Origin of the sequence: Streptomyces katrae (genome assembly GCF_000966975.1) — a bacterium.
In the GTDB taxonomy this organism is placed as follows: Bacteria; Actinomycetota; Actinomycetes; order Streptomycetales; family Streptomycetaceae; genus Streptomyces; species Streptomyces katrae.
Genome location: NZ_JZWV01000014.1, coordinates 1 through 45270, shown reverse-complemented (window position 1 = coordinate 45270; position 45270 = coordinate 1). Strand labels below are relative to the sequence as shown.

Annotated in this window: 39 protein-coding genes and 1 pseudogene; 20 read left to right on the top strand and 20 right to left on the bottom strand. The window is 70.1% G+C overall.

Features of this window, described 5'->3' with window-relative positions; all coding sequences use genetic code 11:
* From cydD to VR44_RS01110, 3 genes are all read right to left on the bottom strand, one after another.
* A partial coding sequence (gene cydD, locus VR44_RS01120; RefSeq protein ID WP_045945418.1) for a thiol reductant ABC exporter subunit CydD occupies positions 1-2196 on the bottom strand: 2196 nt, incomplete at its 3' end.
* Positions 2197-2241: 45 nt separating this feature from the next.
* Entirely contained in the window at positions 2242-3243 is a 1002-nt protein-coding gene (gene cydB / locus VR44_RS01115) for a cytochrome d ubiquinol oxidase subunit II (protein ID WP_045945417.1), read from the bottom strand.
* Between the two features lie 18 nt (positions 3244-3261).
* Positions 3262-4767: a cytochrome ubiquinol oxidase subunit I gene (locus tag VR44_RS01110; protein WP_045945416.1), complete on the bottom strand. Its 1506-nt coding sequence runs from the start codon at positions 4765-4767 to the stop codon at positions 3262-3264.
* 215 nt (positions 4768-4982) lie between these two features.
* Here VR44_RS01110 and VR44_RS01105 point away from each other — a divergent pair, with 215 nt between their 5' ends.
* The gene (locus tag VR44_RS01105; RefSeq protein WP_045945424.1) at positions 4983-5351 is read left to right on the top strand and encodes a cyclophilin-like fold protein; all 369 of its coding nucleotides are present in this window, start codon (positions 4983-4985) and stop codon (positions 5349-5351) included.
* Between the two features lie 54 nt (positions 5352-5405).
* Here VR44_RS01105 and hisC read toward each other — a convergent pair whose 3' ends face one another.
* Positions 5406-6485, bottom strand: coding sequence for a histidinol-phosphate transaminase (gene hisC, locus VR44_RS01100; RefSeq protein WP_045945415.1), 1080 nt, complete (start codon positions 6483-6485; stop codon positions 5406-5408).
* 362 nt (positions 6486-6847) lie between these two features.
* Here hisC and VR44_RS01095 point away from each other — a divergent pair, with 362 nt between their 5' ends.
* From VR44_RS01095 to VR44_RS01080, 4 genes are all read left to right on the top strand, one after another.
* Positions 6848-7963 (top strand): LacI family DNA-binding transcriptional regulator, encoded by a 1116-nt coding sequence (locus VR44_RS01095; protein ID WP_045945414.1) that lies wholly within the window; start codon positions 6848-6850, stop codon positions 7961-7963.
* Between the two features lie 216 nt (positions 7964-8179).
* Entirely contained in the window at positions 8180-9361 is a 1182-nt protein-coding gene (locus tag VR44_RS01090) for a metallophosphoesterase (RefSeq protein ID WP_045945423.1), read from the top strand.
* 150 nt (positions 9362-9511) lie between these two features.
* Positions 9512-10342, top strand: a complete 831-nt coding sequence (locus VR44_RS01085; protein ID WP_045945413.1) for a membrane protein — start codon at positions 9512-9514, stop codon at positions 10340-10342.
* A 238-nt stretch (positions 10343-10580) separates the two neighbouring features.
* Positions 10581-11705: a glycosyltransferase gene (locus VR44_RS01080; RefSeq protein ID WP_052713405.1), complete on the top strand. Its 1125-nt coding sequence runs from the start codon at positions 10581-10583 to the stop codon at positions 11703-11705.
* Between the two features lie 17 nt (positions 11706-11722).
* Here VR44_RS01080 and thiC read toward each other — a convergent pair whose 3' ends face one another.
* Positions 11723-13522 carry a phosphomethylpyrimidine synthase ThiC gene (gene thiC, locus VR44_RS01075; RefSeq protein WP_045945412.1) on the bottom strand — a complete coding sequence of 600 codons (1800 nt, stop codon included), beginning with the start codon at positions 13520-13522 and terminating at the stop codon, positions 11723-11725.
* A 177-nt stretch (positions 13523-13699) separates the two neighbouring features.
* Here thiC and VR44_RS01070 point away from each other — a divergent pair, with 177 nt between their 5' ends.
* Complete coding sequence (locus tag VR44_RS01070) at positions 13700-15124, top strand: YibE/F family protein (protein ID WP_045945411.1); 1425 nt, start codon at positions 13700-13702, stop codon at positions 15122-15124.
* A 33-nt stretch (positions 15125-15157) separates the two neighbouring features.
* On the opposite strand, the gene VR44_RS01065 is transcribed toward VR44_RS01070, so the two are convergent.
* The 4 genes from VR44_RS01065 to VR44_RS01050 form a co-directional block, all read right to left on the bottom strand.
* On the bottom strand, positions 15158-15610 hold the full coding sequence (locus VR44_RS01065; RefSeq protein ID WP_045945410.1) for an SsgA family sporulation/cell division regulator: 453 nt from the start codon (positions 15608-15610) through the stop codon (positions 15158-15160).
* Between the two features lie 97 nt (positions 15611-15707).
* The gene (locus tag VR44_RS01060; RefSeq protein WP_045945409.1) at positions 15708-16433 is read right to left on the bottom strand and encodes an IclR family transcriptional regulator; all 726 of its coding nucleotides are present in this window, start codon (positions 16431-16433) and stop codon (positions 15708-15710) included.
* A 200-nt stretch (positions 16434-16633) separates the two neighbouring features.
* Positions 16634-16852, bottom strand: a complete 219-nt coding sequence (locus VR44_RS01055) for a DUF5326 family protein (protein WP_045945421.1) — start codon at positions 16850-16852, stop codon at positions 16634-16636.
* 168 nt (positions 16853-17020) lie between these two features.
* On the bottom strand, positions 17021-17338 hold the full coding sequence (locus tag VR44_RS01050) for a cupin domain-containing protein (RefSeq protein ID WP_045945408.1): 318 nt from the start codon (positions 17336-17338) through the stop codon (positions 17021-17023).
* A 93-nt stretch (positions 17339-17431) separates the two neighbouring features.
* Here VR44_RS01050 and VR44_RS01045 point away from each other — a divergent pair, with 93 nt between their 5' ends.
* The 4 genes from VR44_RS01045 (at position 17432) to VR44_RS01030 (ending at position 20605) form a co-directional block, all read left to right on the top strand.
* Positions 17432-17812 (top strand): phage holin family protein, encoded by a 381-nt coding sequence (locus tag VR44_RS01045; protein ID WP_045945407.1) that lies wholly within the window; start codon positions 17432-17434, stop codon positions 17810-17812.
* 2 nt (positions 17813-17814) lie between these two features.
* Complete coding sequence (locus VR44_RS01040; RefSeq protein WP_045945406.1) at positions 17815-18981, top strand: cystathionine gamma-lyase; 1167 nt, start codon at positions 17815-17817, stop codon at positions 18979-18981.
* A 174-nt stretch (positions 18982-19155) separates the two neighbouring features.
* A complete protein-coding gene (locus tag VR44_RS01035) occupies positions 19156-20064 on the top strand; it encodes a LysR family transcriptional regulator (protein WP_045945405.1) in 909 nt (302 codons plus the stop codon).
* Between the two features lie 61 nt (positions 20065-20125).
* Positions 20126-20605, top strand: coding sequence for an NUDIX hydrolase (locus VR44_RS01030; protein WP_045945404.1), 480 nt, complete (start codon positions 20126-20128; stop codon positions 20603-20605).
* A gap of 33 nt (positions 20606-20638) precedes the next feature.
* Here the strand turns inward: VR44_RS01030 and VR44_RS01025 are convergent, their stop codons facing one another.
* Positions 20639-21844: a globin domain-containing protein gene (locus VR44_RS01025; RefSeq protein WP_094191349.1), complete on the bottom strand. Its 1206-nt coding sequence runs from the start codon at positions 21842-21844 to the stop codon at positions 20639-20641.
* A gap of 120 nt (positions 21845-21964) precedes the next feature.
* Complete coding sequence (locus VR44_RS01020; protein WP_045945403.1) at positions 21965-22615, bottom strand: HAD family hydrolase; 651 nt, start codon at positions 22613-22615, stop codon at positions 21965-21967.
* A gap of 118 nt (positions 22616-22733) precedes the next feature.
* On the opposite strand from VR44_RS01020, the gene VR44_RS01015 reads away from it, so the two are divergent.
* Both VR44_RS01015 and VR44_RS01010 read left to right on the top strand, forming a co-directional pair.
* The gene (locus tag VR44_RS01015; RefSeq protein WP_094191348.1) at positions 22734-23621 is read left to right on the top strand and encodes a GNAT family N-acetyltransferase; all 888 of its coding nucleotides are present in this window, start codon (positions 22734-22736) and stop codon (positions 23619-23621) included.
* A 17-nt stretch (positions 23622-23638) separates the two neighbouring features.
* Positions 23639-24100, top strand: coding sequence for a GNAT family N-acetyltransferase (locus tag VR44_RS01010; RefSeq protein WP_045945401.1), 462 nt, complete (start codon positions 23639-23641; stop codon positions 24098-24100).
* Between the two features lie 2 nt (positions 24101-24102).
* On the opposite strand, the gene VR44_RS01005 is transcribed toward VR44_RS01010, so the two are convergent.
* Together VR44_RS01005 and dnaB are read right to left on the bottom strand one after the other, a co-directional pair.
* A complete protein-coding gene (locus tag VR44_RS01005; RefSeq protein WP_045945400.1) occupies positions 24103-25488 on the bottom strand; it encodes a serine hydrolase domain-containing protein in 1386 nt (461 codons plus the stop codon).
* Between the two features lie 9 nt (positions 25489-25497).
* On the bottom strand, positions 25498-26964 hold the full coding sequence (gene dnaB / locus VR44_RS01000; protein ID WP_045945419.1) for a replicative DNA helicase: 1467 nt from the start codon (positions 26962-26964) through the stop codon (positions 25498-25500).
* A gap of 452 nt (positions 26965-27416) precedes the next feature.
* Here dnaB and VR44_RS00995 point away from each other — a divergent pair, with 452 nt between their 5' ends.
* Positions 27417-28754, top strand: coding sequence for an MATE family efflux transporter (locus VR44_RS00995; RefSeq protein ID WP_045945399.1), 1338 nt, complete (start codon positions 27417-27419; stop codon positions 28752-28754).
* A gap of 89 nt (positions 28755-28843) precedes the next feature.
* Here VR44_RS00995 and rplI read toward each other — a convergent pair whose 3' ends face one another.
* From rplI to rpsF, 4 genes and pseudogenes are all read right to left on the bottom strand, one after another.
* Positions 28844-29290: a 50S ribosomal protein L9 gene (gene rplI, locus VR44_RS00990; protein ID WP_045945398.1), complete on the bottom strand. Its 447-nt coding sequence runs from the start codon at positions 29288-29290 to the stop codon at positions 28844-28846.
* An 18-nt stretch (positions 29291-29308) separates the two neighbouring features.
* Positions 29309-29545, bottom strand: a complete 237-nt coding sequence (gene rpsR, locus VR44_RS00985) for a 30S ribosomal protein S18 (protein WP_005315025.1) — start codon at positions 29543-29545, stop codon at positions 29309-29311.
* Positions 29546-29588: 43 nt separating this feature from the next.
* Positions 29589-30170 (bottom strand): single-stranded DNA-binding protein, encoded by a 582-nt coding sequence (locus VR44_RS00980; RefSeq protein ID WP_045945397.1) that lies wholly within the window; start codon positions 30168-30170, stop codon positions 29589-29591.
* A gap of 72 nt (positions 30171-30242) precedes the next feature.
* Positions 30243-30552, bottom strand: a pseudogene (gene rpsF, locus VR44_RS00975) (30S ribosomal protein S6).
* Positions 30553-30804: 252 nt separating this feature from the next.
* Here rpsF and VR44_RS00970 point away from each other — a divergent pair.
* The 3 genes from VR44_RS00970 (at position 30805) to VR44_RS00960 (ending at position 33471) form a co-directional block, all read left to right on the top strand.
* Positions 30805-31116 (top strand): hypothetical protein, encoded by a 312-nt coding sequence (locus tag VR44_RS00970; protein ID WP_045945396.1) that lies wholly within the window; start codon positions 30805-30807, stop codon positions 31114-31116.
* 131 nt (positions 31117-31247) lie between these two features.
* Positions 31248-32366, top strand: a complete 1119-nt coding sequence (locus VR44_RS00965) for a lipid II:glycine glycyltransferase FemX (protein ID WP_045945395.1) — start codon at positions 31248-31250, stop codon at positions 32364-32366.
* 73 nt (positions 32367-32439) lie between these two features.
* Positions 32440-33471, top strand: coding sequence for an alanine racemase (locus tag VR44_RS00960; RefSeq protein WP_045945394.1), 1032 nt, complete (start codon positions 32440-32442; stop codon positions 33469-33471).
* A 44-nt stretch (positions 33472-33515) separates the two neighbouring features.
* On the opposite strand, the gene VR44_RS00955 is transcribed toward VR44_RS00960, so the two are convergent.
* Positions 33516-35003 (bottom strand): glycosyltransferase family 87 protein, encoded by a 1488-nt coding sequence (locus VR44_RS00955; protein ID WP_045945393.1) that lies wholly within the window; start codon positions 35001-35003, stop codon positions 33516-33518.
* Between the two features lie 88 nt (positions 35004-35091).
* Positions 35092-37665 (bottom strand): transglycosylase domain-containing protein, encoded by a 2574-nt coding sequence (locus VR44_RS00950; RefSeq protein ID WP_094191347.1) that lies wholly within the window; start codon positions 37663-37665, stop codon positions 35092-35094.
* 272 nt (positions 37666-37937) lie between these two features.
* On the opposite strand from VR44_RS00950, the gene VR44_RS00945 reads away from it, so the two are divergent.
* The 3 genes from VR44_RS00945 to VR44_RS00935 all read left to right on the top strand — a co-directional run bounded on the left by VR44_RS00945 (position 37938) and on the right by VR44_RS00935 (position 41073).
* On the top strand, positions 37938-38540 hold the full coding sequence (locus tag VR44_RS00945) for a PadR family transcriptional regulator (protein WP_045945391.1): 603 nt from the start codon (positions 37938-37940) through the stop codon (positions 38538-38540).
* Positions 38541-38590: 50 nt separating this feature from the next.
* On the top strand, positions 38591-39673 hold the full coding sequence (locus VR44_RS00940; protein WP_045945390.1) for an inositol-3-phosphate synthase: 1083 nt from the start codon (positions 38591-38593) through the stop codon (positions 39671-39673).
* Between the two features lie 116 nt (positions 39674-39789).
* On the top strand, positions 39790-41073 hold the full coding sequence (locus VR44_RS00935) for an MFS transporter (protein WP_045945389.1): 1284 nt from the start codon (positions 39790-39792) through the stop codon (positions 41071-41073).
* A gap of 49 nt (positions 41074-41122) precedes the next feature.
* Here VR44_RS00935 and VR44_RS00930 read toward each other — a convergent pair whose 3' ends face one another.
* Positions 41123-42598, bottom strand: coding sequence for a CCA tRNA nucleotidyltransferase (locus VR44_RS00930; RefSeq protein WP_045945388.1), 1476 nt, complete (start codon positions 42596-42598; stop codon positions 41123-41125).
* 209 nt (positions 42599-42807) lie between these two features.
* Here VR44_RS00930 and VR44_RS00925 point away from each other — a divergent pair, with 209 nt between their 5' ends.
* Positions 42808-45066 (top strand): DUF6049 family protein, encoded by a 2259-nt coding sequence (locus VR44_RS00925; protein WP_211274990.1) that lies wholly within the window; start codon positions 42808-42810, stop codon positions 45064-45066.
* The last annotated feature ends 204 nt before the right edge of the window (positions 45067-45270 follow it).

Genomic DNA, 45270 nt, shown 5'->3' with positions numbered 1-45270 from the left:
AGATGTGTATAAGAGACAGCAGTAGTCCTGGAGGGCGTCGGCGTCGGCCACCAGCCGGGAGAGCAGGTCCCCGCGCCGCTGCTCGCGCAGTCCGGCGGGCGCGATCCGCTCCAGCCGCCGGTACACCGCGACCCGCAGGTCGGCGAGCATCCGCAGGACGGCATCGTGCGACACCAGGCGCTCGGCGTAGCGGAAGACGGCCCGTCCGAGCCCGAAGGCCCGGGTCGCCGTGACGGCCACCATCAGGTAGAGCACGGGCGGCTGCTCGGACGCCCGGGAGATCAGCCACCCGGACACGGCCATCAGCCCGACGCTGCACCCGACGGCCAGCGCCCCGAGCAGCAGACCCAGCCGGAACCGCCCCTGCCAGGCCGCCGCCACGGCCCGCACCCGGCGCAGCGGATCGCCGCCGCCCGACTCCGTGCTTCCGCCGCCGGACCGTTCCCGGGCGGTTCCGAGGATCCACTCCCCGGGCTCGGACATTCCCGCCGGCGTGCGTGGGGCGGCCCCGGGGGCGGCCGGGACCGGAAGCCCGCTCTGCGCGGCGTCGTCCGTGACGCCTTCGCCCACCGCCACCACCCGGTCGGCGACGGCGAGCAGCGCAGGACGGTGCACCACGAGGAGTACGGTCCGCCCGGCCGCCAGACGCCGCACGGCGTCCACGACGGCGGCTTCGGTCTCGCCGTCCAGAGCCGCCGTCGGCTCGTCCAGCAGGAGCACCGGCCGGTCCGCGAGGAAGGCCCGCGCCAGGGCCAGCCGCTGGCGCTGTCCGGCGGACAGGCCGGCGCCGCCCTCACCGAGCAGGGTCTGCGTCCCGCGCGGCAGGGCGGAGACGAACTCCCAGGCCCCGGCATCGCGCAGCGCCGCCTCCACCGCGTCGTCGGCGGCCGCGGGCCGGGCCAAGCGGACGTTCTCGGCGATGGTTCCGGCGAACAGGTGCGGCCGCTGCGGCACCCAGGCGATCCGCTCCCGCCACTGTTCGAGGGAGAGCTCGGCCAGGTCCGTGCCGCCGATCCGTACACGGCCGGAGGTCGGCCTGACGAATCCGAGCAGCACGTTCAGCAGGGTGGACTTGCCCGCCCCGCTCGGGCCGGTGAGGGCCACGCACTCGCCCGGCCCGACGACGAGGGACACCGGCCCCGGGGAGGCGGCGGCGCGCCCCTCGTGGCGGACCTCGACCGCGTCGAGCTCGATCACGGGTCCGGCGGCGGGCACTGTGGCCCCGGCGCCCGGCCCGGGGGCAGGGGTCTCGAGGACGGTGAAGATCTCCTCGGCGGCGGCCAGTCCCTCGGCGGCCGCGTGGTACTGGGCTCCGACCTGGCGCAGCGGCAGATAGGCCTCCGGCGCGAGGATCAGGATGACGAGGCCCGTGTACAGGTCCAGTTCACCGTGCACCAGCCGCATGCCGATCGTCACCGCGACGAGGGCCACCGACAGGGTGGCGAGCAGTTCGAGGGCGAAGGAGGACAGGAAGGCGATGCGCAGGGTGCGCATCGTGGCCTGGCGGTATTCGTCGGTGATCCTGCGGATCGATTCGGCCTGTGCCTTGGCCCGGCCGAAGACCTTCAGGGTCGGGAGCCCCGCCACCACGTCGAGGAAGTGTCCCGACAGCCGGGACAGGAGCCGCCACTGGCGGTCCATCCGGCTCTGGGTGGCCATGCCGATGAGGATCATGAACAGCGGGATCAGCGGAAGGGTGACGACGATGATGGCCGCCGACACCCAGTCCTCGGTGACGATCCGGGCGAGGACCGCCGCCGGCACCACCACGGCGAGCCCCAGTTGGGGCAGGTAGCGGGAGAAGTAGTCGTCGAGGGCGTCCACTCCGCGAGTGGCCAGGGACACCAGGGAGCCGGTCCGCTGCCCGCCGAGCCAGCCGGGCCCCAGGTCGGCGGCCCGGTCCAGGAGCCGGCCGCGCAGCTCCGACTTGACCGCCGCGCCGGCCCGGTGCGCGGCCAGCTCGGTGAGCCAGGCGACCAGAGCGCGCCCGAGCGCCACTGCCGCGAGCAGCAGCAGAGGCGTCCGGAGCGCTCCCGCGTCGAGACCCCGCTCGAAGGCACCGACCACGATCTCGGCGATCAGCATCGCCTGGCCGACGACCAGCCCCGCCCCGGCCAGCCCGAGGGCCACCACAGCCCCCAGGAAGAGGCGGGTGGAACGGGCGTACCGGAGCAGGCGCGGGTCGATCGGTTTCACGTGAAACATCCCCTCGGCAGGGTCGGGCGGGGTGACGCGCGCGGATCAGTGCGCGTCGGCGATGTGCTGCGTACCGATTCGCTTGCGGAACACCCAGTAGGTCCAGCCCTGGTAGAGCATCACCAGCGGAGCCGCCACACCGGCGCACCAGGTCATGATCTTCAGGGTGTACGGGGTGGACGAGGCGTTGGTGACGGTGAGGTTCCACGCCTCGTTCAGCGAGGACGGCATGACGTTCGGGAACAGCGTCAGGAAGAGCATCGCGACGGCCGCCGCGATGGTGATCCCGGACAGGGCGAACGACCAGCCCTCCCGGCCCGCCAGGTTGAAACCGATGGCCGCGACCAGAGCGGCCACGGCGACGACCATGGCGATCAGGCTGCCGCCGTCACCGCGCGAGACCTGGGTCCAGATGAGGAAGGCCAGGGCCAGTACGGCCGTCACCACACCCAACCGGGTGGCCAGAGCCCGCGAGCGGTCCCGGATGTCACCGACGGTCTTGAGCGAGGCGAACACCGCACCGTGGAAGGTGAACAGGGTGAGGGTGACCAGCCCGCCCAGGAGCGAGTACACGTTGAGCAGGTCGAAGAGGCTTCCGACGTACTCCAGGTGCTGGTCGATCTTCACTCCGCGCACGATGTTGGCGAAGGCCACGCCCCAGAGGAAGGCGGGGATCAGCGAGGTCCAGAAGATGGCGTGTTCCCAGTTGGTCTGCCACCGGTCCTCGGACCGCTTGTGCCGGTACTCGAAGGCCACGCCGCGGATGATCAGGCAGATCAGGATGAGCAGCAGCGGCAGGTAGAAGCCGGAGAAGAGGGTGGCGTACCACTCCGGGAAGGCGGCGAAGGTGGCGCCGCCCGCGGTGAGCAGCCAGACCTCGTTGCCGTCCCAGACGGGACCGATGGTGTTGATCAGGACCCGCTTCTCGGCGCGGTCGCGCGCGAGGAGCTTGGTGAGTACGCCGATGCCGAAGTCGAAGCCCTCCAGGAAGAAGTAGCCGATCCACAGGACGGCGATGAGTACGAACCAGACGTCGTGAAGCTGCATGGTGTGCTCCTCCCTGCCTCAGTACGAGAAGGCCATCGGCCGGTCGGCGTTCTTGTCGTCCCCGCCGACCTTGGTGGGCGGGTTGAGGTCGGCCTCCGTCAGCTCCGGCGGGCCGGCCTTGACGTACTTGACCATCAGCCTGACCTCGATCACGGCGAGCACCGCGTAGAGCAGGGTGAAGCCGATCATCGAGGTGAGCACCTCGCCCTGTGACACGTTCGGCGAGACCGCGTCCCGGGTGCGCAGCACGCCGTAGACCACCCACGGCTGGCGGCCCATCTCGGTGAAGATCCAGCCCCAGGAGTTGGCGAGCAGCGGGAAGCACATGGTCCAGAGCGCGACGAGCCAGTACAGCTGCGAGAACTTCGGGCTGAGCGCCTTCTTGAAGAGGACGAGATGGGGGACCTCGTCCTCTCCGGTGCGCAGGCCGGGCGGCAGCAGGAACCGCTTGCGGGTCAGCCACAGTCCCAGCACGCCGATGCCGAGGGAGGCCATGCCGAAGCCGATCATCCAGCGGAAGCCCCAGTAGGCGACGGGGATGTTGGGCCGGTAGTCGCCGGGGCCGAACTTCTCCTGCTCGGCCTTGTTGACGTCGTTGATGCCCGGGACGAAGGAGTCGAAGTCGTTGTTCGCGAGGAACGACAGCAAGCCCGGGATCTCTATGGCCACCTTGTTGTGGCCCTTGTCGACGTCGCCGTAGGCGAAGACGGAGAAGGGCGCGGGGGCCTCACCGTCCCAGAGGGCCTCGGCAGCGGCCATCTTCATGGGCTGCTGCTTGAACATCACCTTGCCGAGCATGTCCCCGCTCAGTGCGGTGCCCATACCGGCGATGATCATGACGACCAGGCCGACCCGCAGCGAGCTGCGCATCACGGGGATGTGCTTCTTGCGCGCGAGGTGGAAGGCGGAGATGCCCACCATGAAGGCGCCGCCGACCAGGAAGGCGGCCGTGATGGTGTGGAAGAACTGGGTGAGCGCGGTGTCCTGGGTGAGGACGCGCCAGAAGTCGGTGAGCTCGGCCCGGCCCCGCTCCTCGTTCATGCGGTAGCCGACCGGGTGCTGCATCCACGAGTTCGCCGCGAGGATGAAGTAGGCGGAGAGCACGGTGCCGAGTGAGACCATCCAGATGCAGGCCAGGTGGATCTTCTTGGGCAGCTTGTCCCAGCCGAAGATCCAAAGGCCGATGAAGGTCGACTCGAAGAAGAAGGCGATCAGCGCTTCGAAGGCCAGCGGCGCCCCGAAGATGTCGCCCACGAACCGCGAGTAGTCCGACCAGTTCATGCCGAACTGGAACTCCTGGACGATGCCGGTGACAACGCCCATCGCGATATTGATCAAGAAAAGCTTGCCCCAGAACTTCGTGGCTCTGAGGTATTTCTCCTTCTCGGTACGCACCCAGGCGGTCTGCAGGCCGGCGGTCAGCGCGGCGAGCGAGATCGTGAGTGGAACGAAGAGGAAGTGGTAGACGGTGGTGATGCCGAACTGCCAGCGCGCCAATGTCTCAGGCGCCAAAGCTAGGTCCACGTCGTCTTCTCCTTGTCGTCGCCGTGGTCACAGCGGGCAGTCTGCCTGGCGGGTTCCCCCCAAAGCGGGAGGAAGCAGGACACGCTTGTGAACGCGTTCACATTCACAAGCATTATGTCCTACTGGCCGTGGCCGGAAACGAGCGGGGTCCCCTTTGGCGACCTCGCCAGGCCGGACCCCTAGCCAAGGAATTCAACAGATTGTTGAATATGGCCATGCAGATTCGAATCTCATGGCCTGCGGGCCTGCTCACCGCAACCCTCGACGAGACCCCGACCAGCAAGGCTCTGGCCGCGGCCCTCCCGATCTCCGCTTCCGCGAACACCTGGGGCGAGGAGGTCTACTTCGACACGGGCGTCTCCGTGGATCTGGAGCACGACGCCCGGCAGGTCGTGGAGCCCGGCACCGTCGCCTTCTGGACCGAGGGCGACGCCCTCGCACTCCCCTACGGCCCCACGCCCATCTCACGCGGAGGCGAGAGCCGCCTGGCGAGCCCCTGCAACGTACTCGGCTCGTTCGACGGCGACCCCCGCCTCCTGGCCACCGTCCGTGACGGCGACCCCATCCGTGTGGAACTGGTCTGACGACCGCGGCTCCGTTACGGGTACCGCTTCACAGCCTCACAGCTCCCTGAAGCCCTACAGCTCCTTGAAGAAGGCCTCCGCCGTGTGCAGGAAGAGGTCGTTCGCCTCGGTCTCACCGATCGTGACCCGAAGGCCCTCGCCCGCGAAGGGCCGGACCACCACACCGGCCTTCTCGCAGGCCGCCGCGAACTCGGCGGTCCGCTCCCCCAGACGCATCCAGACGAAGTTGGCCTGCGTGTCCGGAACCGTCCAGCCCTGGGCCAGCAGCGTCTCGTGCACCCGGTTGCGCTCGCACACGAGCGCCCCGACCCGGCCCATCAGCTCGTCCTCGGCGCGCAGCGATGCGACCGCCGCGTCCTGCGCCAGCTGGCTGACGCCGAAGGGCACGGCCGTCTTGCGCAGCGCCGCCGCGACCGGCTCGTGCGCCACCGCGAAGCCGACGCGCAGGCCGGCCAGGCCGTAGGCCTTGGAGAACGTACGCAGCACGGCGACGTTGGGACGGTTGCGGTACAGCTCGATGCCGTCCGGCACGTCGGTGTCGCGGACGAACTCGCGGTAGGCCTCGTCCAGCACCACCAGGACGTCGGAGGGCACGCGATCGAGGAACCGCTCCAGCTCGGCACGGCGCACGGCGGTGCCCGTCGGGTTGTTGGGATTGCAAACGAAGATCAGCCGCGTCCGGTCGGTGATCGCCGCGGCCATCGCGTCCAGGTCGTGGACGTCCCCGTCGGTCAGGGGAACCTGCACGGACTTCGCGCCCGAGATCTGCGTGATGATCGGGTAGGCCTCGAAGGACCGCCAGGCGTAGATGACCTCGTCGCCCGGTCCGGCCGTGGACTGGATCAGCGACTGGGCCACGCCCACCGAACCGGTGCCCGTGGCGATGTGCTCGGCGGGGACGCCGAAGCGTTCCGCCAGCTCGTTCACGAGGCCGGTGCATGCCATGTCCGGGTAGCGGTTGAAGCGGCCGGCGGCCGCGACCGCCGTCTCCAGGACGCCCGGCAGCGGCGGGTAGGGGTTCTCGTTCGAGGACAGCTTGAAAGCAACGGCCCCGCCCTCGGCGGCGGGCTTGCCGGGCTTGTAGGTGGGGATGCCGTCCAGCTCGGCGCGCAGCTTCGGGCTCTTCTCGCTCACCGCAGGTCCTCCTCGACCGTCCCGTCGACGTCTCCGTCGACTCAATACTGCTCACCTTATGAGGATTCCGCCGATCCGAGAATGGCGGGCGCCAGGAACACAGGGGGAGCGCGCGCATATATGCGCGCGCCGGTGGCCTGCGCCGTGGCGCGCGTCCCTCGTGCAGGTGAGTTGCGACCGGCCCGGGGTCGCCACGTTTTGGCATGCTCGTACCCGCCGACAGGCCCCACCTTTGGCCTGAATCGCCAAATACCTTCAATTCCAAGGTCATTGGGGGTGGCGAACCAAGCAGAATCGTGCCTGTCAACCCGTGCATATGCACCTGAACCGCCCTCCCCTCCGAGCCCTACTATCGGCTCGCCATGACAGCAGCAGGGAAGCATCACGTGAGCCGGGCCGAGACCACCCGGCGGGTCGGCGGCCGACAGGGCCGCGCCGGCATCAGGGACGTGGCCGCCGCGGCGGGCGTGTCCATCACAACCGTCTCCGACGCGCTCAATGGCAAGGGGAGGCTGCCGGACGCCACCCGCCGCCACGTCCGCGAGGTGGCCGACCGGCTGGGCTACCGCCCCTCCGCCGCCGCCCGCACCCTCCGTACCGGCAAGTCGGGTCTCATCGGCCTGACCGTGACGACGTACGGGGATGAACCTTTCACCTTCACCGAATTCGCCTACTTCGCCGAGATGGCGAGGGCGGCCACCTCCGCCGCCCTCGCCCGCGGCTACGCCCTCGTCATCCTCCCGGCCACCTCACGGCACGACGTCTGGTCCAACGTGGCCCTCGACGGCACCGTCGTCATCGACCCTTCGGACCACGACCCGGTCGTCAGCGAGCTCGTCCGCCAGGGCCTTCCCGTGGTCTCCGACGGCCGGCCCGCCGGCACCCTCCCCGTCACCGCCTGGGTCGACAACGACCACGAAGCCGCCGTACTGGGGCTGCTCGACCACCTCGCCGCCGCAGGGGCCCGCCGTATCGGGCTGCTGACCGGCACCACCACCGACACCTACACCCGGCTCTCCACGACCGCCTACCTCAGCTGGTGCGAGCGCGTGGGCCAGGACCCGGTGTACGAGTCCTACCCCGCCCACGACCCCTGCGCGGGCGCCGTCGCCGCCGACCGCCTCCTGGCCCGGCCCGACCGCCCCGACGCCGTGTACGGACTCTTCGACCCGAACGGCACCGACCTGCTCGCCGCCGCCAGGCGCTACGGGCTGCGGGTCCCCGAGGACCTGCTCCTGGTCTGCTGCAGCGAGTCCACCGTCTACGCGAACACCGAGCCGCCCATCACCACGCTCTCCCTCAAGCCGCGCCGCATCGGCACCGCCGTCGTGCAGCTGCTGATCGACGCGATCGAGGGGGTCGACACGGGACGCCCCGTCGAACAGGTCGTCCCGACCGAGCTGATCATCCGTACGTCCTCGCAGCGCAGAACCCGCCGCACCACCGTCAGCCCACCGCGATCGCCCTCCCAGGACTGACCCCCGAGCGCCGTTATCGGCGGGACCGACGGCCCCGCCGATGATTTCAACAACCCCTATATCGGGCCAAAACGGCAGGAAGGTTTGGTTCCGCCCAGGATTCACCACCCCTGGTGCGTCACAGAGCGCGAGCCGCATTCCTATGATGGGCGCACGACATCACGGACCCTCCGCCCCAGAGGTGAGCAGGGTCCGCAGGTGTACGGCAGCGCGACGGTGGTGGAGGGGTCGATGACTCAGGGGGCCGGTCAGGGACCCGCGATGCGGACGGACACGCTGCGGGACTTCCGGGTGCCGGTCAACGAACCCGCGCCGTACGCCGTGTCCGCCGGTCTGCCCGGCGAGACGCCCGTGTACGGCGAGTACCCCGCGTACTACACGCCGGAGACCGTCCCGCAGCAGCGCGCGGCCGACACCGCGCACCCCGAGTTCCCCGCCGCCGGGCCCGAGGACGACCTCGACGGCTACACGCCCACCCAGCGCGACCTGCCCGTCATCGGGCGCGGCGCGACGGGCGGGCCCGGGGACACCGTCCAGGTGCACTACGTCCCCCAGGAGGCTCCGGGCACCGGCCCCGGCCCCCTCTACGTCGTCGGGGACGTGCACGGCTACCTCGACGAGCTCATCCACGAGCTCCAGGCGCAGAACCTCATCGACGCCGACTGCCACTGGTCCGCCGGCAACGCGCGGATCTGGTTCCTCGGCGACTTCACCGACCGCGGCCCCGACGGCATCGGCGTGATCGACCTCGTCATGCGGCTGTCCGCCGAGGCCGCCGCGGCCGGAGGCTACTGCAAGGCCCTGATGGGCAATCACGAGCTGCTGCTCATCGGCGCGAAGCGGTTCGGCGACACCCCCGTGAACTCCGGCGCCGGTACCGCCACCTTCCAGGCCGCCTGGCTGCTCAACGGCGGCCAGCGCGCCGACATGGAGCGCCTGGAGGACGTCCACCTGCAGTGGATGTCCCGGCTCGACGCGGCCACCCTGGCGGACGGCCACCTGCTGCTGCACTCCGACACGACGGCCTACCTGGACTACGGCGACTCCATCGAGGACGTCAACGACACCATCCACGAGCTGCTCAACCGCAACGACGCCGACACCACCTGGGACCTGTTCCGGAAGTTCACCAAGCGCTTCGCCTTCCGCGACGAGGAGACGGGCCCGCAGGCCGTGCGCCAGCTGCTGGCCACCTACGGCGGCAGCCGCGTCGTCCACGGCCACAGCCCCATCCCGTACCTGCTCGGCGAGGTGGGCACGGAGGACGGCGACGACGCACACGGACCGGAGGCCGTCGACGGACCGCACGTATATGCGGACGGGTTGGCCATCGCGATGGACGGCGGCGTGACGATGGCGGGCAAACTGCTGGTCCAACAACTGCCGCTGCGCGACTGAGCGTTCACTGAGCGGGGTATTTCCCGAAAGTCCCTGTCACCCCATGGCCGGGGCGCTCTACCATCGCCCTGTCCGTAGCAGGCTCTCCTCCGTTCTGGGTCGGCGCCCGGTTCTACGCGGGCAAACCGGCTCCGCACGGAGCATCGGGGGATGCACATGACCAGCGGTCCGCACCTGCTCACCGAAGACCGACCCGAGTTCGACCGTCTCCTCGACGAGGCGCTGCGCACGGCGGACGAACGGCCCGAACTCGCCGCCCTCGGCGAACGGCTGAACGCCGAACAGCTGCGCACCATGGCCCTGAGCGCCATCGCCCTGCTGACCGCCGCCGCGGCCGCCGAGTACGCCCACTACGTGAAGGTCCGGGAGGAACTGCGTGACGAGGCCCTGACGGGCCGCGGCAGCACCGACGAGGAGGCCGCCGAGGACGGCGACGGGCAGGGGGACGGCGGTGGCGCGGGCGTGAGCGCCGTGGTGGCCGTCCTCGCCCCGGTGCTGGCGGGCACCGCCATGCTCATCTTCCTGCTGGTGGGCTACAGCCTGAAGGCGATCGACCCCGAACCGGCCTTCGCACGGACGATGCTGACGGCGGGTTGGCTCTTCGGCGGGCTCACCGTGGTCGCGCTGGTCTTCGCGGTGGTCTCGCTGCTGGTGGCGGCCCTTCGCAACAGTTCCACGGAGGTGGCCGCGGAGGAGAGCCTGCCGATACCCGACGAGCTCGCGCGGGCCCGGGAGGCCTGGCGCAATGCACTGCTGGAGCGGGGCATCATGCCGTTCCTGCGTGACGCGCTGGCCGATCCGACCGCCGGGACGGGCTATCCGGTGCCGCGTACACCGGGGGCCGGGCGCATCCCCCACCTGGGATACACCCGGCCCGACTTCAGCAGCCCGTCCGACGGCACGCCCGGCTCCCGGCCCGGCTACTCCAGCCCGGACTTCACGAGCCCCGATTTCGGCGGCCCGGAACACCGGCCGGACTGACGTCCGTCCGGCTCCGGTCGCGGGTCGAGCCTCTCCGTCTGATGGCATTCCTACTATCAGCGCCTTGGCTGACCCCATGCCGCCAATCGGGCCAACTCGGACTTTCCCGGCGTGCCGCCCTCCGGCACCCCGCGCCCGCTCCCTAGAGTCCCCGACGATCCATCCGACCCGGCCGGCCGCGAGAACGTACGGCCCACACCAGCGGACGGGACCCGTGAGACCAAAAGTCTGTCTGAACATGATCGTCAAGGACGAGGCCCCCACCATCCGGAAGTGCCTCGATTCGGTACGCCCTCTGATCGACACCTGGGTGATCGTGGACACCGGCTCGACGGACGGCACCCAGGACGTGATCCGGGACTGCTTCGGCGACATCCCCGGCACCCTCTACGAACGCCCGTGGAGAGGCTTCGACGGCAGCCGGACCGAAGCGATCGAACTCGCCCGTGACAGCGCCGAGTACCTGCTGTTCATCGACGCCGACGATGCCATGGAGGTGGAGGCCGAGTTCCGGATGCCGGAGCTGACCCTTGACGCGTACCGGATCGCCCTGCACGACGGCCCGATCATCCACTACCGGGCGGCACTCGTCTCCACCCGTCTGCCCTGGCGGTACGTCGGCGTGCTCCACGAGTACATCGACTGCGGCGGCGACTACAGCCTCGGAACGCTCGACGGCGTCCACATCCTCAGCATCGGCGGAGGCGCCCGGCTCCGGGAAGGCGGCCAGCGGCAGAAGTACCTGCGTGACGCGGCGATCCTCGAACAGGGCCTGCTGAAGGAACCCGAGAACGCCCGCTACATGTTCTATCTCGGGCAGAGCTGGCGCGACGCGGGGGAGCAGGAGAAGTCCCTCGCCGCCTACGACCGCAGGGCGACCATGGTCGGCTTCTACGAGGAGACCTACCTGGCCCGGGTCTACGCCGCGCGGGCCGCCGCGAGCCTGGGCCGGCCCACTGCCGAGGTGATGGACCGCTACCTCCGGGCCTTCGAGACCAGGCCCTCGCGCGCCGAGGCGATCGGGGACCTGGCGGGACTCTGCCGGGTGGAGGAGCGCTGGCCGCTGGCCTACATGTTCGCCAAGGAGGCCGTCCGGATCCCCTACCCGAAGGACATCCTGTTCGTGGAGTACGCCTGGCACGAGTGGCGCGCCCTCGACGAACTCGCCATCGCCGCCTACTGGGTCGGCGAATACCGCGAGTCGCTGGAGTGCTGCGAACGCCTGCTGACCGAGGGCAAGATGCCCGACGAACACCGCAAGCGCGTCCTGGAGAACCGGGACTTCGCACGGAGCAAGTTGGGCCCGGCGACGTTTCACGTGAAACCAACCGTTTCACGTGAAACATCGCCGGCTTCGGCCTAGCCCGCAGTCCGGCCGGATCAGTCAGCCAGCGGCAGGTAGACGCGGTTGTAGACGCGGTTGCCCGACGCCGCGAACTCGGCGGACTTCTCCGCCATACCCGCCTCGATCTCCTCGGCCTTCAGATCACCGCCGTGCTCACGGCGGATGTCCTGGGAGATCTTCATCGAGCAGAACTTCGGACCGCACATGGAGCAGAAGTGCGCGGTCTTGGCCGGCTCGGCCGGGAGCGTCTCGTCGTGGAACTCCCGGGCCGTGTCCGGGTCGAGGGCCAGGTTGAACTGGTCCTCCCAGCGGAACTCGAACCGCGCGTCCGAGAGGGCGTCGTCCCACTCCTGGGCACCCGGGTGCCCCTTGGCCAGGTCCGCCGCGTGTGCCGCGATCTTGTAGGTGATGACGCCGGTCTTCACGTCGTCGCGGTTGGGCAGGCCCAGGTGCTCCTTGGGCGTCACGTAGCAGAGCATCGCCGTGCCCCACCAGGCGATCATCGCGGCGCCGATGCCCGAGGTGATGTGGTCGTACGCGGGGGCGACGTCCGTGGTGAGCGGGCCGAGCGTGTAGAACGGCGCCTCCTCGCAGATCTCCTGCTGAAGGTCGATGTTCTCCTTGATCTTGTGCATCGGGACGTGGCCCGGGCCCTCGATCATCGTCTGCACGTTGTGCCGCTTGGCGATCGTGTTCAGCTCGCCCAGCGTCTTCAGCTCCGCGAACTGTGCGGCGTCGTTGGCGTCCGCGATGGAGCCGGGGCGCAGGCCGTCGCCCAGCGAGTACGTGACGTCGTACGTCGCGAGGATCTCGCAGAGCTCCTCGAAGTTCGTGTAGAGGAAGTTCTCCTTGTGGTGCGCCAGGCACCACGCGGCCATGATCGAGCCGCCGCGCGAGACGATGCCGGTCTTGCGGCGGGCCGTCAGCGGGACGTACGGCAGCAGCACGCCGGCGTGGACCGTCATGTAGTCGACGCCCTGCTCGGCCTGCTCGATGACCGTGTCCTTGTAGATCTCCCAGGTCAGGTCCTCGGCCCGGCCGTCGACCTTCTCCAGCGCCTGGTAGAGCGGCACGGTGCCGATCGGGACGGGCGAGTTGCGCAGGACCCACTCACGCGTGGTGTGGATGTTGCGGCCGGTCGAGAGGTCCATGACCGTGTCCGCGCCCCACTTGGTGGCCCAGGTCATCTTGTCGACCTCCTCCTCGATGGAGGAGGTGACGGCCGAGTTGCCGATGTTGGCGTTGACCTTCACCAGGAACCGCTTGCCGATGATCATCGGCTCGATCTCCGGGTGGTTCACGTTGGCCGGGAGCACCGCACGGCCGGCGGCGATCTCCTCACGGACGACCTCCGGGGAGACGTTCTCGCGGATCGCGACGTACTCCATCTCCGGGGTGATCTCGCCGCGACGGGCGTACGCGAGCTGCGTGACGGCCTGGCCACCGCGGCCGCGGCGCGGCAGGCGCGGGCGGCCGGGGAAGACGGCGTCGAGGTTCTTGAGGCCACCGCGGGGCGACGTGTGCTTGATCCCGTCGTCCTCGGGGCGCACGGGGCGGCCCGCGTACTCCTCGGTGTCGCCCCGGCCGATGATCCAGTTCTCGCGCAGCGGCGGCAGGCCGCGGCGCACGTCCGTCTCGATCTGCGGGTCGGTGTACGGACCGGACGTGTCGTAGAGCGTGACGTCCTTGCCGTTGGTGAGGTGGACCTGGCGGACCGGCACCCGGATGTCGGGGCGGGAACCCGCCAGGTATCCCTTGTGCCAGCCGGGCTGGCGCTCGGTCTGGCCGTCGGCGTCCTGGCTGACGGCAGGCGTGCGTGCGTCCTGAATGGTCATGAGACCTGATCTCCCTACGCCGGCATTACCCGGTAACAGGTTCGGCGGTCGACGCAGCCTCTTCCCGTACGCAATGTCCGCGCGTACGGTGATCAGCGCCCTCTCAGCCCGGTGCTCCGAGCTCCCGCGTTGTGCAAAGTAGCCCCCACGCTAGCGTCATCTGTGGCGTGCTGAACAGTGGGCCCCCTCATCTCTTGCGATGATCGGCCGGTGACGACCTTGCCGCACCTTCCCTCCGAGCCCACAGAGACCGGTGACCACACCGGCCACGAGCACGCCTCCCACGGGCAGGCGGCCGGGGGCTCACCCGGCCACGGGCATGGGCATGGGCATGGGCACAGCCACGGGCACGGACCGGCGGCCCCTGTGTCCAAGCACCTGCGCAGGGTGATCTCCGCCGTGCTGATCCCCTTCGCCGCCGCCGTCTTCGTCGGTCTGGTGGTCCTGTGGCCCGGCGGCGCCCCCGCACACGAGCGCACCGGCGTGGGCTTCGACCGCCAGACCCAGCAGGGCAAGGTGGTCGCCCTGGCCGACATCGACTGCAAGTCGGTCAACGCCGCTCAGGTTCCCCCTGGCGGCAAGCCCGCGGCCCCCGAGTCGCAGTCCGCACCCGGCGGCGCCTGCAAGCGGGCCACCGTCGAGGTGGGCACCGGGCCGGACAAGGGCCGCGTCTTCTTCGAGATCGTCCAGCCCGGTGCGCCGCGGCAGTTGGAGAAGGGCCAGGAGGTGGTCGTCGCCTACGCCCCAGACGCGCCGCGTGACCTCCAGTACTCCGTGATCGACCTGAACCGGAAGTTCCCGACGGCCCTGCTGGCGGGCATCTTCGCGGTCGCGGTGGTCGTCGTCGGCCGGATGCGGGGGCTCTTCGCGCTCATCGCACTCGTGGTCAGTTTCGGGGTGCTGACCCTGTTCATCCTGCCGGCGATCCTCCAGGGCTCGAACCCCCTGGTCGTCGCGGTCGTCGGGGCTAGCGCGATCATGCTGATAGCCCTCTACATGTGCCACGGCCTGACCGCCCGCACTTCGGTCGCCGTCCTCGGCACCCTGGTCTCCCTGTTGCTCATCGGGCTGCTGGGCTCGCTGTTCATCGACTGGGCCTTCCTGAGCGGGAACACGGACGACAACACCGGGCTGATCCACGGGCTCTACCCGGACATCGACATGAGCGGTTTGCTGCTCGCAGGCGTGATCATCGGATCGCTCGGCGTCCTCGACGACGTGACGGTCACCCAGACGTCGGCCGTCTGGGAACTCCACCAGGCGGACTCGAAGATGGGCCCTCGCGCCCTGTACCGAGCGGCCATCCGGATCGGCCGCGACCACATCGCGTCCGTGGTCAACACCCTGGTACTGGCCTACGCGGGCGCGGCGCTGCCCTTGCTGCTGCTGTTCTCCATCGCGAACAGCAGCATGGGTACCGTGGCCAACAGCGAGCTGGTGGCGGAGGAGATCGTCCGCACCCTCGTGGGATCGATCGGGCTCGTCGCATCGGTCCCCGTGACCACGGCACTGGCCGCGCTGGTGGTGTCCGCCGACCGGTCCGGTCCCGCAGCGGCCGTGCCGGCGGCCCGCGGCGGCCGGGGCCGGCGGCGCAAGCGCTGAGGGGTGCGGGAACGGCCTCCGAGGAGGGGACGTTCAGCCCGCGCTCTGCTCGTTCTGCCGCTGCGCCTCGGCGAGGATCCTGTCGAGTTCCTCGTCAAGGGTCTCCTCGAAGGCGCCGAGGCTGCGCTCCTGGCCGAGCGGAACGATCCGGTCGGTCCGGTCGAGGAAGGCGACGAGTGGTGCCGCACCGGCCCGGAACAGGGCCCGGTCGCCTCCGACCTGGAGCCGGATGTGGACGTCGGAGAGCTCTCCGGGTTCGGTGGGGGCGATGTGCACGTCGCCGTCGCCGCACGGCCCGTTGATCCCGTCGAGCAGCAGCTCCCGGCCGAAAGCCCAGGTCACAGGGGCGTCTCCGGGAAGGTGGAAGGTCAGGCGTACGGCGTAGGGGTCACGGGCGTCGTACCGGAGTTCCACCGGGATCCGGAACGCGAGCTCCTCGGAAACGAGGAAGCTCATCATGACCTCTGCCTGTACCGACTCGCGCATTGCCTACCCCGCTGTAGTGGAAGTGGCCAGGAATGATCCCTCAGGGCCGTCTTGACAAGGGTGGTGGAAGCGCCGACGGATCACAAGGAGTGAGTTTTCAGATACTGATAGAGAAGGAGAGGGTGCTCAACAGCGCGCCTACTTCACTCCGTAGTCGATCGACTACACAGAGCAAGCGAGATTCCTGGTGCACAGGTAGAGAAATGGCCATCGTCGCGGCGGTGTCGCCGGCCGTGATCGGAATGGCCGCGCACACCGTGCCCAGGGCGTACTCCTGACGCTCGGTCACCGGCTGCATCCGTCCCAGGGAGCCGATCCGCTCCTCCAGCGTGCGCATGTCCCGCACGGTGTACGGCGTGATGCCCTCGACCGGATGACGGTCGTAGTAGTCCCTGCGCGTCTCCTCGTCCAACTGCCCCAGCAGGCACTGGCCGATGGCGTGCGCGTGCGCGGTGGCACGGAAATCGGCCCACTCCTCGCAGGCCGGGTTCGCCGGGGTGTCCGAGACGCCGACGACCTCGATCTCTCCCTCGCGGTAGACCGCGAAGTAGACGGGGGCCCCGACCGCGTCGCGGAAGTGCGCGAGCGAGTCGAGGATCATGCTGCGACGTTTCTGCTGAAGTCCCCCCTGCCCCAGCCTGGCGGCCGCGTCGCCGAGGACGAACACCCCGCCCTCGCGGCGCAGATAGCCCTCGTGCGTCAGGGTGCGCAGCAGGTGGTACGCGGTGGGGAGCGGGAGCCCGGCCTCGCGCGCCAGCTGTTTCGCCGGGGCTCCCCCACTATGGGAGCCCGCCGCTTCCAGCAGCCGCAGCGCCCTCTGCACCGATCCGATCAGCGTCGGTACACCGGCATTGTGGACCGGAGACAAAGCTCACCCCCAGGCGTGGCGGCGGGCCCGGGGGCCCGCCGGCGCCCAGGAACGGCACGGATTGCCAGCCTATCCACCGATTGCCACAGGATGAGCAGTTTGGCGGTCCAGGTTCGCCCGCCTGGCGCAATGCCGTACGCCGGGGGCGTGGCGGCCTACCAGTCGCTGGAGGAGCTCTTCGCCCCGCTGCCCGTGAACTTCTTGACCACGAAGATCAGACCGCCGACCAGGGCCGCGAACAGGAGCACCTTGAAGGCGAAGCCGATCAGCGTGCCGATGATCGTGGTGATGATGCCGCCGAAGACGAAGAGCGCCAGCAGCGGAACGGCGACCCACTTGACCCACCACGGCGTGCCCGCGAACATCGCTCGGATCCCGTCCATGTCCTTACCTCTTCCTCGTCCTCGCCGGTGTCCCTGGCTTCTTCCTTGGTCACGAGCTTAGGAGCCGGAAGGACGGACCGGGGGCCCGCGAGCCCCCGGAACCCCCTGACCCGCCCCCTAGGGGGATCGGGGGGGACGACCCTCAGAGCGCCGGGGCGCTCAGCCCTCGGGCGGGGAGAAGACCACCAGCACCTTGAGCGGTTCGGTGATGTGGTGGAACTTGTGCGGCACCCCCGCCGGGACGTACACGACGCTGCCGTTCGCCACCGTCGTCGTCTCCTCCCCGACCGTGATCGAGGCGCGGCCGCTCACCACGAAGTACACCTCGTCCTGACGGTGCGGCTGCTGCGGGTCGCTCTGCCCGGCGTCGAGCGAATAGAGCCCGACCGACATGTTCCGCTCGCGCAGGAACTGCAGGTAGGCGCCGTCGTTGGCGGCTCGTTCCGCTTCGAGCTCGTCCAGCCGGAAGGCCTTCATGTCCGTTGTGCCCCTTGCCGTTGCCCAGTGGTGCCGCGGGATCCGCTGATCTGCCGATGCCCGGCCCGGATGTTCTCTGCCACGATCAGACACATGACGAATTTCGTAGTCAAGACGCTCGCCAACGCGGGGGCCCTGGCCGTCGCCATCTGGCTGCTCTCCGGCATCACCCTCGACGACGGCAGCAGCCTGGGCCGCCGCGCGCTGACGCTGATCCTGGTCGCGCTCGTCTTCGGTCTGGTCAACCTCATCGTCAAGCCCGTGGTGAAGCTGCTCTCCATCCCGCTCTTCATCCTCACCCTGGGCCTGTTCACCCTCGTCGTGAACGCCCTGATGCTGCTGCTGACCTCCTGGGTCGCCGAGCAGGTCCACCTCAGCTTCCACGTCGACGGCTTCTGGACCGCCGTCCTCGGCGGGCTGATCATCTCCGTCGTCTCCTGGGCCCTGAACCTGGCCCTGCCCGACAAGGACTAGCCGTGACCGGACACCCCGCCGGCGAGACGGCCTCGGCGGCCTCCTACGGCGACGGCACGCGAGCCGTGCGCGCCGGGCTTCCCGAACCCGTCAAGAACGAACCGCCCCTGCCCGGACCCGTCTTCGCCGCCCACTTCCACCTCCCCGGCGAGGTGACGGGCCCGTACACCTACGGTCGCGACACCAATCCCACCTGGACCCTGCTGGAACGCGCGATCGGCGAACTGGAGGCGCCCGGCCGCGAGGACGTGGACACGATCGTCTTCGCCTCTGGCATGGCCGCGGTCTCCGCCGTCCTCCTCTCGCAGGCCCGCGCCGGGGACACCGTCGTCCTGCCCGACGACGGCTACCAGGCGCTGCCCCTGGTCCGCGAGCAGCTTGAGGCGTACGGGGTCCACGTGCGCACCGCGCCCACCGGCGGGGACGCACAGCTCACGGTCCTCGAAGGGGCCCGGCTGCTGTGGATCGAGACCCCGTCCAACCCGGGGCTCGACGTGTGCGACGTACGCCGTCTGGTGGCCGCCGCGCACACGGCGGGCACCCTGGTCGCCGTCGACAACACCCTCGCCACCCCGCTCGGGCAGCGCCCGCTGGAGCTGGGCGCGGACTTCTCCGTCGCCAGCGGCACCAAGGGGCTCACCGGCCACGGCGACCTGCTGCTCGGCTACGTCGCCTGCCGCGACCCGGAGCTCGCCGCGGGCGTCCGGCGCTGGCGCAAGATCGTCGGAGCGGTTCCCGGGCCGATGGAGGCCTGGCTCGCCCACCGCTCCCTGGCCACCATCCAGCTGCGGGCCGAACGCCAGTGGGCCAACGCCCGCTCCGTCGCCGAGGCACTGGCCGGCCGTACCGAGGTGACCGGGCTGCGTTACCCGGGCCTCACCTCGGACCCCTCCCACCAGACGGCGGCCCGGCAGATGAGCGGCTTCGGGTCGGTGGTCTCCTTCACCCTGCCCGACCGCGCGCACGCGGAACGCTTCATGTCCGCCCTGCGTCTGGTCGAGGACGCCACGAGCTTCGGTGGGGTGCGGTCCACCGCCGAACGGCGCGGACGCTGGGGCGGAGACGCCGTGCCCGAGGGCTTCATCCGTTTCTCCGCCGGCGCCGAGGACCCCCGTGACCTGGTCTCGGACGTGATCCGGGCCCTGAACCAGGCGGATTCCGGGGCCTGAGGCCAGGGGCAAGCGGTCCGAGCCTCCCCCCTGGTGGCTCGGACCGCACCGGGTTCCTGCCCGCAAGAACCACGTCGACAAGGCTAGTTGACTCAGCGTCAGAGTCCAATCACGGTAACGACAGGAACCTATCGGCATATTTATAGTTGAAGGCCCCCACCGAGAGGGGCCGCCATGGACCTGGCCCTGCTGCGCACGTTCGTCGCCGTGCACCGGGCCGGCTCGTTCACCCGGGCCGCCACGCTCCTCGGGCTGTCCCAGCCCGCGGTCACCTCCCAGATCCGGACCCTGGAGCGCCAGCTCGGCCGCCCCCTGTTCCACCGCCGGGCCCGCGGCGTCACGCCCACCGCCGTCGGCGACGAACTGGCCCACAAGGCCGCCCCGCACCTGGACGCCCTGCTGCGGATCGCCGAGACCGAGCGGCAGACCGCCGGCGCCCTGCGCACCCTGCACCTCGCCGGGCCGCCCGAGTTCCTGACCCTGCGGGTGCTGCCCGCCCTCGCGCCCCTCGTCGGCCACGGCCAGACGCTGCGCACGGTCTTCGCGGCCGACGCCGAGGAGAACCTCGCCGGGCTCGCCGCCGGCCAGCACGACCTGGTCGTCACCACCGCCCGGCCGCGCGGCGGGCCCTTCACGGCCGGTGCCCTCTGCGACGAGGAGCAGGTGCTGGTCGCCGCGCCCTACTGGGCCGCCCTCGCCGACCCGGGCGAACTGCTCGCCAAGGGCCCCGAGGCCCTCGACGGAATCCCGGTCGTCGAGGTCCACGAGAGCCTGCCGCTGGTCACCCGCTACTGGTCCGCCGTGTTCGACGCCGTACCCGGCTCCGCCCCGGACACCGCCGCCACCGTCGTGGCCCCCGACCTGCGGGCCGTGCTGGAGTGCGTCCGGGCCGGCGCCGGACTCGCCGTCCTGCCCCGCTACCTCTGCCAGGACGCCCTCGACCGCGGTCAGGTCGTCGCCCTGCTGGAGCCCTCCGTACCGCCGCTGCGCACCTGGTTCCTCGTCGTACGGACCGGCAGTCTGGCCCTCGCCCACCTGGCCCGTGCCCATGACCGCCTGCTGCGCGCCGCCGCGCACTGGTGAGCCCCTCGGGTTTCGGACGATGGCGCGTTTCAGAAGCGCGGACGTGGGCCACTCTTCTCCCATGACCGAACGTCCCGTGGTCAAACGCACCGCCCGAGCGATCCTGCTCGACGGTGACGACCTGATCCTCATCAAGCGCACCAAGCCCGGCGTCGATCCGTACTGGGTCACCCCGGGCGGCGGTGTGGAACCCTCCGACGCCACCGTGGTGGACGCCCTCCACAGAGAGCTCGACGAGGAACTCGGCGCCAAGATCACCGATGTGGTGCCCTGCTTCGTCGACACCGTCGAGCACATCGCCTCGGGGGGAGTGACCGGGGTGAAGGTGCAGCACTTCTTCGTCTGCCACCTCGAATCGATGGACCCCGAACGCCGGCACGGCCCCGAAGTCAACGATCCGCAGGGCGAGTACGAGATCGTCCGCGTGCCCTTCAGTCGCGTCGGCATCGCCGCGGTCCACCTCGTCCCGCTCTCGCTGCGCCACTACCTCGACGGCAACATCGAGGGGGTGCGCGCCATGCACGCCCCCGACCTGGGCTGAATACCCGGGGGAGCGGGCGGGCCCGTGCCGGTCTCAGCCGGCGACGCCCGCCAGTTCCTCGAGCGCGTCGTAGCGGATGCGCTCCCCGGGGATCCCGATCCGCTTGAGCGCGTCCACACCGCTGCGGATCATCGCGGGCGGCCCGGAGATGAAGGCGTCGTACGAGCTCCAGGGCCCGTTCTCGCCGACCGCGTGCGGCAGCTGGCCCGCCATGCCCTCCCCGATCACGGGGCGCACCGACAGCCACGGATGGGAACGCTGCAGGCCCAGCAGGGTGTCCTTGTCGTACAGGTCGTCATCGCTGCGCGCCCCGAAGAAGACCTCCACCGGCCGGCGTTCGCCGTGCTCGGCCACGTCCTCGATCAGCGCCTTGATCGGGGCGATGCCGGTCCCCCCGCCCAGGCACAGCATCCCGTTGTCGGTGCTGTGGTCCACCACCATCGACCCGGCAGGCGGGCCCAGCCGCAGTACGTCCCCCGGGCGGGCACGGCGCACCAGGGCGTTGGAGACCCAGCCGGCCGGCACCGCCTTGACGTGGAAGGACAGCAGCCCGTCGGCGCGCGGCGCCGAGGCGAAGGAGTAGTGCCGCCAGACCCTCGGCCACCACGGGGTCTCCAGGCTCGTGTACTGGCCGGCGAGGAACGGGTACGGCTGGTCGGGACGGACCGTCAGAACCGCGATGTCCGAGGTGCGCAGGTCGTGGGAGACCACCTCGGCGTGCCACCACGCCGGCGCCCGCACCTCGTCCTCCGCCGCCGCGTCGATCATGATCTGGGAGATGGCGGTGTACGCCCGTACCCAGGCGGCTTCCGCCTCCGGGCCCCAGGTGAACTCCGCGTACCGGGCCAGCGCACCGATCAGCGCCTCCCCGACCGCCGGGTAGTGGGCGGCCATGGTGCCGTACTTGCGGTGCCCGGTGCCGAGCCGGCGCAGATACGGGGTGAGCACCGCCGGGTCGTCGATGTGCTCTGCTGCCGTCAGCAGCGCCTTCAGCAGGCGGTCGCGCTGGACGTCCATGGCCACGGGGAACATCTCCCGCAGCTGCGGATGGCCCGTGAAGACCAGGGCGTAGAAATAAGAGGTGACCTTGTCGGCGACGGGAGCGACCTCGGCAAGGGTCCGACGGATGAGGACGGCGTCCGGGGAGGGTTCGGTCGCACCGCCCCCGGAAGGTATCCGGCCCGTCGGTCTCGCCGATCTGGTGGGCGGAAGGTCCATGCGGTGCCTCGCTTCGAGCATCTCGGTCGGGTCTCACACGCCACGGCCTCGAATCCGTGGTTCCGGGTTTCACAGCGTGCCAGCCGACCGAGAGGACCGCGGGGGAATGGGGAAAAACCGCGTTTCGAACCCACGATCCCCTTAAGATGCTGCGACTCCCGGGCGCGTCCCGCCCAGGAGCTGGTATGCCTCCCGCAGGTCACGGCCCTCGTAGACATGGGTGGCCCGCTCCACCAGATGCGGGCGCGCGTTCACCGCCACCGACCGCGGCAGGGCCCCGAAGAGGACCGCGTCGGTCATCGAGTCCCCGTACGCCACACAGTCGGCCCGGGTCACCCCGAAGCGCTCGCACAGCCGGTCCGCGACCGTCAGCTTGCCCTCCGGCGTCAGGATCCCCGTCACGTCGACGGGCCGGGTGAAGGGCACCTCGGGGAAGACCGAGCCGTGCGCGGCGTGCGCGCCCCACTCCAACAGCAGCTCGACGAAGAACGAGGGAGACAGGGAGATCACGGCGCAGTAGTCCCCGCGCTCGCGGATCTCCTGCCAGACGTCCCGGATCCCGATCAGCCACGGGGCCCCGTCGAAGGCCGCCCGGACGTGCGCGGGCGTCAGCTCGGCCCACATCTCGCGCGCAGCCGTGGAGAACTCCTGCGGGCCGATCTCACGGGCGCCGAAGGCCCGTTCCAGCTCGGCTATCTCGACCTCCAGGCCGAGCTGCCGGGAGATCTCGACCGGGGCGGCCGAGCCGTACATCAGGGTTCCGTCGAGATCGAACAGGTGCAGCAGCGTCATAGCCGTCGAGGCTAACCTCTGCTTTTGGCGCGAAGCACCGTGTTTCACGTGAAACATCGACCCGTCGGCCACCGGAATCCCCTGGACGCCCGAGGAGCGGATGATCCACTCTGGGCCGGTGACACCACCACTGCTCACCGATCTGCCGATCCGCGCGCTGGCCCCGGACGATCTCCGCCATTGCGCCGACCTGTCCCAGGACCGCGGCTGGCCGCGCGAGGACCACAAGTGGGGGCTGCTCCTCACGGCCGGCACCGGATACGGCATCGACGCGCCCGACGGGCAGGGCCTCGCCGCGGCCTGCGTCGTGACCGCCTACGGGGACGACCGGGACGAACCCGACCTCGCCGCCATCGGCATGGTCCTCGTCGCCGACCGGTTCGCCCGCCAGGGTCTGGGCCGCCGCCTCATGCGGTACATCTGCGACGAGGTCCTCGCCGGCGTCCCGCTCACCCTGCACGCCACTCCCTACGGCCGCCCGCTCTACGAAGAGCTCGGCTTCGACACCACGGGCCGTGCGGAGATGCTCCGCGGCCCCTTCCTGCCCGATCCCGAGCGGACCGGCTCCGGCGCCGTCCCGGTCCGGCCGGCCACCGCCGATGACCTTCCCAGGATCATCCGACTGGACACGGAGGTGTTCGGCACCGACCGGACCCACATGATCACGCGCCTGCCCGCCTTCACGGACCGGCTGCTCGTGGCCGAGGACGACTCCGGCACGCTCATCGGATACGCCGCCATCTGGCCCAACATGGAGACCCATGTCGTCGGCCCCCTGATCGCCCGGGACACCGCCACCGCCCAGGCACTGGTGACCGCCCTGGCCGCGAGCACCGACCGCCCCCTGCGCACCGATGTCGACGTGCGCCACGAGGAGCTGGTGTCCTGGCTGAAGGAACGTGGTCTGGAATCCCTCGCCTTCAACGCGGTCATGACCAGGGACATCCCCGGCCTGCCGGGTGACTGGACCCGTCGCTGGGCCCCCCTCACCGTCGCCGCCGGCTGAGCAGAGGAGAGCCGACCATGAACGAACCTTCCGGGCTGACCATCCGGCCCGCCACCGAGGCGGACCTGCCCGCCATCGTCGCCATGCTCGCCGACGATCCGCTCGGCGCCACCCGTGAGTCCCCGGACGACCTGGCTCCGTACGCCAGGGCCCTCAAGCGGCTGACCGAGGACCCGCACCAGCACGTCGTGGTCGCCGTGCGCGGCGAGCGCGTCGTGGGCACCCTCCAGCTGACGTTCGTGCCGGGCCTGTCCCGCAGGGGATCCACCCGCTCGATCATCGAAGGAGTCCGCATCCACGCCGACGAACGCGGCAGCGGACTGGGCACGCGGTTCATCGAGTGGGCCGTCGACCGGTCCCGCGAGGAGAACTGCCAACTGGTACAGCTCACCTCGGACGTGAGCCGCACCGATGCCCACCGCTTCTACGAGCGGCTCGGCTTCACCCCCTCCCACGTGGGGTTCAAGCTCCAGCTCTGACGTCAGCCGATGCCCCGCCAGCCCTGCGGGTCCACCCCGCCGGGCACCGGGGCCCCGGGGTCGTAGGGCTCGCGCGTGAAGACGAACGAGGCCAGGTCGAGGTGGCTCACGGAGCCGTCCTCCCGTCGTACCGCCCGCAGGGTCTCACCCGCGTAGTAGCCCGTCAGACCCGTCCACGTGCCGTCGCTCCCGGCCCGGAAACGGGCCGACCGGCCCGTCACGCCCACCGGGCCCAACTCCAGCGACCCGTCCGACTTCAGTCGCAGTCCATGGGGTGCGGTGCCCCAGTACCAGACACCGCAGAGCTCCAGCGGCACCCGGTCGGCCTCCGCGAAGGGCCGCCACGGCGTCGGGAAGCGGGGTTCCGCGTCCGCCACGATCCCGAGCAGGTCGGTGGCCACCCCCGAGGCCGGCAGACCCGAGGTGCAGTTCGACAGCACCACGGCGGCCACGTCGTCCGCCTCACTCAGCCAGAGCCCGGCGACGAACCCGGGGAGCGAACCGCCGTGCCCGGCCAGCCGGCGCCCGCGCTGGTCCGCGAGCTGCAGCCCCAGCCCGTAGCCGGCGTCCGCGAGCCCGGGCTCCGGGGGCGCCACCGCGGTGCGCATCTCCCGTACGCTCTCCGCGCTCAGCACCCGCTCGTCGCCGTGCATCAGCAGGACGGCGAACCGTGCCAGGTCGCGGGTCGTGGACCACAGCTGGCCGGCCGGAGCCATCAGTCCCAGGTCCTCCGCCGGCTCCGGCATCATCACGTCCGCCCAGGGGTGCACCGCCCAGCCGCCAGCGTGCGGCGCCTGCGGCTGCCCACTCGTACGGTGCAGCCCCAGCGGCTCCAGGACCTCGGTGCGCAGCACGTCCTCCCAGGGCTTCCCGCGCAGCGCCTCGACGAGCGAACCCAGCAGGGTGTAACCCGGGTTGGAGTAGTGGTGCCGCGTCCCCGGCGTGTGCTTGAACGGCTCCTCGCCGAGCACGTCGGCGAGTCCGGGCCGCTGTGCGCCCGGGGTGCGCTCCCACCATTCGCCGGGGGTCTCGGCCGCCAGCCCGCCGGTGTGGGCCAGCAGCTGGGCGATGGTCACCTCGTCGGCGCCGGTCCCGGGCAGGTGCTTGCCCAGCGGGTCCGAGAGGGCCAGCAGCCCCTCGTCCCGCAGCCGCAGCACCAGGACCGCCGTGAAGGTCTTCGTGATCGACCCCACCCGGTACTGCACGTCCCCGTCAGGGCCGTGCCCCTCGACCGAGGTCCGCGACCCCTCCCAGACCACTTCCCCGCCCCGCACGACCGCGGCCACCACGGACGGGGCCCGGCCCTCGCTCTGCGCGACGGCGATCCGGTGGCTCAGCGCGCGCCGGGTCGAGGGGAGGAGTTCGAGGTCTTCAGAGAGGGCATCCATGATCGGATGCTACGTGTTGGCCATGTCCACGAACCGCGAATAGTGGCCCTGGAAAGCCACGGTGATGGTGGCGGTCGGACCGTTACGGTGCTTGGCGACGATCAGGTCCGCCTCGCCCGCACGGGGGGACTCCTTCTCGTACGCGTCCTCACGGTGCAGCAGGATCACCATGTCGGCGTCCTGCTCGATGGAGCCGGACTCACGCAGGTCGGAGACCATCGGCTTCTTGTCGGTGCGCTGCTCGGGACCACGGTTCAGCTGGGAGAGCGCGATCACCGGCACCTCGAGCTCCTTGGCCAGCAGCTTGAGGTTTCGGGACATGTCCGAGACCTCCTGCTGACGGCTCTCGGGACGGCGGGAGCCGCCCGACTGCATCAGCTGGAGGTAGTCGATGACCACGAGCGAGAGGTCGTTGCGCTGCTTGAGCCGACGGCACTTGGCCCGGATCTCCATCATCGACAGGTTCGGGGAGTCGTCGATGTAGAGCGGGGCCGCCGAGACGTCGGGCATCCGGCGGGCGAGCCGGGTCCAGTCGTCGTCGGTCATGGTGCCGGAGCGCATGTGGTGCAGCGCCACCCGGGCCTCTGCCGAGAGCAGGCGCATCGCGATCTCGTTGCGGCCCATTTCGAGGGAGAAGATGACGCTCGGCAGGTTGCTCTTGATGGAGCAGGCACGGGCGAAGTCCAGCGCGAGCGTCGACTTGCCCATGGCGGGACGGGCCGCGATGACGATCATCTGACCGGGGTGCAGTCCGTTGGTCAGGGAGTCCAGGTCGGTGAACCCGGTCGGCACGCCCGACATCTGTCCGGAGCGCGATCCGATGGCCTCGATCTCGTCGAGCGCGCCCTCCATGATGTCGCCGAGGGGCAGGTAGTCCTCGGAGGTCCGCTGCTCGGTGACGGCGTAGATCTCCGCCTGGGCGCTGTTGACGATCTCGTCGACGTCGCCGTCCGCCGCGTACCCCATCTGTGTGATCTTCGTACCGGCTGCGACGAGGCGGCGCAGGACGGCCCGCTCGTGGACGATCTCCGCGTAGTACTCGGCGTTCGCCGCGGTCGGTACGGACTGCACCAGGGTGTGCAGGTACGAGGCGCCGCCGACCTTGCTGATCTCGCCGCGCCGGGTCAGCTCCGCGCCGACGGTGATGGGGTCGGCGGGCTCGCCCTTCGCGTACAGGTCGAGGATGGCCTGGTAGATCGTCTCGTGCGACGGGCGGTAGAAGTCGTGGCCCTTGAGGACCTCGACCACGTCGGCGATCGCGTCCTTGGACAGCAGCATGCCGCCCAGCACGGACTGCTCGGCGTCGAGGTCCTGGGGCGGGACGCGTTCGAAGCCGCCGCCCCCGCCGTCCCAGGAGCCGCCCTCGCGGCCCCGGTCGCGGTCCTCGTCACCGCCGCGGCCGCGGCCCTCACCGTTCCGGCGCGGACGGGCGGGCAGACGGTCGCTGGGACCGCTGTCGGCCCAGGGGTCGTCCATGGGCTCGGGCATGCTCACCGGGCCGCCTCCTCCCGTCCGCAACGCGGACCTCGCCGTGTCACTCTTTCTACGACACGGCTCTGACATTTGGGACACCCGGATCGGCTCTCGGCGCGTCGGGCAACGCTCCACGGTAGGGCCGCGGGCGACGTCAGCCAATCTTGTTATCCACAGGCTGTGTGGATGACATGTGGACGACGGACCCAATGCTGTGGGTAAGTCGCCCGAAGCTGTGCACAGACCGGGGGACGGTGCTGTGGACAAAATCACCTGACCCACCTTGGCACCGGCGCTGACCTGCAATTTTCTCCTCCACCGACGGCTGCGGAGAAAATTCTTGGCCACTGTCCCAAGATCGCTCGTACCTGTACGCCGAGAACGCCCAAGTCAGGGCCCCGGTAAGGATCCATAGACACTTGTGTCTATTACCTGTGGAAGATTAGATTGAGCACATGACACAGGCCCCCACAGCTGAGAAGGCCGCCCCGAGACGGCACGACCGCGAGATCCTCGCCCTCGCCCTCCCCGCCTTCGGCGCCCTCGTCGCCGAGCCCCTCTTCGTGATGGCCGACAGCGCCATCGTGGGCCACCTCGGCACGCCCCAGCTGGCCGGCCTCGGCGTCGCGGCCGCGCTGCTCACGACCGCCGTGAGCGTCTTCGTCTTCCTCGCCTACGCCACCACCGCGGCCGTCGCCCGCCGGGTGGGCGCCGGTGACCTCCGAGCCGCGATACGGCAGGGCATGGACGGCATCTGGCTCGCCCTCCTGCTCGGCGCGGCGGTCGTCGCCGTCGTCCTGACCACCGCGCCTTCGCTGATCTCCCTCTTCGGCGCCTCGGACACCGTCACCCCGTACGCGATCAGCTACCTGCGCATCTCCGCGCTCGGCATCCCGGCCATGCTCATGGTGCTGGCGGCCACCGGGGTCATCCGCGGCCTCCAGGACACCCGCACGCCGCTCTACGTGGCCATCGGCGGCTTCGCCCTCAACGGCGCCCTGAACGTGGCCCTGGTCTACGGAGCGGGGCTGGGGATCGCGGGATCGGCCTGGGGCACGGTCATCGCCCAGTGCGCCATGGCGGCCGCCTACCTCTGGGTGGTGGTCCGGGGCGCGCGCCGGCACGGCGCCTCCCTGCGGCCCGACGCGGCCGGCATCCGCGCCAGCGCCCAGGCGGGCGCGCCCCTGCTGGTCCGCACCCTGTCCCTGCGCGCCATCCTGATGATCGCCACCGCGGTGGCGGCCCGGCTGGGGGACGCCGACATCGCTGCCCATCAGATCGCGCTGTCCCTGTGGAGCCTGCTGGCCTTCGCCCTGGACGCCATCGCCATCGCGGGGCAGGCCATCATCGGCCGCTACCTGGGAGCCGGCGACACCGAGGGCGCCCAGGCCGTCTGCCGCCGCATGGTGCGGTGGGGCATCGGTTCGGGCGTGGTGCTGGGGCTGCTGGTCGTCCTGGGCCGCCCCGTGTTCATCCCGCTGTTCACCGCGGACCCCGTGGTGGAGGACGCCCTGCTCCCCGCACTGCTGGTCGTGGCCCTGGCCCAGCCCGTCTGCGGGGTCGTGTTCGTCCTCGACGGGGTGCTGATGGGCGCCGGGGACGGCCCTTACCTCGCCCGGGCCATGCTGCTGACCCTCGCCGTGTTCGCCCCGGCAGCCCTGCTCGTCCCCGTCCTCGGCGGCGGTCTGACGGCCCTGTGGTGGGCCATGACGCTGATGATGGTGGTCCGGATGGCCACCCTCCAGCTGCGCGCCCGCTCGGGCCGGTGGCTGGTGGCGGGCGCCACCCGCTGACCCCGGGGGCATGTTTCACGTGAAACGACGCCGGCCGGAAACGACGAAGGGCCGCACCCCGGAGGGGTGCGGCCCTTCATGCGCTGCCCTTAGGCGGCGACGACCTCGATGCCCACGTTCGCGGCGACCTCGGCGTGCAGACGCACGGAGACCTGGTACGAACCGAGGGTCTTGATCGGGGAGCCCAGCTCCACGCGGCGCTTGTCGACCTTCGGGCCACCGGAAGCCTCGATCGCCGTGGCGATGTCGGCCGGGGTGACGGAACCGAAGAGGCGACCGGCGTCACCCGCGCGGGTGGCCAGACGGACCTTCACACCCTCGAGCTGGGCCTTGACCTCGTTGGCCTGCTCGATGGTCGCGATCTCGTGGATCTTGCGGGCGCGGCGGATCTGCGCCACGTCCTTCTCGCCACCCTTGGTCCAGCGGATCGCGAAACCACGCGGGACCAGGTAGTTGCGAGCGTAACCGTCCTTGACGTCGACGACATCGCCGGCGGTACCGAGGCCAGAGACCTCGTGGGTCAGGATGATCTTCATTAGTCGGTCACCCTTTCCTTAGCGCGCGGTGGACGTGTAGGGCAGCAGCGCCATCTCACGGCTGTTCTTCACGGCCGTGGCGACGTCACGCTGGTGCTGCGTGCAGTTGCCGGTAACGCGGCGGGCACGGATCTTGCCGCGGTCGGAAATGAACTTCCGCAGCATGTTCGTGTCCTTGTAGTCCACGTACGCGGTCTTGTCCTTGCAGAACGCGCAGACCTTCTTCTTAGGCTTGCGCACAGGCGGCTTCGCCATTGTGTCTCTCCTGTGTGATCAAGAAGTGGGGTTACGGGCCGCCCTAGAAGGGGGGCTCGTCCGAGTAGCCACCGCCGGAGCCGCCGGAGCTTCCGCCCCAGCCGCCCCCGCCGCCCTGCTGCTGGCCGCCGGCCGGCGCGCTGGACGCCCACGGGTCGTCGGAGGGAGCTCCGCCGCCCTGGGGACCGCCGCTGGGGGCTCCCCAGCTGCCGCCGCCCTGCTGCTGACCGCCGCCGCCGTATCCACCCTGGCCACCGCGACCGGTGGTCTTGGCGACCTTGGCCGTGGCGTTCTTCAGGCTGGGGCCGACTTCCTCGACGTCCAGCTCGTAGACCGTGCGCTTGACACCCTCACGGTCCTCGTACGACCGCTGCCTCAGCCGGCCCTGCACGATGACGCGCATGCCCCGCTGGAGGGACTCGGCGACGTTCTCGGCCGCCTGCCGCCACACCGAGCAGGTCAGGAACAGGCTCTCGCCGTCCTTCCACTCGTTGGTCTGACGGTCGAAGGTGCGGGGGGTGGACGCGACACGGAACTTCGCGACCGCCGCACCCGAGGGGGTGAAGCGCAGCTCGGGGTCGTCGACGAGATTGCCGACGACCGTGATGACGGTCTCGCCTGCCATGGATGAACCTCTCGGCGGGGATTGCTGCTGGGCTGCTGTGCTACTCGATCCCGATTACCGCTGAACCGGAGTTCAGTGGGTCTCGGGGCGAAGGACCTTGGTCCGGAGAACCGACTCGTTCAGGTTCATCTGGCGGTCGAGCTCCTTGACGACCGCAGGCTCGGCCTGCAGGTCGATGACCGAGTAGATGCCCTCGGGCTTCTTCTTGATCTCGTAAGCGAGACGACGACGGCCCCAGGTGTCGACCTTCTCGACCTTGTGTGACCTTCTCGACCTTTCCGTTGCCCTCACGGACGACGGAGAGGAAGTTCTCGATCAGCGGGGAGACAGCGCGCTCCTCGAGATCGGGGTCGAGGATGACCATCACTTCGTAGTGACGCATGTGGAACCCACCTCCTTTGGACTCAGCGGCCACGGTCGATCCGTGGCAGGAGGGTCGTGATGCGTGCCGCACGGTGCCTGAGAGCAGACACCGCGCAGACCGTACAGACTACCTGCTCGACTCCTTCCGGTTGAAATCCGGCAGGAGGGGGCCACAATCTGTATGCATCGGGTGTGCTCGGTGCTATGCCCCCGGCCCCGGCCGGAGGCTGCGTCGCAGCACCGCTCTGCTTCAGCCAGGAGGTGCCTTCCTATGGCACAGGCAATGGACCGTCCGCCCATCTCCCTGCTCGCGACCGACGGCAAGCCCCACCCCCTCCAGGACACCCTGGTGGCGGTCACCCTGATCCTCGGCGCCGTGGCGTTCGTCACTGCGTTCTTCCACAATCTGCACCTGCTCAGCTCCTGGACGGGGCTGCTCGGAATCGCGACCGGCCTGTACGGGCAGTTCATCTCCGCGACGACACGCGAGCGCTTCGCACTGATCATCGGCCTTGGCGCGGCTGGGATCGGCTTCTTCCTCGGCATGGCGCACGGCGGCCTCTTCGGCGGCTGGATGGGCTGACGGGGGGATCTCCTCGGCGGGGCGCCGGCCGGACACCGGCCCGGGCTACGGCCCGTCCCCCAGATGGGTGGCGCCCCCGTCGCAGTAGGCTTCGCGCCATAGCAGCGAAGCCGCCCGAGGAGACAACCCGCATGAGCCTGTCCCTGCGCACCATCAGCCGAGAGCAGCATCTGGCGTACCTCCAGAGCCTGCCCTCGGCTAGTCACTGCCAGGTCCCGGCGTGGGCCGACGTCAAGAACGAGTGGCGCTCGGAGAACCTGGGATGGTTCGACAAGTCCGGTGAACTCGTCGGCGCCGCCCTCGTCCTGTACCGCCAGCTGCCCAAGGTGAAGCGCTACCTCGCCTACCTCCCCGAGGGCCCGGTGATCAACTGGTACGCCCCCAACCTGGAGGAGTGGCTCCAGCCGATGCTGGCGCACCTCAAGCAGCAGGGCGCCTTCACCGTGAAGATGGGCCCGCCCGTCGTCATCCGCCGCTGGAACTCCGCCGCCATCAAGGCCGGTATCCAGGACCCCGAGGTCAAGCGCCTGCGCGACGTGGAGGCCTCCTACATCGAGCCCCGCGCCTTCGAGGTGTCCGACAAGCTGCGCCGCATGGGCTGGCAGCAGGGCGAGGACGGCGGTGCCGGCTTCGGCGACGTCCAGCCCCGCTACGTCTTCCAGGTGCCGCTCGCGAACCGCTCGCTGGACGACGTCCTCAAGGGCTTCAACCAGCTGTGGCGCCGCAACATCAAGAAGGCCGAGAAGGCCGGCGTCGAGGTCGTCCAGGGCGGCTACGAGGACCTGCCGACCTGGCAGTACCTGTACGAGATCACGGCCGAGCGCGACAAGTTCCGCCCGCGCCCGCTCAGCTACTTCCAGCGCCAGTGGACGGCCCTCAACTCCGAGGACCCCAACCGCATGCGGCTGTACATCGCCAAGCACGAGGGCGAACCGCTCGCTGCCGCCACGATGCTGACGGTCGGCCAGCACGTCTGGTACTCCTACGGCGCCTCCGCCAACCACAAGCGCGAGGTCCGTCCGTCCAACGCCATGCAGTGGCGCATGCTGCGCGACTCGTACGCGCTCGGTGCCAGCGTCTACGACCTGCGCGGCATCAGTGACACCCTGGACGAGAACGACCACCTGTTCGGCCTGATCCAGTTCAAGGTCGGTACGGGCGGCGAGGCCGTCGAGTACGTCGGCGAGTGGGACTTCCCCCTCAACAAGATGCTGCACAAGGCGCTCGACATCTACATGTCGCGCCGCTGACCCCCACCCCGCCCCTTCCACACACACCGCACCGCTGCACCACGCAGCTATCCGAGAAAGGCTCCGGACGGGCATGGCGCTCACGCTCTACGTCGACACCGCGCGCTGGCGTGCGCACCAGAAGACGATCATCGACCAGTTCCCCGGTCTGATCCCCGTCTGCAAGGGCAACGGATACGGCTTCGGCCACGAGCGGCTGTGCGAGGAGGCGACCCGGATGGGCGCCGACATCCTGGCCGTCGGGACGACGTACGAGGCCGCGAGCATCAAGGACCGGTTCGGCGGCGACCTGCTCGTCCTCACCCCCTTCCGGCGGGGTGAGGAGCCGGTGCCGCTGCCGGACCGGGTGATCCGTTCGGTGGCGTCCGTGGACGGGGTCCGCGGCCTGGTCGGAGCGCGCGTGGTCATCGAGTGCATGAGCTCGATGCGCCGCCACGGCATCTCCGAGCAGGACCTGGGCCTGCTCCACTCGGCGATCGAGGACGTCCGGCTGGAGGGCTTCGCCCTGCACCTGCCGCTGGACCGGCCCGACGGCTCGGACGCCGTCGAGGAGGTCATCGGCTGGATGGACCGGCTGCGCGCGGCCCGGCTGCCGCTGCACACCATGTTCGTCAGCCACCTGCGGGCCGAGGAGCTGGCCCGGCTCCAGCAGCAGTTCCCGCAGACCCGCTTCCGCGCCCGCATCGGTACCCGGCTGTGGCTGGGCGACCACGACGCCACCCAGTACCGGGGGGCGGTCCTGGACGTCACGCGCGTGGCCAAGGGGGACCGGTTCGGCTACCGCCAGCAGAAGGCCGCCTCCGACGGCTGGCTGGTCGTCGTCGCCGGCGGCACCTCGCACGGCGTGGGCCTGGAGGCCCCCAAGGCCCTCCACGGGATGATGCCGCGCGCCAAGGGCGTCGCCCGGGCCGGCCTGGCCACCGTGAACCGCAACCTCTCGCCCTTCGTCTGGGCGGGCAAGCAGCGCTGGTTCGCCGAGCCCCCGCACATGCAGGTGTCGATCCTGTTCGTGCCCTCGGACGCGACCGAGCCGAAGGTGGGAGACGAGCTGGTGGCCCACCTGCGCCACACCACGACGCAGTTCGACCGGGTGCTCGACGCCTGAGCCGAACCCCGCCGGCCGGCCGGGCCCACCCGGTCCGGCCCCGGTCAGTCCCTGGGGTCCGTGCCCCAGGCGACCCGCTGTCCCTCCGGAGGCGCCGCGTACCGCGGCGCCTTCGCCTTGTCCCCGAGCACGAACACGTCCTCGGCCCCGTCCAGTACGCCTCCGGAGGGGTCGTCCGAGCCGTCGCGCCGTACGACGTCCCGCTCGGGCAGCAGGATGTCCCGCACGACGACCGCGCACAGGTAGAGCGTGGCCAGCAGGTGGACGGCGATGGCCAGCTGGTAGCCCTCCAGGGGCAGCCCCTGGTGCTTGTCCCCGCTGGTCGTGTAGGCGAGGTACAGCCAGATCCCCAGGAAGTAGACGAGCTCACCGGCCTGCCAGATCAGGAAGTCGCGCCAGCGCGGCCGGGCCAGCGCGGCGAGCGGGACCAGCCACAGTACGTACTGCGGCGAGTAGACCTTGTTGGCCAGGATGAAGGCGGCGACGACCAGGAAGGCCAGCTGTGCGAAGCGGGGCCGCCGGGGTGCCGTCAGCGCGAGCAGGCCGATGCCCAGGCACAGCAGCAGGGTCAGCCCGGTCGCGTAGGTGTTGGCCCCCTCCAAGGGGTTGCCGGTGCGCTGGGAGATCAGCAGCCAGATGGAGCCGAAGTCGATCGGGCGCTCCTGGCTGAACACGTAGAACCGCTTCCAGCCGTCCCAGGCGTAGAGCATGACCGGCAGGTTGACCACGAGCCACGAGACGACCGCGCCGCCGAGGGCCGCCCCGAACGCCCGCCACTTCCCGGCCCGCCAGCACAGGACGAACAGCACGCCGAGCAGCAGCACGGGGTAGAGCTTGGCCGCGGTCGCCAGGCCGATGAGGACCCCGCTGAGCAGCGGGCGGCCGCGCGACCACATCAGCATGGCGGCTGCGGCGAGGGCGACGGCCGGCAGGTCCCAGTTGATGGTCGCGTTGAGGGCGAAGGCGGGGGCGAGGGCGAGGAGCAGGGCGTCCCAGGGGCGCCGGCGGTGGGTCCGGGTGACGCAGACGGCGATGACCGCGGCGCAGGCCATCAGCATGCCGGCGTTGACCATCCAGTACATCTGCTCGCGGTGCTGGATGGCCCCGGACGAGGGGGTCAGCCAGGAGGCGACCTCCATGAAGGCGCCGGTGAGCACCGGGTACTCCAGGTACTGCATGCCTCCGTACTTGGGGTCCACCGCCAGGTCCGGGAACCTGTCGCGGTAGGGGACGAGGCCGTCGGCGAAGCCGCGGGCGGAGTACAGGTGCGGGATGTCGGAGTAGCAGGCGTGGGTGTACTGGGAGCCCGCGCCCTGGAACCAGGCCCAGTCGTAGCAGGGCAGCTTCTGCACCATGCCGAGCGCGAACATGCCGAGGGCCACGAGGACCACGACGCGGACGGGGGCCAGCCAGTGGCCGCCCGGCCGGAAGTGGCGGCCGGCCGGTCCGCCGATGAGCTCGCTGCCGGCGGCGGCGACCTCGTCCTGCTGCGTGGGCAGTACGGGCGGCCGGTCCTCGTGCACCTGGGTCATGGGCTCATCCTGCCGTACCGGCCCGGACACGGGGGAGGGCCGCCGCACGGTGTGCGACGGCCCTCCGGTGGTGCGGGTGGGGCGGGGTTCAGCCCTGGGTGCCCATGATGCTGCCCCAGGTGGTGGTGCCGCCCTGGCGTCCCGGCCGGCCCGTGGGGGACGTGGTGGCCGGGTCCGTACTGCCGCCCGTCGTGTTGCCGCCCGCTCCGGAACTCGTACCGGCCGCGGTCTGCGGGTCGCAGTTCAGGTTCCACGGCTTGGGCTTGCACGGCTTGCCCCCCTCGGACGGGGAGGGCGACACCGAGGTGGACGGGGACGGGGACACGGACGTGGACGGGGAGACGGAGGGGGACACGGCGACCGAGGGGCTGGGTGAGGGAGCACCGGCGGCGTCGGCGACGACGCCGATGTCCTCGGCCTCGGGGAAGTCCTTCACCGGGGTGCCCTTGAGGGCCTCGCGCATGTACTCGGTCCAGATCACCGCCGGGATGTCACCACCGTGGATGGAGTCGACACCGCCCACGTGGTTCATGGACATGAGCTTCTTGTCCTTGGAGTTCGGGTCGTTGCGGAACAGGGTGACCGAGGTGGACAGCTCGGGGGTGTAGCCGACGAACCAGGCCGACTTGTTCTGGTCGGTGGTACCGGTCTTGCCGGCGGCGGGCCGGCCCAGCTTCTTGGCCTTGGTGCCGGTGCCGTTCTCCACCACGTTGCGCAGGACCTTGGTGATGTTGTCCGCCACGGAGTTGTCCATGGCCCGGGACTCCTTGGGGGCCTGGAAGCCGGGCACGTCCTTGCCGTCCTTCTTGACCTCCAGCACGGAGAAGGGCTCGTGGTGCGTCCCGGAGGCGGCGAAGGTCGCGTAGGAGTCGGCCATGCGGATGGCGCTGGGCGTCGAGGTGCCGAGGGCGAAGGAGGCGTTGTTGTTCTCGTCCATCGACTCCTCGAGGATGCCGGTGGACTTCGCCACCTGGCGGACCTTGCTGTGGCCGACGTCGAAGACGAGCTGGGCGAACGGGACATTGATGGACTTCTCCATCGCCTCGTTCAGGGTCACGTAGCCGTACGGGTACTCGCTCTCGTTCTTCTGCTTGAACGGCTGGCCGTCGGGGCCCAGCAGCGGCTTGCCGGAGCGGTCGTTGATGACCGTGAGGTCGTTGGCGTTGTACTTGCTGTTCGGCGAGATGCCCGAGCCCTTGGAGTTCTGCGTGCCGTACTCCATGGCCGCCGCCAGCACGTACGGCTTCCAGGTCGAGCCGACCGGGACGCCGGAGGTGTTGGCGTTGTTGGCGAAGTACTTGTGGTCCCAGCCGGGGCCGCCGTACAGGGCGACGATCGCGCCGGTCTTCACGTCGACGGAGGCGGCCCCGAACTGCACGAAGGTGTCGTAGTCCGGCCGCTTCTTCTCGTCCAGGAAGTCGTTGCGGGTGTCCTCGACCGCCTTGGACAGGGCGTCGACCTTGGGCTTCTGGAAGGTGGTCCGGATCGTGTACCCGCCGAGGGCCATCCTCTCGGCGGGGATGTCGGCCGTCTTCATGACGTACGCCTTGGCCACCTCGACCAGGTAGCCGGTCTGGCCGGACATCCCGCTCGCCTGGGCGAGGTCCACCCGGGCGGGGAACTCCTTGTACTTGTCCCGCTCGGACTGCTCCATCCGGTGGACCGCGACCTCGCGGTCGAGCACCCACGCCCATCGTGCCCGGGCGCGCTTCTCATTGGCCTCGGGGGTGGCCGCCGAGCCGATGCCGCCGTCCGGGTTGTAGAGGTTGGGGCCCTTGAGGAGGGAGGCGAGGAACGCGCTCTCGGACGGGTTGAGGTCCTTCGCGTCCTTGCCGAAGTAGGCACGGGCCGCGGCCTGGATGCCGTAGGCGTCCCGGCCGAAGTAGGCGGTGTTCAGGTAGCCGGCGAGGACCTTGTCCTTCTCCTCGGTGGCGCCCAGCTTGATCGCGATGAAGAGCTCGGTGACCTTGCGCTTGAGCGTCTGCTCGGAGTCGAGGTAGGTGTTCTTGACGTACTGCTGAGTGATGGTGGATCCACCCTGGGTGGAACCGCCCGTGGCCATGTTCACCACGGCGCGGGCGATACCCATGGGGTCGACACCTTTGTCCGTTTCGAAGGACTCGTTCTCCGCGGCGATCACCGCATTCCGCATGGAGATCGGAATCTGGTCGATCGGGATGATCTGGCGGTTCGTGGACCCGCCGGTGGCGACCATCTGGCTGCCGTCGGCCCACTGGAAGACGTTGTTCTGCGCCTTGGCGGCCTTGTTCGCGTCCGGGGTGCCGACCATGGCGATGCCGACGCCGGCCCCGGCGATGATGACGGCGAAGAAGCCCAGGACGGAGCCGCCGACCAGCTTCCAGGAGGGCACGAACCGCTTCCAGCCGGCCTTCCCGGCGCGGGGGTAGTCGATGAGCCGCTTACGGCCGCCACCCCCGTTCCCACCTGGGCGTCCTCGGCCTGCGGCGGGGCGCTGGGCGGCCCGGCGAGCGTCGGCGCGGCTGCCGTGGGCGCTCTGTTCCGCATAGGGTCCGCCGGGCGGTGCGGCGGGAACGTCCCGTCCGGGACCGGCGCCCCGGCCCGGATGCTGCTGGGCAGCCCGACGGGACGCGGCGCGGCCGCCGCCCTGGGGCTGCGGCGGTTTGCGGCGGTGCTCGCTCATCGAACGACTACTCCTCGGGCAGGCGAGTGGCCTGGAAGCGGCAGGTGATTCCGGTTCCCCCCGGTGGTCCTGCAGCACAGCCTACGCACGACCAAAACCCAATCAGTGCCGAAGTTCACCCCAAATCAGGCAACTTGCGTCGTACGAATTGGTGATGTGACACCGGTCACCATGTCTTGGCTTGTCGCCGGAAGCGGCCCGATCTATGGTCTGGATGTATCGAGCCGATACATCAGCTCGGCATAAACTCAGAGGCAGAGAGGGGCAGGCGGATGAGCAGGCGCTCCGGCATCCTCGAGTTCGCCGTCCTCGGCCTGCTTCGCGAATCCCCCATGCACGGGTACGAGCTGCGCAAGCGGCTCAACACCTCGCTCGGGGTATTCAGGGCGTTCAGCTACGGGACTCTCTATCCCTGCCTCAAGACGCTGGTCGCCAACGGCTGGTTGATCGAAGAACCGGGGAACGCCCCGGAAGACGCTCTCGCCGCTTCACTCGCAGGGCGCCGCGCCAAGATCGTCTACCGGTTGACGGCAGCAGGTAAGGAGCACTTCGAAGAGCTCCTCTCCCACACCGGCCCCGACACCTGGGAGGACGAGTCCTTCGCCGCCCGCTTCGCCTTCTTCGGCCAGACCGAACGGGACGTGCGGATGCGGGTGCTGGAGGGCCGTCGCAGCCGGCTGGAGGAGCGGCTGGAGAAGATGCGCGCCTCGCTCGCCCGCACACGGGAGCGCCTGGACGACTACACGCTCGAGCTGCAGCGGCACGGAATGGAATCCGTCGAGCGTGAAGTGCGCTGGCTGAACGAGCTCATCGAGAGCGAGAGGGCGGGACGGGACCAGAGACGACCCGGTCCGCCCGACGAAACAGCAAAGTGAGACCTGCATCTCGCAGGCCTCGTTCCGAGAACAGACAGGGAGCAACCGGAATGGGTTCGGTTCGCGTAGCCATCGTCGGCGTGGGCAACTGCGCCGCCTCGCTGGTGCAGGGCGTCGAGTACTACAAGGACGCCGACCCGGCCACCAAGGTCCCGGGTCTGATGCACGTCCAGTTCGGCGACTACCACGTCGGTGACGTCGAGTTCGTCGCCGCGTTCGACGTCGACGCCAAGAAGGTCGGCCTGGACCTCTCGGACGCCATCGGCGCCAGCGAGAACAACACCATCAAGATCTGCGACGTCCCGAACAAGGGCGTCACGGTCCAGCGCGGCCACACCCTCGACGGTCTCGGCAAGTACTACCGCATGACGATCGAGGAGTCCTCCGAGGCTCCGGTCGACGTGGTCCAGATCCTCAAGGACCGCCAGGTCGACGTTCTGGTCTGCTACCTCCCGGTCGGTTCCGAGGACGCGGCGAAGTTCTACGCCCAGTGCGCCATCGACGCCAAGGTCGCCTTCGTCAACGCCCTCCCGGTCTTCATCGCCGGCACCAAGGAGTGGGCCGACAAGTTCACCGAGGCCGGTGTCCCGATCGTCGGTGACGACATCAAGTCCCAGGTCGGCGCGACCATCACGCACCGCGTGATGGCGAAGCTCTTCGAGGACCGCGGCGTCCGCCTCGAGCGCACCATGCAGCTCAACGTCGGCGGCAACATGGACTTCAAGAACATGCTCGAGCGCGACCGCCTCGAGTCGAAGAAGATCTCCAAGACGCAGGCCGTCACCTCGCAGATCCCCGACCGTGAGCTCGGCGAGAAGAACGTCCACATCGGCCCGTCCGACTACGTCGCGTGGCTCGACGACCGCAAGTGGGCCTACGTCCGCCTCGAGGGCCGTGCCTTCGGCGACGTCCCGCTGAACCTCGAGTACAAGCTCGAGGTGTGGGACTCCCCGAACTCCGCCGGTGTCATCATCGACGCCCTGCGCGCCGCGAAGATCGCCAAGGACCGCGGCATCGGCGGCCCGATCCTGTCGGCCTCCAGCTACTTCATGAAGTCCCCGCCGGTCCAGTACTTCGACGACGAGGCCCTGGCCAACGTCGAGAAGTTCATCAAGGGCGAGGTCGAGCGCTAGTCACGGCGCCGGTCGGGTCCAGGGTCCCCCGGGACACCTGCGCTTCGACGCTTCTTCCACCGAGGGTCTCCGGACTATGTGTCCGGAGACCCTCGGTGTATGTGACCCTTGCCCACATGCCTGTCGTACGTGATCTGCGGGTGCTCCTGCGCCGGAGGGACTTCCGCAACCTGCTCGCCGTACGGCTGTTGTGCCAGGCGGCCGACGGGACGTACCAGGTCGCCCTCGCCACCTTCGTGGTCTTCTCCCCGGAGAAGCAGACCTCACCCGCCGCCATCGCCTCCGCGATGGCCGTGCTCCTGCTGCCCTACTCCGCCATCGGCCCCTTCGCCGGAGTCCTGCTCGACCGGTGGCGCCGCCGGCAGGTCTTCCTCTACGGCAACCTCCTGCGGGCGCTCCTCGCCTGCGTCACCGCCGTACTGATCGTCGCGCACGTCCCCGACTGGCTCTTCTACGTCTCGGCCCTGTCCGTGACCGCCGTCAACCGGTTCGTCCTCGCCGGGCTCGCGGCCGCCCTCCCGCATGTCGTCGAAGCCGATGAGCTGGTCACCGCCAACGCCCTCTCGCCCACCGCCGGGACGCTCGCGGCGGTCGCCGGCGGCGGCCTGGCCTTCCTCGTCCGGATCCTCGCCTCGGGATCCAACGCCCTCGTCGTCCTGGTCGGCGCCGGACTGTACCTGTGCGCGGGACTGGTGGCGCTGCGGCTGGCCGTCGGCCTCCTGGGGCCCGACCACCCTCCCGGCCGGATGCGCCCGTCGGTCGCCGAGGGGGTCGTCCTCACCGTCCGGGGCATGGCCGAGGGGCTGCGGCACCTGGCCGGCCGGCGGGAGGCGGCCCGGGCCCTCACCGCCATGACCCTGATGCGCTTCGCTTACGGGGCCCTGACCGTGATGCTGCTGATGCTCTGCCGCTACGCGTGGACGGACAACGAGGCGGACGGCCTGGCCCTGCTGGGGATCGCCGTCGGGGTCTCCGGGGCGGGGTTCTTCGCGGCCGCCGTGGTGACCCCCTGGCTGGTGGGCCGGCTCGGCCCGCTGGGCTGGATCACCGCCTGCGCTGCCGGGTCGGCCCTCCTCGTACCGGCACTCGGGCTCTTCTTCGAGCCCGGGCCGATGCTCGTCGCCGCCTTCGCCCTGGGCGTCGCCACACAGGGGGCCAAGATCTCCACCGACACGGTGGTTCAGTCCCGGGTGGACGACGACTACCGGGGCCGGGTCTTCTCCGTCTACGACGTGCTGTTCAACGTGGCCTTTGTCGGAGCGGCCGCCGTGTCCTCGCTGATGCTCCCCGCCGACGGCCGGTCCGTGGCCCTGCTCCTGGCCACGGCCGCGATCTACGCCGCCACGGCGGTGTTCCTGCGCCGACGGCGCGGCCCGGTCGATGTTTCACGTGAAACATAGCCACCGTTTCACGTGAAACGGTGGCTGCCCCCGGCCGCGGCGGCCCCCGTCACGCCTGGGGAGCCTGCTCGGCCCACCACTGCTTGAGGGCCGCGACCGCCGCCTCGTGCTCCATCGGGCCGTTCTCCAGCCTCAGGTCCAGCAGGAAGGCGTAGGCCTTGCCCACCGCCGGCCCCGGCCCGATCTCCAGGATCTGCTGGATCTCGTTGCCGTTCAGGTCGGGGCGGATCGCGTCCAGCTCCTCCTGCTCCTGGAGCTGCGCGATGCGCTCCTCCAGGCCGTCATAGGTCCGGGACAGCGCGTTGGCCTTGCGCTTGTTGCGGGTGGTGCAGTCGGACCGGGTCAGCTTGTGCAGCCGTTCCAGGAGCGGCCCCGCGTCGCGGACGTAGCGCCGCACCGCCGAGTCCGTCCACTCGCCGTCCCCGTAGCCGTGGAAGCGCAGGTGCAGCTCCACCAGCCGGGACACGTCCTTGACCATGTCGTTCGAGTACTTCAGCGCCGTCATGCGCTTCTTGGTCATCTTCGCGCCCACCACCTCGTGGTGGTGGAAGGAGACACGTCCGTCGCTCTCGAAGCGGCGCGTGCGGGGCTTGCCGATGTCGTGCAGCAGGGCCGCGAGCCGCAGCACCAGGTCCGGACCGTCCTCCTCCAGCGCGATGGCCTGCTCCAGGACGATCAGCGAGTGGTCGTAGACGTCCTTGTGCCGGTGGTGCTCGTCACTCTCCAGCCGCAGCGCGGGCAGCTCGGGCAGGAAACGGTCGGCGAGACCCGTGTCCACCAGGAGCGCCAGGCCCTTGCGCGGGTGGGCGGAGAGCAGCAGCTTGTTCAGCTCGGCCTGTACCCGCTCCGCCGAGACGATCTCGATCCGGTCGGCCATCGCCTTCATCGCCGCCACGACCTCGGGAGCGACCTCGAAGTCCAGCTGGGCGGCGAACCGGGCCGCCCGCAGCATCCGCAGCGGGTCGTCGGAGAAGGAGTCCTGCGGGGTGCCGGGCGTCCGCAGCACGCCGGCGGCCAGGTCCTCCAGACCGCCGTGCGGGTCGACGAACTCCTGCTCCGGCAGGGCCAGGGCCATGGCGTTCACGGTGAAGTCGCGACGGACCAGGTCCTCCTCGATCGAGTCACCGTAGGAGACCTCGGGCTTGCGGGAGGTACGGTCGTAGGCCTCGGAGCGGTACGTCGTCACCTCGATCTGGAAGTTCCGGACAGCGTCTCCGACGCGGGCCGCCTTCTGGGCGCCGACGGTGCCGAAGGCGATGCCGACGTCCCACACCGAGTCGGCCCACGGCCGGATGATCTTCAAAACGTCCTGGGGACGCGCGTCGGTGGTGAAGTCGAGGTCGTTGCCGAGACGCCCGAGCAGCGCGTCGCGTACGGACCCGCCGACCAGGGCGAGGCGGAAGCCCGCCTCCTGGAACCGGCGGCCGAGCTCGTCGGCGACGGGCGCGACCCGCAGCAGTTCACTGACCGCGCGGCGCTGCACCTGACTCAGGGCACTGGGGTTGTCTTCATTGGCGTTCGGCACAACAGAAAAGGGTACGTGGCCCGCCCGGCCGGGGCCGCCCCGTTTCGCCCGGCGGAGCACGGCACGGCCCCGTCCCCGGGCCCGGGAACCGGAACCGGCCGGGAACGGATCTTGTGGAGCAAGGCGCGGCACTCGCGCACAGCGCGTCTCGTTACCATGCGTGGACGCAGAACCGACGACCACTGACACTTCGAGGGACTGGTGAGCGCGTGGCCGAGGCGGCAGAAATCCAAGGGGCGACCTCCGCCCCTGCCCGGCGCCGATGGCTACGGCGGGCGGTCGTCCTGCTGAGCGGAACGCCGGTGCTGGCCGCCCTCATCTACGCTCCCGCCCCCGTGGCGCAGGCCGCCGAGTCCCCCGTCGACGTCCAGCTGACGGAGGTCTCGCCCAGCGCCCCGGTCAAGACCGACACGCTGACCATCCAGGGGACCGTGGTCAACAACGGCCGCGAGACGATCAAGGGAGCCCACGTCGGGCTGCGGGTCGGCCCCATGGTGGGCGACCGGTCGGCCATCGACGAGGTGGCGGACCGCAAGGGCTTCCGGCCCGGGGTGGACCCCGGGGAGATCGACCAGGCCTTCGCCGCGAAGATCGACACCCTCCCCTCGAAGGTGGGCCAGCCCTTCACGATCAAGGTGCCGGTCAACAAGCTCGACCTGGGCGCCGACGGCGTCTACCAGCTGGGCGTCTCCGTCTCCGGGAAGACCGACAGCCGCCCGTCCGAGCAGGTGCTCGGCATCCAGCGGACCTTCCTGCCCTGGCAGCCGGACCCGGCCGCCAAGCGGTCCTCCCTCACCTATGTGTGGCCGCTGATCTCCACGACCCGCCTCACCGCCGAGACCGGCTCGGACGAGGTCCAGACCCCGGTCTTCATGGACGACTCCCTCGCCGAGGAGCTGCGCCCGGGCGGCCGCCTGGAGCGGATGGTCTCGCTCGGCAAGGACCTCCCCGTCACCTGGGTCATCGACCCCGACCTGCTCGCCACCGTCGACGCCATGACCAAGGGATACCGGGTGCGCAGCCCCGACCCGGACGGAAAGCCCGTCCAGGGCCGGAACAAGGCCGTGGCCGAGCAGTGGCTGAGCTCCCTGGAGAACGCCGTACAGGGCAAGAAGGTCGTCGCCCTGCCGTTCGCCGACCCCGACATCGCCTCCCTCGCCCACCACGGCAAGGACGTCTCCGGCACCCTGGGCCAGCTGCGGCCCGCCACGGACAAGGCCAAGCAGGCTGTGGAGACGGTGCTGCACGTCAACGCCTCCACCGCCTTCTCCTGGCCCGTGGACGGCGCGATCGACCCGTCCATCGTGAACGTCGCGACCTCTGCCGGCGCCCACAACGTGCTGACCCGCAGCGACAGCCTCCAGGAGACCGGCGCCCTCGGCTACACCCCCAGCGCCGCCCGTCCGATCGGCGCGGGCACCACCGCCGTGGTCGCCGACGCCTCCCTGTCCACCGCCTTCGAGGGCGACATGGCCAGCGCCGGGAACTCCACGCTCGCCGTGCAGCGGTTCCTCGCCCACAGCCTGGCCCTCAACCTCCAGGGCGGCGACGAGCCGCGCAGCTACGTGGTCGCGCCCCAGCGCCGGCCCTCCGCCAGCCAGGCGGACTCGATGGCCCTCGCCCTGCGGGGGCTCCAGGCGGCCCGCTGGAGCCAGCCCTCCGACCTGGAGGCGGCGGCCGCGGCCAAGCCCGACCCCGGCGCCGCGACCCAGGTCCCCGGTGCCGGCCAGTACCCGGAAGCCCTGAGCAAGCAGGAGCTCCCGGTGTCGGCGTTCGAGAAGATCCGCACCACCCAGAACACCCTCGACCACTTCAAGGTCATCCTCACGGCGCCGGACCGGGTCGAGATCCCCTTCGGCAACACCATCAACCGGGAGATGTCCACCTCCTGGCGCGGCCGCCCCGAGGAGGCCGACCGCTACCGCGACGAGGTCCAGTCCTACCTGGTCGGACTGACCGACAAGGTCAAGGTCGTCCCCAAGTCGGACGCCACCTTGTCCGGACATAGCGCGACGATCCCGGTCAGCGTCCAGAACAGCCTCGTCCAGGACGTGCACAACCTGGTGCTGAGGGTGAAGTCCGACAATCCGACCCGCCTGATGTTCAGCGAATCGGAACAGGAAGTCACCGTTCAGGGCGGCCACAGCCAGACGGTAAAGTTCACCGCCAATGCCACCGCGAGTGGTCCGGTCCAGGTCACCGCACGCCTCTTCACCAAGGACGGCGTGCCGTACGGCAAGGAACGCAAGTTCACGGTCGAGGCCACCGAGATCACCCCCACCGTCATGCTCGTCATCGCCGGCGGTGTGCTCCTCCTGGTCCTGGCGGGCATCAAGATGTACGCCAGCCGCAAGCGCGTCGCCGCGCGGGCGGCCGCCGAGGAGAGCACGCAGCCGAGTGACGAGACCACGGACACCGGACCGCAAAGCACAGAGGGGTCCGGAACGGGTGAGACAGTGGACCGTTGAGCGATGCCGTGGCCGGTCGGGGCCTGGGGACGATGAGGTGGGGTTGCGATGAACGCGCCGTACGACGGTGACCGCGCGCAGGGCGCCGGCGGGCCTGGGCCCTCCCAGGGCACTGCCCCCGGCACTCCGGTGCCCGGGCAGGTTCCGCCGCCCGCGCCCGCACCGGACCACGACCCCTACGTCCAGGACGCCTACGACTACGAC

What these genes read in the sequence shown, in the direction of transcription:
- VR44_RS01030 (WP_045945404.1), top strand. Translation starts at nt 20,126, where the DNA reads ATGACCGAACGTCCCGTGGTCAAACGCACCGCCCGAGCGATCCTGCTC.
- VR44_RS00995 (WP_045945399.1), top strand. Translation starts at nt 27,417, where the DNA reads ATGACACAGGCCCCCACAGCTGAGAAGGCCGCCCCGAGACGGCACGAC.
- VR44_RS00950 (WP_094191347.1), bottom strand. Translation starts at nt 37,665, where the DNA reads ATGAGCGAGCACCGCCGCAAACCGCCGCAGCCCCAGGGCGGCGGCCGC.
- VR44_RS00980 (WP_045945397.1), bottom strand. Translation starts at nt 30,170, where the DNA reads ATGGCAGGCGAGACCGTCATCACGGTCGTCGGCAATCTCGTCGACGAC.
- VR44_RS00965 (WP_045945395.1), top strand. Translation starts at nt 31,248, where the DNA reads ATGAGCCTGTCCCTGCGCACCATCAGCCGAGAGCAGCATCTGGCGTAC.
- thiC (WP_045945412.1), bottom strand. Translation starts at nt 13,522, where the DNA reads ATGACCATTCAGGACGCACGCACGCCTGCCGTCAGCCAGGACGCCGAC.
- VR44_RS01010 (WP_045945401.1), top strand. Translation starts at nt 23,639, where the DNA reads ATGAACGAACCTTCCGGGCTGACCATCCGGCCCGCCACCGAGGCGGAC.
- VR44_RS00955 (WP_045945393.1), bottom strand. Translation starts at nt 35,003, where the DNA reads ATGACCCAGGTGCACGAGGACCGGCCGCCCGTACTGCCCACGCAGCAG.
- VR44_RS01025 (WP_094191349.1), bottom strand. Translation starts at nt 21,844, where the DNA reads ATGCTCGAAGCGAGGCACCGCATGGACCTTCCGCCCACCAGATCGGCG.
- rpsR (WP_005315025.1), bottom strand. Translation starts at nt 29,545, where the DNA reads ATGGCGAAGCCGCCTGTGCGCAAGCCTAAGAAGAAGGTCTGCGCGTTC.
- cydB (WP_045945417.1), bottom strand. Translation starts at nt 3,243, where the DNA reads ATGCAGCTTCACGACGTCTGGTTCGTACTCATCGCCGTCCTGTGGATC.
- rplI (WP_045945398.1), bottom strand. Translation starts at nt 29,290, where the DNA reads ATGAAGATCATCCTGACCCACGAGGTCTCTGGCCTCGGTACCGCCGGC.
- VR44_RS01035 (WP_045945405.1), top strand. Translation starts at nt 19,156, where the DNA reads ATGGACCTGGCCCTGCTGCGCACGTTCGTCGCCGTGCACCGGGCCGGC.
- VR44_RS01005 (WP_045945400.1), bottom strand. Translation starts at nt 25,488, where the DNA reads ATGGATGCCCTCTCTGAAGACCTCGAACTCCTCCCCTCGACCCGGCGC.
- dnaB (WP_045945419.1), bottom strand. Translation starts at nt 26,964, where the DNA reads ATGGACGACCCCTGGGCCGACAGCGGTCCCAGCGACCGTCTGCCCGCC.
- VR44_RS01105 (WP_045945424.1), top strand. Translation starts at nt 4,983, where the DNA reads ATGCAGATTCGAATCTCATGGCCTGCGGGCCTGCTCACCGCAACCCTC.
- VR44_RS00960 (WP_045945394.1), top strand. Translation starts at nt 32,440, where the DNA reads ATGGCGCTCACGCTCTACGTCGACACCGCGCGCTGGCGTGCGCACCAG.
- VR44_RS00945 (WP_045945391.1), top strand. Translation starts at nt 37,938, where the DNA reads ATGAGCAGGCGCTCCGGCATCCTCGAGTTCGCCGTCCTCGGCCTGCTT.
- VR44_RS00970 (WP_045945396.1), top strand. Translation starts at nt 30,805, where the DNA reads ATGGCACAGGCAATGGACCGTCCGCCCATCTCCCTGCTCGCGACCGAC.
- VR44_RS01065 (WP_045945410.1), bottom strand. Translation starts at nt 15,610, where the DNA reads ATGCGCGAGTCGGTACAGGCAGAGGTCATGATGAGCTTCCTCGTTTCC.
- VR44_RS01045 (WP_045945407.1), top strand. Translation starts at nt 17,432, where the DNA reads ATGACGAATTTCGTAGTCAAGACGCTCGCCAACGCGGGGGCCCTGGCC.
- VR44_RS01085 (WP_045945413.1), top strand. Translation starts at nt 9,512, where the DNA reads ATGCACATGACCAGCGGTCCGCACCTGCTCACCGAAGACCGACCCGAG.
- VR44_RS00940 (WP_045945390.1), top strand. Translation starts at nt 38,591, where the DNA reads ATGGGTTCGGTTCGCGTAGCCATCGTCGGCGTGGGCAACTGCGCCGCC.
- VR44_RS01020 (WP_045945403.1), bottom strand. Translation starts at nt 22,615, where the DNA reads ATGACGCTGCTGCACCTGTTCGATCTCGACGGAACCCTGATGTACGGC.
- VR44_RS01050 (WP_045945408.1), bottom strand. Translation starts at nt 17,338, where the DNA reads ATGAAGGCCTTCCGGCTGGACGAGCTCGAAGCGGAACGAGCCGCCAAC.
- VR44_RS01095 (WP_045945414.1), top strand. Translation starts at nt 6,848, where the DNA reads ATGACAGCAGCAGGGAAGCATCACGTGAGCCGGGCCGAGACCACCCGG.
- VR44_RS00935 (WP_045945389.1), top strand. Translation starts at nt 39,790, where the DNA reads ATGCCTGTCGTACGTGATCTGCGGGTGCTCCTGCGCCGGAGGGACTTC.
- VR44_RS01080 (WP_052713405.1), top strand. Translation starts at nt 10,581, where the DNA reads ATGATCGTCAAGGACGAGGCCCCCACCATCCGGAAGTGCCTCGATTCG.